General features: G+C 71.8%; 62 protein-coding genes (2 of these 62 running past the window's edge). 26 read left to right on the top strand and 36 right to left on the bottom strand.

What is annotated here, in order from left to right; all coding sequences use genetic code 11:
* Positions 1-380, top strand: the 3' portion of a protein-coding gene (locus MWM08_RS15140; RefSeq protein WP_244407336.1) for a hypothetical protein. The gene continues 301 nt to the left of window position 1, outside the view; the window shows 380 of its 681 coding nt (coding positions 302-681); its start codon lies beyond the left edge, outside the window; it ends in the stop codon at positions 378-380.
* A gap of 105 nt (positions 381-485) precedes the next feature.
* On the opposite strand, the gene MWM08_RS15135 is transcribed toward MWM08_RS15140, so the two are convergent.
* The 5 genes from MWM08_RS15135 to MWM08_RS15115 are packed head-to-tail and all read right to left on the bottom strand — an operon-like array spanning position 486 to position 3355.
* Positions 486-899 (bottom strand): DUF3574 domain-containing protein, encoded by a 414-nt coding sequence (locus MWM08_RS15135; protein ID WP_244407335.1) that lies wholly within the window; start codon positions 897-899, stop codon positions 486-488.
* Entirely contained in the window at positions 889-1296 is a 408-nt protein-coding gene (locus MWM08_RS15130; protein WP_244407334.1) for a hypothetical protein, read from the bottom strand. The genes MWM08_RS15135 and MWM08_RS15130 overlap by 11 nt, the downstream gene beginning before the upstream one ends.
* Positions 1293-1643, bottom strand: coding sequence for a DMT family transporter (locus MWM08_RS15125; protein WP_244407333.1), 351 nt, complete (start codon positions 1641-1643; stop codon positions 1293-1295). The genes MWM08_RS15130 and MWM08_RS15125 overlap by 4 nt, the downstream gene beginning before the upstream one ends.
* On the bottom strand, positions 1640-2605 hold the full coding sequence (locus MWM08_RS15120) for a glycosyltransferase family 2 protein (RefSeq protein ID WP_244407332.1): 966 nt from the start codon (positions 2603-2605) through the stop codon (positions 1640-1642). Before MWM08_RS15120 ends, MWM08_RS15125 begins: the two co-directional genes overlap by 4 nt.
* An 18-nt stretch (positions 2606-2623) precedes the next feature.
* Positions 2624-3355, bottom strand: coding sequence for a class I SAM-dependent methyltransferase (locus MWM08_RS15115; protein ID WP_244407331.1), 732 nt, complete (start codon positions 3353-3355; stop codon positions 2624-2626).
* Positions 3356-3524: 169 nt separating this feature from the next.
* Between MWM08_RS15115 and MWM08_RS15110 the strand changes: the two genes are divergently transcribed.
* The 3 genes from MWM08_RS15110 to MWM08_RS15100 all read left to right on the top strand — a co-directional run bounded on the left by MWM08_RS15110 (position 3525) and on the right by MWM08_RS15100 (position 6332).
* Positions 3525-4448 (top strand): DMT family transporter, encoded by a 924-nt coding sequence (locus MWM08_RS15110; protein ID WP_244407330.1) that lies wholly within the window; start codon positions 3525-3527, stop codon positions 4446-4448.
* A gap of 103 nt (positions 4449-4551) precedes the next feature.
* Positions 4552-5457, top strand: coding sequence for a DMT family transporter (locus tag MWM08_RS15105; protein ID WP_244407329.1), 906 nt, complete (start codon positions 4552-4554; stop codon positions 5455-5457).
* Entirely contained in the window at positions 5454-6332 is an 879-nt protein-coding gene (locus MWM08_RS15100) for an MBL fold metallo-hydrolase (RefSeq protein ID WP_244407328.1), read from the top strand. The genes MWM08_RS15105 and MWM08_RS15100 overlap by 4 nt, the downstream gene beginning before the upstream one ends.
* A 35-nt stretch (positions 6333-6367) precedes the next feature.
* Here the strand turns inward: MWM08_RS15100 and MWM08_RS15095 are convergent, their stop codons facing one another.
* Positions 6368-6829: a GNAT family N-acetyltransferase gene (locus MWM08_RS15095; RefSeq protein WP_244407327.1), complete on the bottom strand. Its 462-nt coding sequence runs from the start codon at positions 6827-6829 to the stop codon at positions 6368-6370.
* 72 nt (positions 6830-6901) lie between these two features.
* The gene (locus MWM08_RS15090) at positions 6902-7414 is read right to left on the bottom strand and encodes a histone H1-like repetitive region-containing protein (protein ID WP_244407326.1); all 513 of its coding nucleotides are present in this window, start codon (positions 7412-7414) and stop codon (positions 6902-6904) included.
* Positions 7415-7558: 144 nt separating this feature from the next.
* Between MWM08_RS15090 and MWM08_RS15085 the strand changes: the two genes are divergently transcribed.
* The gene (locus MWM08_RS15085) at positions 7559-7930 is read left to right on the top strand and encodes a hypothetical protein (RefSeq protein ID WP_244407325.1); all 372 of its coding nucleotides are present in this window, start codon (positions 7559-7561) and stop codon (positions 7928-7930) included.
* A 260-nt stretch (positions 7931-8190) separates the two neighbouring features.
* Here the strand turns inward: MWM08_RS15085 and MWM08_RS15080 are convergent, their stop codons facing one another.
* Genes MWM08_RS15080 through MWM08_RS15070 form a run of 3 tightly spaced genes read right to left on the bottom strand, consistent with a single transcriptional unit; the run spans position 8191 to position 11364 of the window.
* Positions 8191-9324: a bifunctional 2-methylcitrate synthase/citrate synthase gene (locus MWM08_RS15080; protein WP_244407324.1), complete on the bottom strand. Its 1134-nt coding sequence runs from the start codon at positions 9322-9324 to the stop codon at positions 8191-8193.
* The gene (locus MWM08_RS15075; RefSeq protein WP_244407323.1) at positions 9321-9830 is read right to left on the bottom strand and encodes a GNAT family N-acetyltransferase; all 510 of its coding nucleotides are present in this window, start codon (positions 9828-9830) and stop codon (positions 9321-9323) included. Before MWM08_RS15075 ends, MWM08_RS15080 begins: the two co-directional genes overlap by 4 nt.
* Positions 9831-9837: 7 nt before the next feature.
* A complete protein-coding gene (locus MWM08_RS15070) occupies positions 9838-11364 on the bottom strand; it encodes an MmgE/PrpD family protein (RefSeq protein WP_244407322.1) in 1527 nt (508 codons plus the stop codon).
* A gap of 105 nt (positions 11365-11469) precedes the next feature.
* On the opposite strand from MWM08_RS15070, the gene MWM08_RS15065 reads away from it, so the two are divergent.
* The gene (locus MWM08_RS15065) at positions 11470-12387 is read left to right on the top strand and encodes a LysR family transcriptional regulator (RefSeq protein WP_244407321.1); all 918 of its coding nucleotides are present in this window, start codon (positions 11470-11472) and stop codon (positions 12385-12387) included.
* Here MWM08_RS15065 and MWM08_RS15060 read toward each other — a convergent pair.
* The gene (locus tag MWM08_RS15060; protein ID WP_244407320.1) at positions 12366-12671 is read right to left on the bottom strand and encodes a hypothetical protein; all 306 of its coding nucleotides are present in this window, start codon (positions 12669-12671) and stop codon (positions 12366-12368) included. The two genes, MWM08_RS15065 and MWM08_RS15060, sit on opposite strands and share 22 nt — an antisense overlap.
* Before the next feature lie 236 nt (positions 12672-12907).
* Between MWM08_RS15060 and MWM08_RS15055 the strand changes: the two genes are divergently transcribed.
* Positions 12908-14299: a dihydroorotase gene (locus MWM08_RS15055; RefSeq protein WP_244407319.1), complete on the top strand. Its 1392-nt coding sequence runs from the start codon at positions 12908-12910 to the stop codon at positions 14297-14299.
* Positions 14283-14573: a hypothetical protein gene (locus tag MWM08_RS15050; RefSeq protein ID WP_244407318.1), complete on the top strand. Its 291-nt coding sequence runs from the start codon at positions 14283-14285 to the stop codon at positions 14571-14573. The genes MWM08_RS15055 and MWM08_RS15050 overlap by 17 nt, the downstream gene beginning before the upstream one ends.
* An 8-nt stretch (positions 14574-14581) precedes the next feature.
* Here the strand turns inward: MWM08_RS15050 and MWM08_RS15045 are convergent, their stop codons facing one another.
* Positions 14582-15817, bottom strand: a complete 1236-nt coding sequence (locus MWM08_RS15045) for an MFS transporter (RefSeq protein WP_244407317.1) — start codon at positions 15815-15817, stop codon at positions 14582-14584.
* 313 nt (positions 15818-16130) lie between these two features.
* Here MWM08_RS15045 and MWM08_RS15040 point away from each other — a divergent pair, with 313 nt between their 5' ends.
* Entirely contained in the window at positions 16131-17078 is a 948-nt protein-coding gene (locus MWM08_RS15040; RefSeq protein WP_244407316.1) for an N-carbamoyl-D-amino-acid hydrolase, read from the top strand.
* A gap of 106 nt (positions 17079-17184) precedes the next feature.
* Here the strand turns inward: MWM08_RS15040 and MWM08_RS15035 are convergent, their stop codons facing one another.
* Complete coding sequence (locus MWM08_RS15035) at positions 17185-18225, bottom strand: hypothetical protein (RefSeq protein WP_244407315.1); 1041 nt, start codon at positions 18223-18225, stop codon at positions 17185-17187.
* A gap of 122 nt (positions 18226-18347) precedes the next feature.
* On the opposite strand from MWM08_RS15035, the gene MWM08_RS15030 reads away from it, so the two are divergent.
* The 3 genes from MWM08_RS15030 (at position 18348) to MWM08_RS15020 (ending at position 21537) form a co-directional block, all read left to right on the top strand.
* Complete coding sequence (locus tag MWM08_RS15030; protein WP_244407314.1) at positions 18348-20105, top strand: flavin-containing monooxygenase; 1758 nt, start codon at positions 18348-18350, stop codon at positions 20103-20105.
* Complete coding sequence (locus MWM08_RS15025) at positions 20102-20302, top strand: hypothetical protein (RefSeq protein WP_244407313.1); 201 nt, start codon at positions 20102-20104, stop codon at positions 20300-20302. Before MWM08_RS15030 ends, MWM08_RS15025 begins: the two co-directional genes overlap by 4 nt.
* Before the next feature lie 263 nt (positions 20303-20565).
* Positions 20566-21537: an N-carbamoyl-D-amino-acid hydrolase gene (locus MWM08_RS15020; RefSeq protein ID WP_244407312.1), complete on the top strand. Its 972-nt coding sequence runs from the start codon at positions 20566-20568 to the stop codon at positions 21535-21537.
* An 11-nt stretch (positions 21538-21548) separates the two neighbouring features.
* Here the strand turns inward: MWM08_RS15020 and MWM08_RS15015 are convergent, their stop codons facing one another.
* Together MWM08_RS15015 and MWM08_RS15010 are read right to left on the bottom strand one after the other, a co-directional pair.
* A complete protein-coding gene (locus MWM08_RS15015; RefSeq protein ID WP_244407311.1) occupies positions 21549-22124 on the bottom strand; it encodes a transposase in 576 nt (191 codons plus the stop codon).
* Positions 22125-22286: 162 nt separating this feature from the next.
* On the bottom strand, positions 22287-24170 hold the full coding sequence (locus MWM08_RS15010; protein WP_244407310.1) for a vanadium-dependent haloperoxidase: 1884 nt from the start codon (positions 24168-24170) through the stop codon (positions 22287-22289).
* Between MWM08_RS15010 and MWM08_RS15005 the strand changes: the two genes are divergently transcribed.
* From MWM08_RS15005 to MWM08_RS14990, 4 genes are all read left to right on the top strand, one after another.
* Positions 24163-25713: a helix-turn-helix domain-containing protein gene (locus MWM08_RS15005; protein ID WP_244407309.1), complete on the top strand. Its 1551-nt coding sequence runs from the start codon at positions 24163-24165 to the stop codon at positions 25711-25713. The two genes, MWM08_RS15010 and MWM08_RS15005, sit on opposite strands and share 8 nt — an antisense overlap.
* Positions 25714-25987: 274 nt before the next feature.
* The gene (locus MWM08_RS15000; RefSeq protein ID WP_244407308.1) at positions 25988-26635 is read left to right on the top strand and encodes a hypothetical protein; all 648 of its coding nucleotides are present in this window, start codon (positions 25988-25990) and stop codon (positions 26633-26635) included.
* Between the two features lie 39 nt (positions 26636-26674).
* Complete coding sequence (locus MWM08_RS14995) at positions 26675-27919, top strand: cytochrome P450 (RefSeq protein ID WP_244407307.1); 1245 nt, start codon at positions 26675-26677, stop codon at positions 27917-27919.
* Between the two features lie 194 nt (positions 27920-28113).
* Positions 28114-28422 carry a hypothetical protein gene (locus tag MWM08_RS14990; RefSeq protein WP_244407306.1) on the top strand — a complete coding sequence of 103 codons (309 nt, stop codon included), beginning with the start codon at positions 28114-28116 and terminating at the stop codon, positions 28420-28422.
* Between the two features lie 4 nt (positions 28423-28426).
* Here MWM08_RS14990 and MWM08_RS14985 read toward each other — a convergent pair whose 3' ends face one another.
* The 3 genes from MWM08_RS14985 to MWM08_RS14975 form a co-directional block, all read right to left on the bottom strand.
* Positions 28427-30214 (bottom strand): ABC transporter ATP-binding protein, encoded by a 1788-nt coding sequence (locus tag MWM08_RS14985; RefSeq protein WP_244407304.1) that lies wholly within the window; start codon positions 30212-30214, stop codon positions 28427-28429.
* Between the two features lie 334 nt (positions 30215-30548).
* The gene (locus MWM08_RS14980; protein ID WP_244407303.1) at positions 30549-30974 is read right to left on the bottom strand and encodes a tetratricopeptide repeat protein; all 426 of its coding nucleotides are present in this window, start codon (positions 30972-30974) and stop codon (positions 30549-30551) included.
* A gap of 315 nt (positions 30975-31289) precedes the next feature.
* On the bottom strand, positions 31290-31967 hold the full coding sequence (locus MWM08_RS14975) for an aspartate/glutamate racemase family protein (protein WP_244407302.1): 678 nt from the start codon (positions 31965-31967) through the stop codon (positions 31290-31292).
* Between the two features lie 134 nt (positions 31968-32101).
* Between MWM08_RS14975 and MWM08_RS14970 the strand changes: the two genes are divergently transcribed.
* The 7 genes from MWM08_RS14970 to MWM08_RS14940 are packed head-to-tail and all read left to right on the top strand — an operon-like array spanning position 32102 to position 36911.
* Positions 32102-32551, top strand: coding sequence for a DUF983 domain-containing protein (locus MWM08_RS14970; RefSeq protein WP_244407301.1), 450 nt, complete (start codon positions 32102-32104; stop codon positions 32549-32551).
* Entirely contained in the window at positions 32544-33014 is a 471-nt protein-coding gene (locus MWM08_RS14965) for a UPF0262 family protein (RefSeq protein WP_244407300.1), read from the top strand. Before MWM08_RS14970 ends, MWM08_RS14965 begins: the two co-directional genes overlap by 8 nt.
* A 36-nt stretch (positions 33015-33050) precedes the next feature.
* Positions 33051-33290, top strand: a complete 240-nt coding sequence (locus MWM08_RS14960; protein WP_244407299.1) for a type II toxin-antitoxin system Phd/YefM family antitoxin — start codon at positions 33051-33053, stop codon at positions 33288-33290.
* Positions 33287-33679, top strand: coding sequence for a type II toxin-antitoxin system VapC family toxin (locus MWM08_RS14955; RefSeq protein WP_244407298.1), 393 nt, complete (start codon positions 33287-33289; stop codon positions 33677-33679). The genes MWM08_RS14960 and MWM08_RS14955 overlap by 4 nt, the downstream gene beginning before the upstream one ends.
* A 16-nt stretch (positions 33680-33695) precedes the next feature.
* Positions 33696-34781: an S-methyl-5-thioribose-1-phosphate isomerase gene (mtnA, locus tag MWM08_RS14950; protein WP_244407297.1), complete on the top strand. Its 1086-nt coding sequence runs from the start codon at positions 33696-33698 to the stop codon at positions 34779-34781.
* A complete protein-coding gene (locus MWM08_RS14945) occupies positions 34778-35473 on the top strand; it encodes a cysteine hydrolase family protein (protein ID WP_244407295.1) in 696 nt (231 codons plus the stop codon). The genes mtnA and MWM08_RS14945 overlap by 4 nt, the downstream gene beginning before the upstream one ends.
* Positions 35474-35504: 31 nt before the next feature.
* Positions 35505-36911, top strand: a complete 1407-nt coding sequence (locus tag MWM08_RS14940; protein ID WP_244407293.1) for an FAD-binding oxidoreductase — start codon at positions 35505-35507, stop codon at positions 36909-36911.
* Between the two features lie 174 nt (positions 36912-37085).
* Here MWM08_RS14940 and MWM08_RS14935 read toward each other — a convergent pair whose 3' ends face one another.
* The 3 genes from MWM08_RS14935 to MWM08_RS14925 are packed head-to-tail and all read right to left on the bottom strand — an operon-like array spanning position 37086 to position 39272.
* Positions 37086-37694 (bottom strand): nuclear transport factor 2 family protein, encoded by a 609-nt coding sequence (locus MWM08_RS14935; RefSeq protein ID WP_244407291.1) that lies wholly within the window; start codon positions 37692-37694, stop codon positions 37086-37088.
* The gene (locus MWM08_RS14930; protein ID WP_244407289.1) at positions 37691-38296 is read right to left on the bottom strand and encodes a nitroreductase family protein; all 606 of its coding nucleotides are present in this window, start codon (positions 38294-38296) and stop codon (positions 37691-37693) included. The genes MWM08_RS14935 and MWM08_RS14930 overlap by 4 nt, the downstream gene beginning before the upstream one ends.
* Before the next feature lie 7 nt (positions 38297-38303).
* Positions 38304-39272 (bottom strand): tripartite tricarboxylate transporter substrate-binding protein, encoded by a 969-nt coding sequence (locus MWM08_RS14925; protein ID WP_244407287.1) that lies wholly within the window; start codon positions 39270-39272, stop codon positions 38304-38306.
* 186 nt (positions 39273-39458) lie between these two features.
* On the opposite strand from MWM08_RS14925, the gene MWM08_RS14920 reads away from it, so the two are divergent.
* Positions 39459-40154, top strand: a complete 696-nt coding sequence (locus MWM08_RS14920) for an MgtC/SapB family protein (protein WP_244407285.1) — start codon at positions 39459-39461, stop codon at positions 40152-40154.
* 9 nt (positions 40155-40163) lie between these two features.
* On the opposite strand, the gene MWM08_RS14915 is transcribed toward MWM08_RS14920, so the two are convergent.
* From MWM08_RS14915 to MWM08_RS14860, 12 genes are all read right to left on the bottom strand, one after another.
* Positions 40164-40502: a DUF1937 family protein gene (locus tag MWM08_RS14915; RefSeq protein WP_244407283.1), complete on the bottom strand. Its 339-nt coding sequence runs from the start codon at positions 40500-40502 to the stop codon at positions 40164-40166.
* Positions 40502-41134 carry a 3-oxo-tetronate 4-phosphate decarboxylase gene (otnC, locus tag MWM08_RS14910; RefSeq protein ID WP_244407281.1) on the bottom strand — a complete coding sequence of 211 codons (633 nt, stop codon included), beginning with the start codon at positions 41132-41134 and terminating at the stop codon, positions 40502-40504. The genes MWM08_RS14915 and otnC overlap by 1 nt, the downstream gene beginning before the upstream one ends.
* A complete protein-coding gene (otnK, locus tag MWM08_RS14905) occupies positions 41127-42386 on the bottom strand; it encodes a 3-oxo-tetronate kinase (RefSeq protein ID WP_244407279.1) in 1260 nt (419 codons plus the stop codon). The genes otnC and otnK overlap by 8 nt, the downstream gene beginning before the upstream one ends.
* Positions 42387-42398: 12 nt before the next feature.
* Positions 42399-42884, bottom strand: coding sequence for a cupin domain-containing protein (locus MWM08_RS14900; protein WP_244407277.1), 486 nt, complete (start codon positions 42882-42884; stop codon positions 42399-42401).
* Positions 42885-42896: 12 nt separating this feature from the next.
* Complete coding sequence (locus tag MWM08_RS14895; protein WP_244407275.1) at positions 42897-43772, bottom strand: class I SAM-dependent methyltransferase; 876 nt, start codon at positions 43770-43772, stop codon at positions 42897-42899.
* Positions 43769-44818 carry a glycosyltransferase family 4 protein gene (locus MWM08_RS14890; protein ID WP_244407273.1) on the bottom strand — a complete coding sequence of 350 codons (1050 nt, stop codon included), beginning with the start codon at positions 44816-44818 and terminating at the stop codon, positions 43769-43771. Before MWM08_RS14890 ends, MWM08_RS14895 begins: the two co-directional genes overlap by 4 nt.
* Positions 44815-45219, bottom strand: a complete 405-nt coding sequence (locus MWM08_RS14885; protein ID WP_244407271.1) for a 6-pyruvoyl trahydropterin synthase family protein — start codon at positions 45217-45219, stop codon at positions 44815-44817. Before MWM08_RS14885 ends, MWM08_RS14890 begins: the two co-directional genes overlap by 4 nt.
* Before the next feature lie 52 nt (positions 45220-45271).
* Positions 45272-45433, bottom strand: coding sequence for a hypothetical protein (locus tag MWM08_RS14880; RefSeq protein WP_244407269.1), 162 nt, complete (start codon positions 45431-45433; stop codon positions 45272-45274).
* Positions 45434-45494: 61 nt separating this feature from the next.
* A complete protein-coding gene (locus tag MWM08_RS14875; RefSeq protein ID WP_244407268.1) occupies positions 45495-46469 on the bottom strand; it encodes a zinc-dependent alcohol dehydrogenase in 975 nt (324 codons plus the stop codon).
* The gene (locus MWM08_RS14870) at positions 46466-47245 is read right to left on the bottom strand and encodes a RibD family protein (RefSeq protein WP_244407266.1); all 780 of its coding nucleotides are present in this window, start codon (positions 47243-47245) and stop codon (positions 46466-46468) included. The genes MWM08_RS14875 and MWM08_RS14870 overlap by 4 nt, the downstream gene beginning before the upstream one ends.
* Positions 47246-47287: 42 nt before the next feature.
* Entirely contained in the window at positions 47288-47818 is a 531-nt protein-coding gene (locus MWM08_RS14865; protein ID WP_244407264.1) for a hypothetical protein, read from the bottom strand.
* On the bottom strand, positions 47800-48327 hold the full coding sequence (locus tag MWM08_RS14860; RefSeq protein ID WP_244407262.1) for a hypothetical protein: 528 nt from the start codon (positions 48325-48327) through the stop codon (positions 47800-47802). The genes MWM08_RS14865 and MWM08_RS14860 overlap by 19 nt, the downstream gene beginning before the upstream one ends.
* An 82-nt stretch (positions 48328-48409) precedes the next feature.
* On the opposite strand from MWM08_RS14860, the gene MWM08_RS14855 reads away from it, so the two are divergent.
* Entirely contained in the window at positions 48410-49675 is a 1266-nt protein-coding gene (locus MWM08_RS14855; RefSeq protein WP_244407260.1) for a hypothetical protein, read from the top strand.
* 503 nt (positions 49676-50178) lie between these two features.
* Entirely contained in the window at positions 50179-51468 is a 1290-nt protein-coding gene (locus tag MWM08_RS14850; RefSeq protein ID WP_244407258.1) for a hypothetical protein, read from the top strand.
* 7 nt (positions 51469-51475) lie between these two features.
* Here the strand turns inward: MWM08_RS14850 and MWM08_RS14845 are convergent, their stop codons facing one another.
* The 3 genes in view from MWM08_RS14845 to MWM08_RS14835 are tightly spaced (at most 58 nt apart) and all read right to left on the bottom strand, a layout consistent with a single transcriptional unit that may run on beyond the window.
* Positions 51476-51874 (bottom strand): hypothetical protein, encoded by a 399-nt coding sequence (locus tag MWM08_RS14845; RefSeq protein WP_244407256.1) that lies wholly within the window; start codon positions 51872-51874, stop codon positions 51476-51478.
* Complete coding sequence (locus MWM08_RS14840) at positions 51871-52212, bottom strand: rod-binding protein (protein WP_244407254.1); 342 nt, start codon at positions 52210-52212, stop codon at positions 51871-51873. The genes MWM08_RS14845 and MWM08_RS14840 overlap by 4 nt, the downstream gene beginning before the upstream one ends.
* Positions 52213-52270: 58 nt before the next feature.
* Positions 52271-53311, bottom strand: the 3' portion of a protein-coding gene (locus MWM08_RS14835) for a flagellar basal body P-ring protein FlgI (protein ID WP_244459969.1). Its footprint extends 51 nt past the window's final position; the window shows 1041 of its 1092 coding nt (coding positions 52-1092); the start codon falls outside the window, past its right edge; the stop codon is at positions 52271-52273.

Below are 53311 nucleotides of genomic sequence, written 5' to 3'. Positions count from 1 at the left end.
CCGACCCGCGCGCCGCGCTGCGCGGTGCGATGGAATATCGCCTCGTGCGGCTCATGCGCCTGCAGCACAATCCGCCGGGCACCATCGACGGCGAGTGGGTCGGCGTGCAGGGCCAGGTGGTGGTGGAGCGCGCCGGGGGCGGGCATTTCCGCGTCTCGGTCAGCACCGCCGATGTCCACAACCTTGCCTGGCTGTGCGACTACGACGGCGAGGGCGACACCCAGCGCGAGGAATGGATGCAGACGCGCGACGGCGTGCTGGAACTGCGGCGCGAGGGCGTGATGCTGCGCGTGCGGCAACTGCGCGCCGGGGCCGCGGAATTCTGCGGCGCGGGCGGCAGCATGTCGGGGCTGTACTTCCGGGTCGGCGAGGGGCGGTAGCGCAGACCCCGATCAGTTGGGCTCATCTGCTCGGGTGAAGATGCTCGCCACGACAGAAACCGAGAGGCGTTGCAACGCGCCAGGGCGCGCAAAGGCGGCTCCAGGTCAGAACCCGACGCAGGCGCCGCGATAGACCGTCAGCACGGATTGGTGGCGGAAGCGCGCCTTCCAAGCCTCCTCGACCGGGCGCAGGCGGGCGCGCGCGGCGGCGGCATCCGCACCTGGCAGCACCACCACCAGCACCTTGCTGGCTTCCGACAGGATGGTGCCGTCGGGCCGGCGCCACTGGCCACGGCCATCCAGCGCGGTAAGGCCATCGGGAAAGGCCGGCGTGACGGTCCCGGCGAGGAAGTCGCGCCACTCGGCCTCGGTGATGTCGGGGCCGTCGCGGCGCGATCGGCCGAAATACGCCTCGGCCACGGTCGCCTGGGTGGTGCCGTCGGGGCAGGCGGGCGCGGGCGGCGTGGCGCAGGCCGCCAGCAACGCCGGCAACAGCAGCCAAGCGCGCTCAGTGCGCAAGGCACGCCGGCAGCAGTTGCGCCTCGACCGGGGCGGCGGGGAAGCGGGCGGTCCAGGCGCGCATGATGCTGACCACGGTGTCCGGGAGCGGCGGCGGCGCGTCGGGGCTCCAGGCGGCGCGGACCTCGGCGAAGACCGACCGCGTGCGCTGCGGGCGTGGCTGCGTCACCGGCGCTTCGTCGCGCTGGGTGACGGCGGTGCGCAGGACGGGGTCGAGGATATCCGCGCGGAAGGTGGCCCATTGCGCCTCGGTCACCGCATCGCCTTCGGGCAGCAGCAGGCCGAAGCGCAGATGCGCCAGCACGCCAGCCCGCGTCCCCGGCAGGCACGGCGTCAGCGCGGCGGCCGGCCGCGCCGCCAAGGCCACCAGGCCCAGCAGCGCGCCACGGCGCCTCACGCCGTCGTCGCCAGCAGCGCGACGCCCGCCGAGATCAGCCCGATCGCCGCGATCTTCTGCACCCCCAGCGATTCCCCGAACATCGCCCAGCCGATGACGGCGATCACGACATACGACGCCGCGGTGCAGGGCAGCGCCACGCTCATCGGGATCTTGCGCAGCGCCACGATATACAGGAGCGCGGCGCCGCCGTAGCAGACCAGCCCGACCATCGTGGCCGGGCGGAACAGCTGGTCGATGAAGCCGCCCGCCGCCTCGACCGCGGTATTGGCCCCGGACTTTAGCAGCACCTGCCCGACCAGCGAGGTGGTGATGGCCGCGGCCAGCGCGATCCAATAGGTCATCATGACGTGCGGTCCTGCGGCGCGATCACCTGGCGCACCACGCCCTGCGGCTTGCCGTTCGCCGACATGAAGGCGCGCCCGACATATTCGCCCAGCACGCCCAGGATCATGAACTGCACCCCCGCGATCAGCAGCGTGACCGTCATCAGGGAGGCCCAGCCGGACGGTGTCTCGCCGATCAGCGCCTCGAAGATCACGTAGGCGGCGGCGATCAGCCCCAGGACGCCCATCGCCACCCCCGCGAACACCGCAAGGCGCAGCGGCAGCACCGAGAAGTTGGTCGCGAGGTTCATCCACAGCCGGATCAGCCGGCGCATGGTGTAGTTGGACCGGCCCTCGACGCGGGCGAAGTGCTTCACCTCGATGCTGTCGAGCCGCTGCGTCACCTGCATCAGCAACCCGTCGATATAGGGGTAGGGGCCGCGATACTTGACCACCTCGGCCACCGCCAGCGCCGACATGCAGCGGAAGGACGACAGGTAAAGCCCCTTCGGCTTGTCCATCAGCTGGTCCGCCACCCAGTTGGCGAAGCGGGAGCCGATGTTGCGCCAGCCCTCGTGTTCCTTCACCGCGTAGCGCGTGTAGACCACGTCGAAGCCGCCCAGGCGCGCATGGTCGTAGATGCGGACCACCTCCTCGGGCGGGTTCTGCAGGTCGTCGTCCATGGTGATGACGTAGGCGCCGCGGGCATGGCGCAGCCCGGTCATGACCGCGTTGTGCTCGCCGAAGTTCCGCGCGTGCTCGATGTAGGTCAGCGGGATGGTCGCCGTGCGCGCCAACTCCCGGCAGACGTCGCCCGAATTGTCCGGGCTGCCGTCATTGACCAGGATGACCTCGATACCGCCCTCGGGCTTGAGGTCCGACAGGGCAGCGACCAGCGCGCCCACCGTGGCCGCGCCGCGGTAGACCGGCACGACGATCGACAGGCCGACCGGATGCACGATCCCGGCCGAGGTAGTGGACATGGAAAGGCTCTCCGACATTCAGGGCCGCGTCGCGACCATCAGGATGGACCCGCCTGCAGGATAGCGCAGGCCGAGGCGGGCAAGGGCGCGCTCGGCCGCCGTCACGCCATGCAGCGTGGCATCGAGCCATGGCGGGAAGGGGGCGACGTCACTGGAATCATGCGCGGCGTCGGATTTCAGGACCTTGCGCTGCAGGATCATCAGCGGGAGCAGCAGCGCGTTCCAGTAGCGCGCCTCGATGGCCGCGAATCCAGCGCTGGCGACCAGTGCGCGGGCTCCGCCGGCGGTGAATCGCCGTGAGTTGTGGACACGTTCGTCATGCGCCGAATGCATCCAGTTATAGGCCGGAAGGTTCAGCACCAGCGTCCCGCCCGGCGCGAGTACCCGATGGAACTCCGCAAGCGCGGCCGGCGGATCCACCGCGCGATGGCATAGAACGTCGCAGGAGGTGAGCGCCCCGAAGGCGGCATCGGCGAAGGGCAGGCGGTTCGCATCCCCCGCCGCCACCGTCGCGCCGGACTTCGCCGCCGCCCGCAAAGCGGCGGCCGGGTTGAACTCCAGCCCCGCCAGCGGCCGCGCCAGCGGCACCAGGCGCGCCAGCAACCCCCCGGTGCCGCACCCGGCATCGAGCACCACGCCACCAGGCCCCGGACGGCGCAGCAGCGCATCCGTCACGCGGGCATGCAGGGCACGGTACCACCACATGCGCGCCTCGGCCGCGTCCATCAAATCGTATTCGTCGGGTTCCACGGGGAGGCAGCATTGCACCGCAGCAAGGCTGGAACATGGCAGGCGCGGTTCGATACGTATGCGGGTTCGTGTTGCTTCCTGCGCGCATCGCCCCGAGGATGCGCAACCAACTCCATGATACGTCCATCGAACCGCTTCCTCACCCTGCCGGCGCACCGCGGACTTGGCCGTGACTGAGACCGCACGCCTGCGCATCCGCGGCCTCAGCGTGCCGACCGGCGCCGAATCCGTTCGCGGCATCCTGCTGATCCTGTCGGCCTACCTGGTCATCACCGGGGCCGATGTGGCGGTGAAATGGGCGCTGCCCGAAGTGGGCGTCGCAGTGTCCATGATCGCGCGCGGGGTGATCGGCGCGCTGGCCGTGCTCGCCATCACGCGCGGGCGCGGCATCGCGCCGGTCAACGGCAGGCTGCTCGCGGTGCGCGGGGTGTTGCATTGCGGCGTCTCGGCCACCTGGTACTGGGCCTGGCTGTCGGGCATGGCGCTGGTCGATTCCTATGCCATCGCCGCCGCCGCGCCGCTGCTGATGACGCTGCTGGCCATCCCGATGCTGGGCGAGCAGGTGCGGTGGCGGCGCTGGACCTCGACCCTGGTCGGCTTCGGGGGCGTGCTGTTCATGCTGCAGCCCGGCGGGGACCTGTGGCGGTTCGAGACACCCTTCCTGATGGTGGCCGTGGTGGCGATGGCGGTGACGCGCATCTGGACGCGCGTGCTGTCCGCCACCGATACGCCGGGGGCGATCGCCTTCTGGCTGATGATCGCGCATATTCCGATGGGACTGGTGCTGCTGCCTGCCTTCCCGGCGCCGGACACCTTGCCCGGGCCGGGCGTGATCGTCGCGCTGGTGTTCTTCGGCGTGGCCAATGCCATCGCGCATATCCTGTTCGCGCGCGCCTTCGCGCTGGCCCCGGTCTCGGCGCTCGCGCCTTACGAGTATTCGCCGCTGCTGATCGGGGGCATCTTGGGCTTCCTGATCTGGGTCGAGATACCGGCCTGGACGACGGTGGGGGGGGCCGTGATCGTGATCGTCGCCGGGCTGTACAACCTGCATCGCGAGAGGGTGCGCCGCGCCCAGGAACGGCGGGACGGCTAGAGCGCATGCCGTTCGCCAGGGCTGACGCCGTGCACTCGGCCGATGTGTGTTTCCGAGCATCTCCATCCGCCCGAACGGTTCCGCTCGTGCGGGTGATGCTCTAGTGCCGCTGCGCCACGACATCCGCCGTGGCGCCCTGCTCATGCTCGGCGCCACGGCGCTCTTCACCATCATGTCGGCGCTCATCAAGGGGCTGAGCGAGAACATCCACTTCGTCGAGACGATGTTCTTCCGCTCGGCCTTCGCCCTGCCGGTGATGTTCGTGATCGCGGCGCGCGGGCGGAACTGGGGGCTGCTGCGCACCAGGCGCTTCCCGGCCCACATCGTGCGCGCCTTCACCGGCACCATGGCGCAGGGCTGTTCCTTCTATGCGCTGACCGTGCTGCCGCTGGCCGAGCAGACGGCGCTGACCTACACCACGCCGCTGTTCGTCACGCTGCTGTCCATCCCGTTCCTGGGCGAGAAGGTCGGCATCCATCGCTGGTCCGCCGTTCTGCTGGGCTTCGCGGGTATCATGGTGATCGCGCTGGGGGATGGCGCCTTCCAGGGCAGCGGACCCAACCAGGTCGTGGCGATCGGCATGGCCGTGGCGGTCGCGCAGGGGGTGTGGTCGGCCGCCACCACGCTGCTGGTGCGTTCGCTCTCGGCCACGGAATCCTCCGCCACCATCGTGCTGTGGCAGTCGCTGCTGATGACCGCCTTCACCCTGGTGGCGCTGCCCTTCTTCTGGACCACGCCGACCTTCTTCGAACTGTTCCTGCTGGTGCTGGTCGGGCTGATCGGCGGTGTCGCGCAGATCATGCTGACCGAGGCGTACGCGTCGGCCCAGGTCTCGGCGCTCGGGCCCTATTCCTACACCTCGATCCTGTGGTCGGTGGCGATCGGCTGGGTGGTCTTCTCGGATGCGCCGGGCTGGAGCACGCTGGGCGGTGCGGCGCTGATCGTCGCCTCGGGCCTGTACATCCTGCACCGCGAAATCAGGCGCGCCCGGCAGCGGAGGAAAGAATGAGCATCCCCTTCCTGAAGGACGACACGCTGCCGCCGGGCGAGGTGCAGCAAGTGGCGCCCGGCGTGCGCCGCGTGCTGTGCGGCAATCCCGGCCCCTTCACCTTCCGCGGCACGAATACCTGGATCATCGGCGAGGGACCGTCGGTTGCCGTGCTCGACCCCGGGCCCGAGGATGCCGACCACCTGCGCGCCATCCTGCGCGCGACGCAGGGCGAGCGCATCACCCACATCCTCGTCTCCCACACTCATCGCGACCATTCGCCGGGCGTGGCCGCGCTGCGCGAGGCGACGGGGGCGACCAGCTTCGGCTTCGGCCCGCACCTGACACCACCCGACCAGGGCGGGGAGGGCGGCGACCATTCCTTCCTGCCCGACGTGACGGTGCCCGATGGCGGGGAGGTCGGCGGGCTCGGCTGGTCGCTGCGCTCCATCCACACGCCCGGCCATTGCGCCAACCATCTGTGCTTCGCGCTGGAGGGCACCGGCATCCTGTTCAGCGCCGACCACGTCATGTCGTGGTCGACCACCGTGGTCAGCCCGCCGGATGGCGACATGGCGGCGTACATGGCGTCGCTGGCGCGGCTGCGCGCGCGCGACGACCGGCTGTTCCTGCCTGGCCACGGCCCGCCGCTGCCCGAGCCCCAACCCTTCATGGCCGCGCTGGCCGCGCATCGGATCGAGCGCGAGGCGATGGTGCTGGAGGCGCTGCGACGCGCGAAGCGCGCCACCGCGCGCGACCTGGTCGGCGCCGTCTATGGCCCTGCGCTGGATGAGCGCCTGGTGCCGGCGGCCGCACGCAGCCTGCTCGCGCACCTGATCAAGCTGGCGGCGGAAGGCCAGGCGATGCGTGAGGGGGAGGCCTTCGCGGCCACCTAGCGCAGCGGGGCGCCGCCCGGGGCGGCGCCCGCGCGCTACAGGGAGGCCTCGCGGTCCAGCCGGATCACGTAGGACCGCCAGTCGGCGCGCTCGGCGATGCGTTCGTACAACGCGATCGCGCCGTGGTCGGCCTCGGGCACGATCCAGCGCAGGTGGGACCACCCACGTTCGCGCCCCAGCGCGACAAGGGCGCCGATCATCGCGCGGGCGATACCCTTGCCGCGGCGATCGGCGCGCACGAACAGGTCGTCGAGCGCGCCGCAGCGCCGTGCGAAGACCGCCTCGGGCAGGTCGAAGACGATGGCGAAGGCAAGGATGTCTGCCCCTTCAGTCGCTGCCAGCACCTCGGTGCGCGCATCGGCGGCGAGCAGCGCGGCAGCGGCCGCCCCGGATGCGGGGCGAGATCCCGCCAGTGTGTCGCGCATCTCGGCGGCGTAGGCCTCGAGCAGCGGGGCGAGGCGATGGCGCTGGTCCGGCGGCAGGGCGGCGATGATCATCGGGGTCTCAAAGCGAAAGGGGCGCCGCCCGCTTGCGCGGACGGCGCCCCGACGCCGGGATCGGCGCTGTCGTCAGCTCGCCGTGGTGTCGGACGCGGGCGCTGCCGCGGCGGCGGCGGCGGCCTTCTTCGCGGCGCGCGTGGCGGCGGCCTTCTTCGCGGCCTCCGAACGGGCCGAGGACTTCACGGCAGGCTTCTTGGCCGCGGCCTTCTTCGGAGCGGCCTTCTTGGCGGCCGGCTTCTTGGCCGCGGCCTTCTTCGGAGCGGCCTTCTTGGCGGCCGGCTTCTTGGCGGCGGCCTTCTTCGGCGCGGCCTTCTTGGCAGCCGGCTTCTTCTTGGCAGCGGCCTTCTTGGGCGCGGCCTTCTTGGCGGCGGCCTTCTTCGGCGCGGCCTTCTTGGCAGCCGGCTTCTTCTTGGCAGCGGCCTTCTTGGGCGCGGCCTTCTTGGCGGCGGCCTTCTTCGGCGCGGCCTTCTTAGCGGCCGGCTTCTTCTTGGCGGGCGCCTTCTTCTTCGCGGCGGCCATCGCCATCGCCTGGGCGCGCGGCTCGGCGCCTTCGGCGTCGGTGGTCTCGATGATGTCGGTCATGATGCGTGGTGTCTCCATGCGTTCCGGTGAAGCGGGGACGTCGCGCATCGGCGCGCAGGCCCCGGGGGGTACAGCAGATGGGCGCGGGCGGATGCGAAGCGCGCGGATCCCGTCGCGCGCCGTCGTTCCCGTGCGGTGAGCCCCATGATGCAGGCGCCGGTGCGACGTGCGGTGGTGTTCCGCCGCGCGCTGCCTCCGACCTCTCGGCCGTCCATGCCGTGCACCGTGGCGGTGCCGGCTGGCGGTGCCGGATGGGCGGTGTGGTGCGCCGCCTGTCCGATGAGCCTGCGGTCCATGGACCGTCCTTCCCTGCTGCGGCGTTTCAACCCATCGATGCGTCGTTCGGTTTCACTGCATGCTGCCGCGACGATGATCGTGCGGCGCGTGGTGCAGAACCAATCCGACGAATCGCACAAGATGATTCGCGCGCACATCACGCTATCTGCACGCGCAATATGTGTGTCAACAGAATCCGCACATGCGCGCGCGCAAAATGCGCGTCGTCGCTCATCGTGATCCATCGGTGTTGCGTGCGCGTCGCGCTTTTCGCGTCGCGCGTCGTGTGCGCGGTCGTGCATCGTGGCGCGATCATGGCAGCGGGACGCGCACACTCGCGCGTCCCAAAAGCGCGAGACCCGCGCGGTGTGCGGGCGCTCGACGTGCCCGACGTGCCGGCGCGCGACCCGCCCGCCGCACCGACGTGCAACCCGCCCGCCGACGTTCGCGCGCTACCCGCGCGCCGCGTTCGCGCGCTACCCGCGCGCCGCGTTCGCGCGCTACCCGCGCGACGCCAGCGGCACCACCGCGCGCTCCGTCACGCCGGTGTAGTGCGACAGCGGGCGGATCAGCCGGTTGTCCGCACCCTGTTCCAGCACATGTGCCGCCCAGCCGGTGATGCGCGAACACACGAAGATCGGCGTGAACATCGGGATGTCGAAGCCCATCAGGTAGTAGGCAGGCCCCGCCGGGAAATCGAGGTTCGGGTGGATGTTCTTCTCCGTCAGCATGACCTGCGCCAGCACGGCGGAGGTCTTCATCCACCGTTCATCCCCCACCACCCGGGCCATCACCTCGGCGTATTTCTTCATGGTGGGCACGCGCGAGTCGCCGGTCTTGTAGACACGGTGCCCGAAGCCCATCACCAGCGCCTTGTGGTCGAAGCGCTCGCGCAGCCAGGCCTCGGCCACGTCGGGGGAGGGGATCTCCTTGAGCATGTGCATCACCGCCTCGTTCGCGCCGCCATGCAGCGGGCCCTTGAGGCTGCCGATCGCCGCCGTGATCGCCGAATGCATGTCCGACATGGACGACGTGACAAGCCTGGCCGTGTAGGTCGAGGCGTTGAAGGTGTGCTCGGCATACAGGATCATCGAGACGTCGAAGGCCTTGATGACCTCCGGCGCCGGCACCTTCCCGAACACCATGTGGAAGAAGTTCTCGCAGAACGGCAGGCCCTGGTCGGGCGCGATCGGCGCCAGCCCCTTCGAGATCCGGTTGGTCGCCGCCACCGCGGTCGGGATCTTGGCCAGCAGGCGCATCGCCTTGCGCCGCTGCGCCGCGTCCGAGATGTCCGCCGCCTCGGGGTCCTCCATGCCCATGAAGGACACGGCGGTGCGCAGCGCATCCATCGGGTGCGCGGATTTCGGGAATTCCGCCAGCACCCGCAGCAGGGTGGGGGATAGCGCGCGGTTCGCCTTCTCCTGCGTGCGGAAGGCGGTGAGCTGCCCGGCGGTCGGCAGTTCACCGTGCCAGAGCAGATAGGCCGTCTCGTCGAAGGACGCGTTCTCGCACAGGTCCTGCACCGGATAGCCGCGATAGGTCAGGGAGTTCGTCTCCGGCATGACCTTCGAGACGGCGGAGACATCGGCATAGACGCCGACCAGGCCCTTCCGGATGTCGGGGGTGTCGCTCATGGGGTTGCTCCCGCTTGCTTGCGTGTGATGACCGGAGCCGCGCCATCCCTGACGAACAGGATGTCGGGCTCTCCTTCCTCCGTGCCCGCGCCGTCGCTCGTGGCGGCGATGCGGAAGCCATGCGATTCATAGAAGGCCCGCGCGCCGGCATTGCGCGCGATGCAGAACAGGCTGAGGCGCGACCCGAGTTCGGCGGTCGCCTCCACCAGCAGCCGCGACCCGATCCCGCGCCGCGTCCAGGCCGGGTCGAGATAAAGGTGCAGCACCATCGGCCCATGCCGGTCGTCCTGACCGTAGCCGATGTATCCGACCGGCCCGTCGCCGTGGTCGGCGACGCGGACCGCGTGACGCACCATCAGGACCGTGGCGATCCAACGCGCCACGTCGTCGATGCCATGGGCTTCGCGAAGCCCCGGCATGGCAGCGGCGCGGGCGGCGTGGTGCAGGCGCGCGAGGCTCAGCGCATCCGACACCCCCGCCGACCGCAGCCAGACCGCCGCGCCCATGCTGCCCTCAGAAGATGCCGGGCTTGCTGTCGAGCAGCCCACCGGCCGGCAGCGCCACGTTCAGCGCGCCGAGCTCGCCCGCCTTCAGCCGCGGCAGGTCCTGCACCACCTCGAGGAAGCGATTGGCCTCGCGAGTCGACAGGATGCCCTCGGTCAGGGTGCGGAACTTGCCGATGTACTGGTCGCGGGCGAAGGGGCGCGCGCCGTTCGGGTGCGCATTGGCCACGCCCAATTCGTCGACGATGCGGCTGCCGTCCTTCATCACGATCTCGACGCGCCCGCCGAAGGCCAGCTCGTCAGGGTCCTTCGAGTGGTACTTGCGGGTCCACTCGGGATCTTCCTTCGTCTCGATCTTGTGCCACAGCCGCACCGTGTCGGCGCGCCCGGCACGCTTGGGCGCATAGCTGTCCACGTGGTGCCAGCGCCCGTCCTGCAGCGCGACCGCGAAGATGTACATGATGGAATGGTCGAGCGTTTCGCGCGACGCCTTCGGGTCCATCTTCTGCGGGTCGTTCGCGCCGGTGCCGATCACGTAATGCGTGTGGTGGGAGGTGTGGATCACAACCTTTGCGATGTCCTCCATGTCGCGGATCTGCTCGCGCATGCGGAACGCCAGGTCGATCAGCGCCTGCGACTGGTACTCTGCCGAGTGTTCCTTGGTGTAGGTCGCCATGATCGCGCGCTTCGCTTCGCCGGCCTCGGGCAGCGGCACCTGGTAGTAGACCGGGCCGTACACGTCGCCGCGGTTCGACCGGCCGGCCAGCACCCAGGCGATCACGCTGTCCTCGCCCTCATATATAGGAGAGGGCGCGCCCTCGCCGCGCATGCAGCGATCGACCGCCTCGACCGCCAGCTTGCCGGCATGGGCGGGGGCATAGGCCTTCCAGGAACTGATCTCCCCCTTGCGCGACTGGCGGAACGAGACGGAGGTGTGCAGCGCCTGCTGGATCGACTGGAACACCACCTCCTGCTTCAGCCCCAGCAGCGTGCCGATGCCGGCCGCGGCGGCCGGGCACAGATGCGCGATGTGGTCCACCTTGTGCTCGTGCAGGCAGATCGCGCGCACCAGGTCGACATGCAGCTCGTAGCCGGTGGCCAGGCCGCGGATCAGGTCGCGCCCCGACTTCCCCATCGCCTGCGCCACCGCGAGGATCGGCGGGATGTTGTCGCCCGGGTGCGAATAGTCGGCGGCGAGGAAGGTGTCGTGCATGTCCAGCTCGCGCACCGCGGTCCCGTTCGCCCAGGCCGCCCATTCCGGGGAGACGGTGGTCGCCGCCTTCACGCCAAAGACCTGCGCGCCGCCCGCCTTCTTCGCGTGCCCCAGCGCCATGCCGCGCGCCGAGACGACCGGGCGGCGGTTGATTGCCGCGATCGCGACCGACGCGTTGTCGATCACCCGGTTGATGATCATCTCCTGCACGTCTTTCTCGACCGGGACCTTGTCGACGGCGACGCCGGCCATCTTCCAGGCGAGCTGGTCCTCGCGCTTGAGCAGCGACTTGGACGGGTGGACCTTCACGGGGTGGAGTTTCATCGGCGCGCTCCCTTGGCGAACGAAGTTCGGCGCGTTTTGTGCGCCCGTCGCGCGTGATCGTCCAATCCGATTGACCGCGCGGCCGAATAGCATTTCCGTATCGCGATGGATTTTCGCCTGGTCCGACGCCTCGGACATTTCCTGGCCGTGGCCGAGGAAGGTCACTTCGGCCGCGCCGCCGCGCGCCTGGGCATATCCCAACCGCCGCTGACGGCGCAGATCCAGGCGCTGGAACGCGAACTGGGCGTGCGGCTGCTGGAGCGCACCGGCAAGGGCGCGCGCCCCACGCGCGCGGGCGAGGCGCTGCTGCCCCTCGCGCGCCGCGTCGCGGGCAATGCGGCTGATCTCGAATCGCTCGCGCGGGAATTGCGCGCGGGGCGCTCGGCGCCGGTCGCGCTCGCCTGCGTCACCTCCGCCTTGTTCGACTACCTGCCCCCGCTGGTGCGCGCCATGCAGGCCGCCCGCCCCGACGCCGCGATCGGCGTGCGCGAGATGGACACCGCGGACGCGCTGGAAGCCCTGCGTCGCGGCGAGGTGGATCTGGCGCTGCTGCGCGCCGACCGCGAGGTGGCCCCGATCCGCCTGCGCGCGCTCGGCGAGGATTGCCTGGTCGCCGCGCTGCCGCGGGGCCATCCGCTGCTCGACGGCCCCGACCCGCTGCCGCTCGCGCTGCTGGCCGAGGCGCCGATGCTGGTGCTGCCGCGCGCGATCAGCCCGGCCTATTCCGATGCCATGACGGCCGCCTGCCGCGCCGCCGGCTTCGCGCCTGTCGCGGTGCGCGAAGTCGGTTCCGCCATGGCGCAGCTCGGCTTCGTGGCGGCGGGGCTGGGCGTGGCGCTGGTGTCGGAGGGCATGGCGCGGCTCAACCCGCCGGGTGTCGCGTTCCGGCGCCTCGCCGGCCCAGTGCGCGGCGTGGGCGTCGCCCTCGCCTGGAATGCGGAGCGCGAAAGCGACGCGGTGCGCCAGGCGCGCGCCATCGCCGAGGCGACCTGGCCGAACCGTCAGAACCGCGCGCCCACCTGAAACACCGCGGCCAGCAGCAGCGCCGCATAAGGCAGCGTCACCGCCGCGAGCAGGCCGAGTGCCAGCACCGCCTGCCCCGACGCGCCCTGCCGGCGCAGCACGAGGCCCCGTCGCATCAGCAACGCCGCGCCCACGACCAGCGCGACGTGCAGCGCGACGCGCACCCCGCCGCCATGCCCGCGCAGCCATCCCGGCAGCCAGGTCAGCAGCGGCAGCGCCAACGCCAGCACGCCGGCGCCGGCGGCCAGCACGAGCAGGCGCCATCCGGCCTGCGCGGGGATCAACGCAGGACCCGCCGCTCGATCTCGCGCAGGGTGTCATCGCCCTGCAGGGTGATGAAGGCGGCGACATACGCGGCAGGCAGCGGCATCCGGCGATGGTCCATCGGCGCGGCGGCCGCAGCAAGCCGCACAAGCGGGTGGCGTGTCGCCCTTTGCATGCGGCGCGCTCGCGCCGCGGGGTGGGCATCCGGCGCGGCAGGCGGTAGCGTCCGGCACGCGAATTCCCGGGAGCCCCTTGCATGTCCGAAGCCACCCCCTTCGACCGCGTGATCCGCGGCGACATCGTCCTCACCGACCGGGTCCTGCGCGACGGCTATGTCGCGATCCGCGGCGAGACGATCGCCGCGATCGGCGAGGGGCTCAGCCCGCCGGCCAAGGACATCGTGGACTTCACCGGCAAGTACGTGCTGCCCGGCCTGGTGGACGGGCACATGCACACGGCGTCGTCGCGCGGCTGGCCGGGCATCAGGGGTGCGTCGCGCACCGCCGCCGCCGGCGGGGTCACCACCTGCGTCGACATGCCCTACGACGTGCCGCGGCCGGTGACCGATGCGTCGATCCTCGCCGAGAAGATCGAGCAGGTGAACGCGCTGTCGCATGTCGACATGGCGCTGTACGGCACCATCAAGAAGGAAGGCGGCATCGACGCCATCGCGGGCCTGGCGGAAGCGGGCGTGTGTTCCTTCAAGCTCTCTACATATGAGTATGACCCGGTGCGCTTTCCGCGCATCGACCACCCGACCATGGTCGCCGCCTTCCGCGAGATCGCGAAGACCAACCTGATGGTCGCGATCCACAACGAGGACCAGGAGATCGTGGTCCGCCTGACCGAGGAAGCGAAGGCCGCCGGGCACACCCAGCCCATCTGGCACTGCCGCACCCGCCCGCCGCTGTGCGAGACCATGGCGGACCTGGAGATCTTCGAGATCGGCCTCGAGACCGGCGCGCACGTCCACATCGCCCATTCATCGCTCGCGCGCGGCTTCGAGATCGCCGAGGTGTTCCGCAAGATGGGCGGCAAGGCGTCGGGCGAGGCCTGCATCCAGTACCTCTGCATGACCGAGGAGGACATCATCCGCCTCGAGGGCTTCGGCAAGTGCAACCCGCCCTTCCGCACGGCCGAGGAAGTTAACCGCATGTGGGATGCCTTCGCGGCCGGTCAGATCGCCTATGTCTCCACTGACCACGCGCCCTGGCCTTACGACCGCAAGGTCTACAAGGGCGACATCTTCAGCGTCGGCGCAGGCCTGACTGGCATGCAATCCTTCGCCCCGCTGATGTACACGCTGCTGAGCGAACGCTCGATGCCGGTGACGCTGATGGCGAAATACTGCGCCGAGCGTCCGGCGAAGTTCCACGGCCTGTTCCCCAAGAAGGGCGCGATCCGTGTCGGCTCCGACGCCGACTTCGTGGTGCTCGAGACCGGTGACTTCACCTTCGACGCCAAGGACATCCAGGACGACGAGGATGCGCGCTGGTCGCCCTATGACGGGCGGCGCGTCTCGGCCCGCGTCGCCGCGACCTATCTGCGCGGCGCCTGCATCTGGGATGGCAAGGCCGTGCTGGCCACGCCGGGCGTCGGGCGCTTCGTACCGCGGCAGCACAACGGGACCTATGTCGGGGAAGACTAAGCCGCCGCGCCACTGGGTGAAGCGCCCGCCGCGGCCCTCGCGCACCGGCGCCGCCGCGCCGCCGCCGCGCGTGAAGCCTGGCTTCGGCCAGGCCGCCCTGGCGATCGGCGCGGGCCTGGTGCTCGGGCTGCTGGGGGCGAGCCTGGCGGCGCAGGCCGGGCTGCGCGAGGGCCTGCCGGGCCTGATGGCCGGCAGCGGCTTCTGCCTTGGCAGCGTTCTGGTGTGGCGGGCCTTCGGCGGCACGCTGCAGGATGTGCGTGACCTCTGGAAGTAGCCTGCCGGTCAGCCGGCGCGCATCGTCGCCGCCGTGACGGGCACGCGCGGCCGCGTCTCGCGCATCGCGATGGCGAAGAACACTGCGCCCGCCGCGGCTATGCCCGCCAGCGTCAGGAAGGCGGCATCGTAGCTGCCGCGCGCCGCGACCTGGCCCGCCAGCGCATTGCCCAACGACGCACCAAGCCCCTGCGCCACCGCCAGCAGGCCCAGCACCGCGCCGAAATGCCCGGACCCGCGCGTGAGGTCCGCGACCATCAGCGGCAGCAGCACGCCGAACAGTCCCGCGCCGATGCCATCGAGCAACTGCACGCCGACCAGCCAGAACGGATCATCCGACACGGTGTAGAGAAAGCCGCGCAACGGCAGCACCGCGAAGCCCGCCAGGAACAGCGCCTTGCGCCCCCAGGCATCGGCGCGTGCGCCGGCCAGCCACGACGTGCCGACCATCACCACCTGTGCGGCGACGATGCAGGCACTCATCAGCGCGGTGCCGCGCGACGGGTCGGCGATCGCCATCACCTGGCCGACCAGCGGCAGCATCGGCGCATTGGCGCAGTGGAACACCGCGACCGACACCGCCAGCACCAGCAGGCCGCGCTGGCCCATCAGCTCGCGCCAGCCGCCCTGCGCCGATTGTCCGGGGGCGAGGCCCCGCGCGAGCCGCTGGTCGACCTCCGCGGCCGGGATCGACACCGTCGCGAGCAGCGCGGCGAAGGCCATCAGCCCAAGGATGACGAAGACCGCGACGGGGCCGACCACCAGCGAGGCGAGCCCCGCCGCCGCCGCGGTCGCGGCATTGCCGGCGTGGTTGAAGGCCTCGTTGCGGCCCATGCGGCGCGCGAAGCCTGCCGGCCCGACAAGCCCGAGCGTGAGCGAGGCGATCGCCGGCGCCACGATGGCCGCGGCGATGCCGGCGAAGACCTGGGAGGTCGCGACCACCCCCCAGTCCGGTGACACCAGGATCAGCAGGCAGGCCACGGTGATGGCGATGGTCGCGCCCATCAGCATGGCGCGCTTGTCGGGCAGCGCATCGACCAGCAGCCCCGCCGGCGCCTTGGCCAGCAACCCAGCTATCCCGGCGGCGGCGAGCACCGCGCCCACTCCGCCGGCATCCCAGCCATGAACGGTGATGAGCCAGATGCCGAGGTACGGCCCGAGCCCGTCGCGCACATCCGCGAGCGTGAAGTTCATGGCATCGAGCCCGCGCGCGGCGCGCGTGGAGGGCTGTCGGATGTGTGTCACGCGGCGTTCGATCCAGGGGGGCGGGCGCACAACGCGCGATCCGGCAGGAAGTTCCAGGTCCTGCCCGTCATGTTGCGAAGTCGACCGGGCTGGAGGACCATGCACCGCCGTCGAGGACGCCCCGCCATGGCGCTGCCACCGCACTGCCGATCGCCCTCGCCGGACGCAACGGCGCGATGCTCGTGAACCTTCAGCCGCTACGGGCCACGCGGTCCGGGACGGGCAGGAACCGGGTTGGCGTCGCGATGTTGGGGGTGGCGACGGCCGCCGGTATCTGTCTCGCGCTTCGCTTCCTGTTCAGGAGATCCTCGTCTTGACTTCCCGCATCCTTCGCATCGCCGGCGCCCAGATGGGCGGCAACCAGAAATCCGACAGCCGCGCCGCCATCCTCGCGCGCATGATCGCGCTGCTGGAGGATGCCGCGGCGCAGGGCGCTCGGCTGGTCGTCTTCCCCGAACTGCCCTTCACCACGTTCTTCCCGCGCTGGCTGATCGACAGCACGCAGGAGCTCGACACCTACTTCGACCGCGCCATGCCCTCGCCGCAGACCCAGGCGCTGTTCGACCGGGCGCGCGCGCTGGGCGTGGGGATGTATGTTGGCTACGCGGAGCTCACGCCGGCGGGGCAGCGCTTCAACAGCGCCATCACCACGGGGCCGGACGGCGCGGTGCTCGGCAAGTACCGCAAGATCCACCTGCCCGGCACGGTCGAACCGCGCGTGGGCGATCGGTTCCAGCAGCTCGAGAAGCGCTACTTCGAATACGGCGACATGGGTTTCCCCGCCTTCCGTGGACCCGATGCCTGGGGCCGCCCGGTGCTGGGGATGCTGATCTGCAATGATCGCCGCTGGCCCGAGGGCTGGCGCGTGTACGGGTTGCAGGGCGTGGAGCTCATGCTGATCGGCTACAACTCCGCCGCCTATGACCCGATGGGCGGCACCACGGAAAGCGCCGACCTGCGCACCTTCCATTCCACCATGGCGGTGCAGGCGAATGCCTACATGAACTCGACCTGGGCGGTGTCGGTCGCGAAGGCTGGCGACGAGGACGGCTCAGGCCTGATCGGCGGGTCGTGCATCATCGACCCGAACGGCATCGTGGTCGCGCAGGCGAAGACGCTCGGCGACGAGGTGATCGTCGCCGACATCGACTTCGACGCGTGCCGGCAGGGCAAGGAAAAGATGTTCAACTTCGCTGCGCACCGCCGGCCGCAATGGTACCGGCCGATCATCGACCAGGTGGGCGCGCTGCCGCCTCTCTAAAGCTGCCCCCAGGCGCCTTGGCGCGCGGCGACGCCGCGAGCGAATCGTTGGCGCGAGAAATGTCACCCGATCAGATGGTTGGGCCGGAACGGGTTGCGCTGTCGCACTATGCCTGTGCGATCCAGGCGCGCACCTCCGGCTGCGCGGCGCGCAGCCCCGCCTCCACCTCGGGCCCGTAGCGCGGGGCCGCCTGCGCCACGATCGCCGCGAGGCGACGCGCTTCGTCCGCCAACGCGGCCGCGTCCTCGGCCGCCGCCTGGTCGCCTGCCAGCGCCAGGATCTCGAGCCGCTGGAAGGCGTCGCGGATCTCCGCGACACCGCAGTGCGGGGCCGGTGTGCCCGCCGCCAGCAGCAGTGCATCGAGGCTCGAAAGCTCGACACGCAACGACCCCTCGCAGACCAGCTGCAACGCGCCGGCGATCATCAGGCCTTCCTCGAACCAAGCCTGCTCGGTCGCGAGGTCGGCGAAGGCGCCCGCCTGAAACACCGAATCCCAGGCCGCGATGCGCGCCACCAGCCGGGCATCGAGGCCCATCACGGCAGGGTCGACCGGGGCATCCGTGGCTGCGTCGCGCAGCGGCGAGACGCCGTGCGCCGGCACCAGCCGCAAGGCGGGCGGCGGCGCTCGCGGCGCGAAGGTCAACGCCGGCGCCCGCCAGGCGGCGTGGCGCAGCAACACCGCAGCACCGCCCGCGGCGATGCCCGCCACCGCGGCGACCTCCAGCGCCGCCGGTTCGACCCAGGCGTGCCACTGCCCCGCCAGGTCGGCCCAGGCCACCAGCACGCCGAAGGCCAGGTACAATGCCACGGCATGCAGGTCGGCCCGCGCCGCACCCTGCACCGACCCGCGCCGCGCCGCCGAGGCGAGCCACGCCAGCTGGAACAGCCCCGCCAGTCCGTAGAACAGCGGCGCCGTGCGCGACAGCACTGCGAGCGAGACCCCCGCGGCCAGCAGGAGCGTCGCGCCGACCATCCACCACCGCACGCGCCGGCGCTCCGCCGCCGCCCCCGCATCCCCGAGTGCGACGAGCATCTCTCCCGTCACCGCCGCGGCCACGAGATGCCGCAGCAGCACCACCGCGCCGATGGCATAGGCCAGCCCGACCGCGATGGTGATGCCGGCCAGCAGCGACGTGACGTCCATCATGCCTCCGCATCATGCCCCGCGCCTCGCCGTCGCGCAGCCCGGCGCGCTTGCCCTGCCGCGGGGTGGACCGCAAACTGGCCCGCGACCGCGCCGCGCAGACGGGCGGCGGAGGAGTTCTCGCCATGGACGGCATCCTGACCGGCAGCACGCTGGACGCCACCGCGACCGCCTGGCTGCGGGACTTCGAGGCGGCGCTGCACGGCGGCGACACGGCGGCGATCGCCGCGCTGTTCGCGGTCGAATGCCACTGGCGCGACATCATCGCCTTCGACTGGGACCTGCGCACCACCTCGGGTGCGGAGGCCATCGCCGTACGGTTGGCTGCACGCGCGCCGCGCGCGGCACCGCGGGGCTTCGCGGTCGCACCGGGCCGCACGCCCCCGCGCCGCACCACCCGTGCCGGCACCGAGGCGATCGAGGTGCTGATGGCCTTCGAGACCGCCACCGGCCCCTGCACCGGCGTCGTCCGCCTGGTGAACGAGGGCGGTGTGCCGCGCGCCTGGACGCTGATGACGGCGCTCGACCAGATCCGCGGGCATGAGGACCCGGCCGAGGGCAGGCGCTGGCAGGACGTGGATTGGAAGCGCAACTTCGGCGGGGAGAACTGGCTCGATCGCCGCCGGCGCGCAGTGGCCTACGAGGATCGCGACCCTGCCGTGCTGGTGGTGGGCGCCGCGCAGGCCGGGCTGTCGGTGGCGACACGGCTGGGTCTGCTCGGCGTCGATACGCTGGTGGTGGACCGCGAGCCGCGCATCGGGGATTCCTGGCGGCGGCGCTACCACGCGCTGACCCTGCACAACGAGACGCGGGTCAATCACCTGCCCTACATGCCGTTCCCCAAGTCCTTCCCGGTCTTCATCCCGAAGGACATGCTGGCGAACTGGTTCGAGCTCTATGCCGAGGCGATGGAGCTGAACGTCTGGACCGGCACCGAGGTCACCACCGGGTCGTGGGACGATGCCGCGCAGTGCTGGACCGTGACGCTGCGGCGCGCCGACGGCACCACGCGGGTGATGCGGCCGCGGCACGTGGTGATGGCGAATGGTGTCTCGACCACGCCGATCATGCCCGACCTGCCGGGGCTGCGGGATTTCCGCGGCGTGGTGCGGCATTCATCGGCCATGGGCAGCGGCAGGGACTGGGCGGGACAGCGCGCGCTGGTGCTGGGCACCGGGACTTCGGGTCATGACACGGCGCAGGATCTGGCGGTGTCGGGCGCGGCGGCCGTGACCATCATCCAGAACCGGCCGTCGCTGGTGGTGAGCCTGAAGGAAGCGCAGGCGCCCTACGCGCTGTACGACGAGGAGATCCCCTTCGAGGACCGCGACCTGCTGGCCACGTCATTTCCCTTCCCGGTGTACCGGCGCGCGCACCAGCGCATCACGGCGATGAACCGCCAGGCGGACGCGGCGCTGCTGGAGGGGCTTGAGAAGCGCGGCTTCAGGCTGAACTTCGGCGAGGACGATACCGGCTGGCAGGTGATGTATCAGTCGCGCGGCGGCGGGTACTACTTCGATGCCGGCTGTTCGCAGATGATCATCGACGGGCGCGTGGGCCTCCTGCAATTCGCCGACATCGACCGCTTCGTGGCCGAGGGCGCGCTCATGAAAGACGGCAGCATCGTGCCGGCCGACCTGGTGGTGCTGGCGACCGGGTATGAAGGCCAGGCGGCCGCGGCGCGCCGGCTGTTCGGCGATACCGTGGGCGATCGCGTCGGCCAGGTCTGGGGCTGGGATGCCGAGGGCGAGCTGCACGGCATGTGGCGCCCGACCGGCCAGCCCGGCCTGTGGTTCCATGCTGGCGGGCTGGCGCAATGCCGCATTTTCTCGAAGGTGCTGGCCTTGCAGATCAAGGCTCGGGAGCTGGGGATCGCCGCATGATCGAAGTGGTGCAGGACGACCAGACCGGGCATTTCCGCGTGGTGACCTATCGCGGGGAGACGCTGGGCATCACCACCACGCGGCAGGCTGCGAACGACCTGTCCGAACTCATGCTGGAAGCCTGGGAGGAAGCGATCGCCGCGGCCGCGGCGCGGGCGCGGATGAAGCACGGCGCGGCGATCATCGAGCCGCGGTGAGCCGGAGCGTCAGCGCACCGCCACCGATGCGGCGCGTCGCTTTCGGACAAATGCCCCGCACAGGTCGGCGGGGCTGCTGGACGGGGCGGATGAACAGGGTCAAAGAGCACGGAAGAAATTCCTAACACACGCGGCGGCGCTTGTCCAGCGCTCCGCGGGCGTGCCGGGTCGGGAGGTGCGGCCGCCACGACCCGCGCGGGCTTGCCGTGCGCGCGGCCTTCATGAACCCTCGTGCCGACCGTCACCGCCGGAGAGACCCCGCCATGAGCCGATCCCTCGTCCTCGCCGCCGCGCAGTTGGGCCCGATCCAGAAGGCGGAGGGCCGCGATGTCGCGGTCGGGCGCATGGTGCGGCTGCTGGAGAAGGCGCACCGCATGGGCGCGCAGGTCGTGGTGTTCCCCGAACTCGCACTGACCACCTTCTTTCCGCGCTGGTACGAGGAAGACATCGCCAACGCCGACCATTGGTACGAGACCGCGCTGCCATCCAACGAAACCGCGCCGATCTTCGAGGCCGCGCGGAAGTACGGGATCGCCTTCCACCTGGGCTATGCGGAAAAGACGCCGGACGGGCACCGCTACAACACCGCGGCCTTCGTCAGCCCGGGCGGCGACATCATGCTGAAGTACCGCAAGGTGCACCTGCCGGGGCATGCGGAGTACGACCCCATCCGCAAGGTCCAGCACCTGGAGAAGCGGTTTTTCGAAGTCGGGAACCTCGGCTTCCCGGTGGTGCGCGCGCCGGTGGCGGGGCACGAGGTGAATGTCGGCATGATGATCTGCAACGACCGCCGCTGGCCCGAGGCCTGGCGCGTGATGGGGTTGCAGCAGGTCGAGCTGGTCATGCTCGGCTACAACACGCCGTCGCTGAACATGGATAACCGGGGGTTCGAGGCGCACCACCTGCGGGTGTTCCATTCCCACCTGACCATCCAGGCGGGCTGCTACCAGAATGCCTGCTTCGCGGTGGCGACGGCCAAGGCGGGGACGGAGGACGGGCACGAGCTGTTCGGCCATTCCATCATCGTCAACCCGCAAGGGGAGATCATGGCGCAGGCGACGTCCTGGGGGGATGAGCTGATCGTCGCCGATGCGGACCTGGGTATGTGCGAGCTGGGGCGCAGCACGATCTTCAACTTCGCGGCGCATCGGCGGCCGGAGGCCTATGGGCGCATCACCGACCAGGTGGGCAGCGAGCCGCCGGTGGTGTGGGCGCCGGGGCAGGCGGCGGAGTAGCGGCGCGCGGGTCAGGACCAGCCGAGGCGTAGCGCGCGGGACATCCGCGCGAGGCCCGCGGCGCGGCGGTGCAGGCGGCGGACGCCGCGCAGAATCTCGGTAATGTCGCGCCGGGTGGCGGCGAGCAGGGTCTGCAGGGCCGGCAGCGGCGGCCTGGCGCGGAGCCGGTCTGAGAAGGCCGGGTCCGCGACCTTGTCGGGTGGGCCGGGCAGGGCGGCGGGCAGGCGGAGGCGCCGCACCAGCGCGATGAAGCGCAGGCCGAGGATGCGTGCGGCGCGGCGGCAGGCGCGGAAGATGTTTGGCGCGATCTGCTGAAGCGGGTGGGTGGGATTCAGGTCCTGGAGGGCGGTGAGGAGTTTCTCCCACAGGCCGGCGCGGGTGAGGCGGCGGAAATAGCGCGAGACGGTGTCGGGGCGGCCGAAGCGCTCGGGCAGGTCGCACCAGGGGCCAGTCCCGGAGGCCACGTGGAATATGGCGTCCATGCGAGTGCGGAGGTCGCCGATCTGGCGGCCGGCGGGAGAGCGCGGGAGGAGGTAGGGGAGGAGGGCGTGGAACTGGAGGTCGGTGAGGGGGGTGGGATGAGGCATGGGGGAAGGGTGGCACTTCTCACAGATATAAGTCAATATTCCTATTATCGTTTGCCGGTGGTCCACAGGCTTCTGGCCGGGGCGCCAGCCCGCGACGCAGGCCATCGACGCCTGCCGCCAGGGCAGGCGTCGCGCGCGGAATCGGGGCCGCCGAGGCGGGCGTCAAACTGTGATGCGCCGCCCGTCGAAGCCGGTGAAGCTGAAGCCATCGAAGGGCTCGCGCAGTGTCATTCGGATCTCGCGCAGCATGCCGATGGCGACCTCCTCGCCGATCACCATCGATGCGGCCGCATCGGATCGCCAATGGATGCCGCCCCAGTTGCGCGCGCAACCATAGTTGGTCGCAAGCTTGTTCAACTCGCCGCCGAGCGTGAGTGCGGGGCCATTGTACGGCACCAGGCGAGTCGGATCGCGCGGATCCGGTTGCACCGGATTCTCGATCACCCGGCTCTCGTCGAAGAAGGCCTTCAGCAGCGTCGCCGTGACCGAGCTGACGCTCGATGCGCCGCCCGGATAGGCGGAGAAGTTCGGTGAACCGTCAGGATAGATTTGCGACAGCAGGTGCGTCCCTTGCTTCGCCCGGGTGCGGTCCAGCGCCTCGGACCGCAGGAATGCGTCGGGCAGCGGATAGTCGGTCACGCCATTGACCAGCCTGTGGTGGGCCAGCCCGCCATAGGCCTCCGGCCGCAGCGTGCGATGGACGAAGTACTTCTGCCAGTACGCAGCGCGGATGACGTTGTTCGTTCCTTCGGAGAGCAGCGCCATGATGTGGGGCGGCCCGAAGGACGAAGCCGGATTCTGGGTGCGGAGGCTGCGATACGGGTTCGAGGCGGGTGTCGGCGGCTGCGCCCCCGGGAACATGCCGCCGAAGCGCGGATCGGGCGCGAAGGCGCCGGTGGTGAGAAGCAGCAACACCGTCGTCTGGAACAACGGGAGGTGGCGGACCCATTCCGCCAGGTCGCGGCCGGTGGCGATGTAGCGCGGCGTTGCCTCGAACTGCACGCCGCGCTGCGGCGGCTGGCCGTTCTGCGCGCGCAGCCAGTCCTCATAGGTCGTCAAGAATTCGCTTCCCGGCGTTGCGGGGCGGATGCGCGCGCTGATCCACTGCGATCCGAAGGGTACGTCGCGCAGCAGGAACTGCGAGACCATCGGCCCATCGAGGACCCCGGGCGGCGTCGCCACCCGGCCCCGCGGGTCCGCGGCGTCGAAGTAAAGGGCCGTGCCGCGGAACAGCGTTGCCGGCGTGACGCGGCCGCCCGCCTTGGGGCCGCGGAAATCACCCAGGCGGCTCAGCTCGCCGCAGGCCGCCAGCACGTCGCGGTTCTCGGTGGCGTCCTGGTATTCGGCGAGCGGCACGTCTCGCAGCAGCGCGTGCCAATAGGCCTCGACCGCCTCGCCGGCGCGCTCCGCGCTGGTCAGCGTGGGCGGGGCCGGGATCGCGATCTGCGTCGGATCGAGGCCACAGAAGCTGACTGCCAATGTGCCGAGCGGATTGCCGAGCCGGCGCACGCCACCGAGCGGCACCTTCTCGAAGTCTGCCGATTCACCCGACTGGCACGCCACCACGTACGCGCGCCATGCGGCCGGATCGACTTCTCCGCGTTCGTTGTGCGGCAGGCTGCGCGTGTCCGAACCGATGGCGTTCGGATAGCGCGCCTCATCCCCATTGGCGGGGTGGGGCGCGATCGGGATTGCGCTGGTGGCGCGCACGCAGGACGCACGAATCTCCGTCGCACGGCGATGCACCAGCGCGTCGATCGGCCGCGCCGTCGTGCCGTTCGCGGCGGGCTGGGCCTTCGCGCCGGTCACAACCGCCGGATGTGCCGTTGCCAGCGTGGCGGCAACGCCTAGTCCCACGCCGCCGAGCAGCGCACGGCGCTGGAAATCCGCTTCGATGCGAGTCATGGTTCGGGCCTCCCGCTCAAGTTTCGGTGGCTCGATACTCTCCGTGCATTGGTCGCCGGTCTGGCCGGAATTCGGCACACTGTCCGCAATCCGTCGTTTGATGTGACTATCAGAGGCGAGGGGGAGGAGTGCGATGACCAACAGGCAACGCCACCCGCCGCACCCCGCGAGCACCGCCGACGAGGGCGTGGCGCCTGCAGCCCTGCGGCAGGCTCTGCATGCGATCCGATCGGCGCTGGCCGCCGATTCCGCTGCCTCGGTGCCGGTCGCAACGCTGGCCATGGCCACAGGCGTTTCGCAAAGCACGCTTGCGCGCAGCTTCCGCCGCGCGCTTGGCGTCACACCGCAGGCCTTTGTGCAACACCTGCGGCTGGAAGCGGCGCGGCGCACGCTTGCGGCGGGCGAAACCGTCTCGGTGTTGGAAGCGGCGCTGCTGCACGGCTTCACGAATCCCGGGCGCTTCGCGATGGCCTACGCGCGCGCTTTCGGCGAGCGACCTTCGACAACCCATCGGCAATCCGTCGCGGCACGGGGCGGCGCGCGGCTGCCGCCAGCCCATTGCATCGGGGTGATTGCCTTGCGCCCGATCGAGGCGACGACACCTCGTGACGTCGCGAATGCGCGCCGCAGTACGAATGAACTGGCTGCCGCGATCTGCCGCCGCCGCGATCTCGTGCTCAGCGACGACAGCTCTGGCCAACGGCCTGGCCGGACCGTGCAATACCGGCTGCAAGGTAGGCTCGATGGCAACACCATCGTGCTGGAGCTGGTGAATCCGCTGCGCGGAGCCGTGGCGTGGACCGGCCGGCCGTCGCTCGCACGCCGCGAGCGATCAAGCTGGGCTGAACGCTGCATCGCGAACGTCTGGGCGGCCATCGAGGCCGAGCACGTGGCGGTGGCTCGACGCGTGCCGCGCCAACACGCCGATCCCGATACGCTGTTTGCCCGTGCACGCGCGGCAGCCCGAACCACGGACATCGGGGGGGTCGCCATCGCACTCGATCTGCTCAACGATGCACTGCACCGCGATCCAGCGCATGCGCGGGCACATGCGCTCGCCGGACGGTGCCTGGGGCAAAGCGCGATCCACCACTTCACGCACGATGCGGCAGACCCATTGCGTCGGATGGATATGCATGCCGCACGCGCCCTCGCGCTGGCTCCGGACGACCCCGAGGTGCTGACCATGCTCGCCGCGGTCAAGAGTTTCGATCGCAACGGGCTGGACGAGGCGGAACGGCTTTGCCTTGCGACGCTGGCGCTCGATCCTGACCAGCCCGATGCGTGGCGCCGCCTGGCATGGGTCCACAACTACCGTGGGGACTGGAGGCGAGGGCTCGAGGCGTTTCGCCATACGCATCATCGGTGGCCCGACGGGTACGATGGCGCGCTTTCGCTGATCGGCGTCGGGGTCGCGTGTTTCGGGCTTGGTGATTATGCACGTTCGGCGCGCGCGCTCACACGCGTCGTCGAGCGCCAGCCCTCCTTGAGGTGGGTCCACCGATACCTGACGCCGGCAGCGGTCCATGCCGGCGCGACCGGGGTCGCGCGGAATTCGATAGAAGCGCTGCGGCGTGGATTTCCACACCTCCGCATCGGCGATTTCCAGACACTCGACATCATGCGCGGAGAGGCCCTTGTGCGCATGGAGGAGGGGCACGCGCGGGCAGGGTTGCCTTACTGACCATTGCCGGTGTGGCGCCGGCATCCGGGCGGTGCCCTGCGTGCTGCTCCTGTCTCTGAGTCGCTTTCCAGCCAGAGGATGTCGCCGGGACATCGCTTCCGTCCCCCCTGCCGTCCTCAGCGGCAGGCCGCACACGAAGCCCGACGTATGAATCAGCCTGACTTCTCCCCGGGCCGTCGCTGTGATCCGCATCGCATCCCCGACCCCGCCCCCCTGCCATCTTCCCCCTCGCCATACGTCTCGCGCACGCCGCGTCCCAACCAGGAGCACGCACATGCTGAGGGCAACACTCGTCACCCTGGCCGCACTCGGCGTCGCGCTTACCGCGCACGCCCAGCCCGAACGCGGCCCCGCCACGCCGGCGCCACAGACAGAAACCATCACCGACCCCGACGCCATCGCCGCGCGCCTGCGCTTCTGGGCGACCGACAGCGGCGACCCGGTCTATTTCGGCGAGGTCCGCAACGTCGATGCGCGCTCGCGCCGCGTTCTCGGCCACTACCAGTGCCTCGCCATCGCCTTCATCCGCTACGAGGCCGGCGTCTTCCACTACTACCACAAGATGTGGGCGCGCGACGCCAGCGGGTCCTGCCGCTACGACGACGTGACGTCGCGGCGCGTCGGTAATCGCGGCCTGTGCGTGCGGGACAACGAGGCCAGTGGCCCCCGCGCCCCCGCCACCGCGCGGATGACCAAGGACAATTTCGACTGGCAGAACGGCCGCTTCCGCACCATCGACACGCGCGCGCGGCGCGTCGGCGAGACCGCCGCCTGCGTGCCGCCGAACGGCGCGGCCGCCGGCCTGTTCTCGCTGCAGATCGTCGATGGCCGGTTCCGCCTCATCACCACCCGCCCGCTCAGCTACGAGTTGAACATGGCGCCGCAGGACCCGCGCAGCCCGCCAGCGGCGCCCGTCTTCTGAACCGTCCGCCGCCAACGCCGCGCCACGAAGGGGGATCGCATGAGCTTCCTCGCCGCCCTCGATGCCCTGCCGCCCAACGACCCGGCGCGTGCGGGGCTGTTCATGCAGCGGCTGCGGGCGGATTGGCGCGCGCTGTTCGCCGAACTGCGCGCCGACCGGCCGGTGCTGCCGCTGCCCATCTTCACCGTGGTCAGCCGCTGGACCGACGTGGTGGACGTGCTGTCGCGCAACGAGACCTTCCGCGTCACCTATGCGCCGATGATGGACCCCTCGGTCGGGCCCTACATGCTCGGGCGCGACGGGGCGGAGGAGAACTGGCGCGACAAGTCGGTCATGCGCGCGCTGATGCGCTGGGACGACGTGCCAGGCATCCGCGCGCTGGCCGCGGCGGTGGCGGCGCAGGCGCTGGCCGCGACCGCCCCGCCGACGGTCGATGTGGTGCAGGCCGTTTCGCGCCTGGTGCCGCTGCGCGTAGTGCAGCGGTGCTTCGGGTTTCCCGGGCCGGATGATGCGATGCTGCGCTGGTCCTGGGCCAGCCAGGCGGACATGTTCCACAACATCGCCAACGTGAAGGCGCGGCACGATGCCTGCGTGCAGGCGGGTGCCGAGATGCGCGCCTGGGTGCGCGACTTCCTTGCGGCGCGCCAGCCCTGGGCGCAGGCGGCGGGGGAGGACACGGTGTCGCGCCTGCTGCGGCTGACCGCCGGCGGGCTGTCGGGCCTCGACCCCGAACAGGTCGTGAGCAACATCTGCGGCTTGCTGGTCGGCGCAATCGAAACGTCGTCGCAGGCGATCGTCAATGCGACCGAGCAGATCCTGCTGCGCCCGGAGGTCGCGGCCCGCGCGCTGCGCGCCGCCCGCGGCAACGAGGAAGCGGTCCTCGACGCGATCGTGTGGGAGGCGCTGCGCTTCAACCCGATGACGACCTTCGTGATCCGCACCACGGCCACCGATGCCGTGCTCGGCCCGGGCACGCCGTATGAGACCGCCGTGCCGGCCGGCACGCGGGTGGCGGCCGGGATCGGGTCGGCGATGTTCGATCCGGGCGTGTTCCCCGAACCGGACGCGTTCCGCGAGCGGCGGCGGACCGCCTACCTGCATACCGGCTTCGGGCCGCATGAGTGCCTCGGCCAGTTCGTCGCCTACGCCATCATCCCGGAGACGATCCGCCAGATCCTGCTGCTGCCCGGGCTGCGGCTGCGCGAGGGGGAGGGGAGCCGGGTCGACTTCGCTGGCGGGCCGTTTGCCGAGCATTTCGTGCTGGCCCACGGCGCGGCGGCCTGACGGGACCGGATGGCGGCCGCGACTGGCTGCCCCGCCGACGCCCGCGCCTGTTCGATCCCCGCCGCCTTCGCGCGCCGGTCGCGGCGCTTCGGTCGGCCGGGCAGGGACATGCCGCCGGGCTTTCCGCCGATCGCCGACTTCGGCGATTCCGCCGGCGCGCTCCAGGCGCTACGGTCACGCTCATGACCGTGAGAATGAACCGTCCCATGCGCCGCTTCCTCCTGACCGCCCTCCTGCTCTCCGCCGCCTGCGCGCAGCAGGCGCCCATCCCCGTCAGCTACGTTCCGCAGGCCGCACCCCCGGCCGCCGCCGGCACGCCCGAGGAACAGGCGGCCCGCCGCCTCGACCGCGCGCTGGGGCAGGATGCGCGGCGCGACCGTGCGCAGGCGGCCGACCCCTATGCCGGCTCCATGGCCGGGACGCCCACGCCCGGCACCGACATGGAGATCGGCGGCGGCGACGCGCCGCAGACCACGCCGCAGATCGCCATCCCGTTCCAGTGAGGCGTCAGGCGGCCTCGGCCAGCCCCATCGCCTGGCGGCGGAACAGCCCGGCATAGATCCCGCCCTCGCGCGCCAGCAGTGTGGCGTGCGTGCCCTCCTCCGCGACCTGCCCGCGGTCGAAGACCAGGATTCGGTCCATCGCCCGCACGGTGGACAGCCGATGCGCGATGACCAGCGCGGTGCGGCCGCGCAGCAGGCGTTCCATCGCGTCCTGGATCAGCGCCTCGCTTTCGGAATCGAGCGCCGCCGTCGCCTCGTCCAGCACCAGGATTGGCGCATCGGCCAGGAAGGCGCGCGCGAGGGCGATGCGCTGGCGCTCGCCGCCCGACAGCTTCACGCCGCGTTCGCCCACCAGCGTGTTCATCCCGCGCGGCAGGCGCGCGATGAAGCCATCCGCATGCGCCAATTCGGCGGCGCGACGGAGTTCGGCCTCGGTCGCGCCGGGCCGGGCATAGGCGATGTTCTCCGCGATCGACCGGTGGAACAGCACCGGTTCCTGCGCGACCAGCGCGATGGACCGGCGCAGGCTGGCCTGCGTGACGTCGCGGATGTCCTGGCCGTCGATGGTGACGCGGCCCTCGGTCGGGTCGTGGAGGCGCTGCAGCAGCTTCACCAGTGTGGTCTTGCCGGAACCGGAGTGGCCGACCAGGCCGATGCGCTCGCCACCCGCGATGCGGATATCGAGGTCGCGATAGAGCGGCGTGGCGTGACCGCCGTAGCGGAAGCCGACGCGCTCGAAGGCGATGCGGCCCTGCGTGACCTGCAGCGCGGGGGCGGCGGGGGCGTCGGCAATGGCCGGCGTGGCGGCCTCGAGCGCGACCGCGTCCTCCAGTTCGTTCACGCTGCGCTGCAGGTTCGAGATGTGGTAGCCGGCATCGCGCAGGTAGCCCTGCACCACCAGGAACATGGTCAGGGTCGCGACCACGTCGCCGGCGCTGGCCTGGCCCAGGTGCCACAGCAGCAGCGCGGCGCCGAGCACGCCGGCGCGCAGCACCAGCAACGAGGCATCCTGCAGCGCATTCGCCGCGGTGCCGCGATTCCAGGCGCGCAGCGTGCGCCCGCGCCAGCGGCCGAGCAGGCGGGCGAGCAGCGCATCCTCCCGCGCTTCGGCGGCGAAGGATTTCACCACCGCGTTGGCGCCGATGGCATCCGCCAGCGCGCCGCCCAGACGGCTGTCCCAGCCATTCGACAGGCGCGAGGCCGGCGCCACCCAGAGCACCGACAGCGCGGCCGTCAGCGCGAGATGCGCGAGCGCGCCCACCAGCACCACCAGGCCAAGCCAGGGCGAGACGAGGGCGAGCATCGCCGCCGAGCCGAGCAGCACCATCACCGAAGGCAGCAGCGCCAGCAGCACCGTGTCGTTCAGCAGGTCGAGCGCCCACATCCCGCGCGAGATCTTCCGGACCGTGGACCCCGCGAAGGTGCCGGCATGCCAGTCGGCCGACAGCCGCTGCACGCGCGCGAAACTGTCCTGTGCGAGGCCGGTCATGTTGCCGAGCGTCAGGCGGATCACGGCGCGGATGGCGGCGTAGCGCAGCACGGCCATCAGCGCGCCGAAGCCGAGCATGGCGGCGAGTAGCCAGGCCGCGGTGGCGGCGGCGCCGGGCGCGCCGCCGGCGACGGCATCGGTCAGCCGGCCGGCGAGCAGCGGCATCGCCACGTCGCACAGCACGGCGGCCAGCATGAGGCCGGTGGCGAGCGGTGCGGCGCTGCCCTCCCGCCGCCAGCGGGCCAGGAGGAAACGGAAGGTCGCGCGGAAGGGCTCCGCGCGCAGGGTGGTGGTCTCGGTCATGGATCGGCGCGCGGCGCAGCCGCGTCCTTGTCAGGGCGTGTCGGGGCGGCGCGGTCCGTCGGGACCGGCGCCGGTGGGCGCATCGTGGGGCGAGCGCGCGGGAGGGGTCGGCGCCGGCGCGGGGCGGCCCGCATGGGTCGGCACACGGCCAGGCCGGACGTGTCGCCCGGCCGGCGGCATGCAGCCGCTCGGGGCCTGCCTAGAGGCCGGGGTGGCGCAGCCGGGGAGCGCCGGCTGGCACGGGTTCGGTCATGCGGCGCTCCTTTCCCTTCGATGTTGCGCTCCCGGAGACATGGGAAACCGGGCCCGGCGGATCAAGCCGGGGGCCGGCCGGTCAGCGGCGCGCGGCGATCTCGCGCGCCAGTTCGTCGCGGGCGGGGCAGCCGGTCGGGCAGAGGGCTTCGAGCCGACGCATGTTCGCCTCCGCCCGGTCGCGCCGGCCGGTCTGCAGGTACAGCACGCCCTGGTAGGCGAGGGCGGGCAGGTGCGCGGCGTCGCGGGCGAGCGCCTGGTCGTAGCGGGCCTCGGCCTCGGCATGACGACCCGTACTGCGCAGCGCGAGGGCCAGGTAGGTGAGGATGTCCGGGTCGCCGGGCAGGCGGGCGAGCACCGCTTCGAGCATGGGGACCGAGAGGTCGTAGCGGCCGGTCTCGGCGAGGCGGATGGCCTCGCGCGCGATCGGGTCGCCCGGCGGGTCCGCAGGCGGGACCGCGCCGGCGGTGGCGGGCAGCAGGGCGGCGAGGAGGAGCAGGCGGCGCATCACCGGCGAAGTCTGCCATGGCGGCATCGCGCGCGGGGCGACGTTGTCGTGACGATGATGTGCGCGGGCTGCCGTGCCGGTATCGATGGCGGTGGCTTGCGCCGGGGTGGCGACGGCCCGCGCCGGCGTGTGCCGACGCCAGCGAGAGGGGCGGTGTCGCGGCGCCGGCGATCGGAGCACGGGCAGGCAGCGGGCAGGCCGGACGCGGTCGTGACGCTTCGGGCAGGGTCAGGTCGCGTTGCCGGCGCCGCCGTCGGCGTCTTGGCGCCACCGCCGCACAGCGCGCCTGTTTAGATAGTCGCGTCGCGCAGGCCGTTATTCGGCCGCGAGTCGCATCCCCGCGCCGCGCGCCGCGACGACCGACAGGATCGCCTGCGTCACCGCCGCCTGGCAGGGTTCGATCACCGGCACGCCGCAGGCCTGTTCGGCGAAGGCGCGGTGGCCGGCCATGCCGGCGCAGCCGAGGATCACCGCCTCGGCACCCATCGCGACCAGTTCCCGCGCGGCTTCCGCGAGGCGGGCGCGGGGCGCGACCGGGTCGGTCAGCACCTCCATGTCGAGGTTGAGCGGGATGGTGCCGGCGAGGCGCGTGTCCACGCCCATGGATTGCAGCGCGCGGCGCTGACGCGGCTTCGACTTGTCGGTGAAGGCGATGATGCCGAAGCGCTCGCCGCGCATCATGGCGGCGGCGACGGCGCAGCGCAGCGGGCCGAAGACCGGGCGGTCGGTGACGGTGCGCACGGCTTCCAGCCCGGGGTCGGAGACGCAGGCGATCACGTAGGCGTCGGCGGCCTCGCTCTCGACCATCCGGCACAGGGGTTCGGCCACGCCGTACCAGTCGCGCCACGTCACGATCGCGCCCGGGCTGTCCGGCAGGCGCGTCACGTCCAGGCGGGGCAGGCCCGGCGCGGCGAAGGGCGCGATCGCGGCGGCGATGCCGTCCGTGCAGGACAGGCTGGAATTGGGATTGATGACGAGGATGCGTTCGGCCATGACCCATGTTGACGCCGCGCCGGTGCGGGCATCAAGCCCCGTTGGCGTGACGGTGCTTGAAATCCGTCCGGCAAGGGTGGATTGTGCTGCGTTGCACAATGGGCGCCGCGAGAGTGCCCGCGAAAGGAACGCCGATGCCCCAGGGTCCGGTGCGGGATGCGCCCGTGGAACCCATGTTGCACGTGCCGGCCGGCGTGGCGCTGTTGCGTGGCGCGATGGGGCGGTGCCCCGCCTGCGGGCAGGGCCGCCTGTTCAGCGGCTACCTGCGGGTGGTCGATGAATGTTCGCACTGCCATGCGCCGCTCGGGCGCATCCGCGCCGACGACGCGCCGCCCTATTTCACCATCTTCCTGGCCGGGCACGTGCTGCTGCCGGGCGTGTTCCTGGTGGAACGGTTCTGGCGGCCCGAGATGTGGGTGCACATGGCGATCTGGCTGCCGGCCTTCGCCATCGTGTGCACGCTGCTGCTGCGCCCGGTGAAGGGGGCGGTGGTGGCGTGGATGATGCGGCTTGGCCTCACGGGGGACGAGCAGGGCGCGCCGGTGGTGGTGGCGCCGACGCGAAGGCCCGCGCCCGATGCCTGAACAGCGCCTGGTCCGGATCGAACTGCCGGAGGAACCGCCGGCGCCGTCGGTCTATGCCGAGGCGGATCGCCGCCAGGCGATCGCGGACCTGCTGACCGGCAACCGCTTCGACCCGCCGAACCTGCCCAAGGGGCCCTATGCGCTGGCGGTGTCGGTGCGCGAGGGGCGGCTGGTGTTGGACATACGCGATGTCGACAACCGGCCGCTGCATGTGCTGGCGCTGGCGCTCGGTCCGTTCCGGCGCCTGATCAAGGACTACCACATGGTGGTCGAGGCGCATGAGCAGGCGGTGGCGGAATCCGGCCCGGAAAGCCGGGTGCAGGCGATCGACATGGGACGGCGCGGGCTGCACAACGAGGGTGCGGAGCTGCTCCAGGCGCGGCTGAAGGGGCGCATCGACGTGGACTTCGAGACGGCGCGGCGGCTGTTCACGCTGGTCTGTGCGCTGCATCAGCGGATTTGAGTGGACTAGATGGACTTAGTCCATCAGCTTTCCGATATGTCCACGCTGAACATCCATGACGCCAAGACGCATTTCTCCCGCCTGGTCGACCGTGTCGGGGCCGGGGAGAGCGTGGTCATCGCCAAGGCAGGCAGGCCCGTGGCGAAGCTGGTGCCGCTGTCGGCCAGCGACGCGCCGGCGAAGCGCATCGGTTTCCTCGCCGGCGCCTTCGCCGTGCCCGCCGATTTCGACACCATGGGGCAGGCCGAGATCGAGCGGCAGTTCGGCGGCGCGTGAGCCTGCTGCTGCTGGATACGCATCTGCTGCTGTGGGCGGCGCTGGACGATGCGCGGCTGACGCCCGGAGCCCGCGCGCTGATCGAGGACCCGGCGCATGACCTGCTGTTCAGCGCGGCGTCGATCTGGGAGGTGGTGGTGAAGGCCGGTCTGGGCCGCACCGATTTCACGCTGGATGCGCGCGTGCTGCGCGGCGGGCTGATGGCGGCCGGGTATCGCGAGTTGCCCATCACCGCCGAGCATGCGGTCGCGCTCATGCGCCTGCCGCCGCTGCATCGCGACCCCTTCGGCCGCATCCTGCTCGCCCAGGCCGAGACCGAGGGTGCGACGCTGCTGACCGCCGACCGTGCGCTGGGGCAGTATCCCGGCCCGGTGCGGCTGGTCGCCTGACACCACGGAGAGGCGCATGAGGATCGACGGCGTATGGCACCGCAGCGTGCGGATCGACGAGGCCGATGGCTGGTCGGTGCGCATCCTCGACCAGACGCGGCTGCCCTGGGCCGTCGAATGGCTGCGGTTGGTCGATGAGGATCAGGTGGCGCACGCCATCCGGTCCATGCAGACGCGCGGGGCGCCGCTGATCGGCGCGACGGCGGCCTATGGCGTTGCGCTGGCGATGCGGCGCGATCCTTCAGCGCTGGAGGGCGTTTGCGCAATGCTGGCGGAGACCCGCCCGACGGCGATCAACCTGCGTTGGGCGATCGACCGGATGCTGGGCGCGCTGCGGAACCTGCCGGTGCAGGACCGTACGGCGGCGGCCTATGCCGAGGCCGCCGCCATCGCCGACGATGACGCCGCCACCTGCGAGGCGATCGGCCGCAACGGCCTGCCGCTGATCGCGGAGATCGCGGCGCGCAAGCCGCGCGTGAACATCCTGACGCATTGCAATGCCGGCTGGCTCGCGACCGTCGATTGGGGCACCGCGCTGGCGCCGATCTACATGGCGCATGATGCCGGCATTCCCGTGCATGTCTGGGTGGACGAGACCCGCCCGCGCAACCAGGGCGCGGCGCTGACGGCCTTCGAGCTCGGCGCGCATGGCGTGGCGCATACGGTGGTGGCTGACAATGCCGGCGGGCACCTGATGCAGCACGGGCAGGTGGACCTGGTCATCGTCGGCACCGATCGCGTCACGCGCACCGGCGACGTCGCGAACAAGATCGGGACGTATCTCAAGGCGCTGGCGGCGCGCGACAACGGCGTGCCCTTCTGGGTCGCGCTGCCGCATTCGACGCTGGATATGCGCGTGGGCGACGGTGTCGCGGAGATTCCGATCGAGGAACGCTCGCCGGCCGAGGTCACGGACCTGACCGGCCGCACCGCGGATGGGCGCATCGAGACCATCCGCGTCGCCGCCGCCGGCAGCCCCGCCGCCAACCCGGCCTTCGACGTGACGCCGGCGCGGCTGGTGACCGGCCTGATCACCGAGCGCGGGCGCATCCCCGCGACACCGGACGCCATCGCCGCAATGTACCCGGAGAAGGCGGCATGACCGGCTGGAAGACCGCCTGGCGGTCCTTCTACTACGACGGCGCGCCCGAGGCGCCGGACCCGGTGCTGGTGAAGGGCCGCGTCGCGCTGCTGGTGATCGACGTGCAGAACACCTACCTCGCACGCCCCGACCGCAGCGCGCTGACCCCCGCCGAGGCGGCGCGCGACGCGGGCTGGGATGGCTTCCACGCGCGCATGCACGGTCTGGTGATTCCCACCATCGCGCGGCTGATCGAACGCTTCCGCGCAGGGGCGGGGCCGGTGGTCTTCGCGCGCATCGCGTGCCTGACGCCGGACGGGCGCGACCGCTCGCTCAGCCAGAAGAAGCCCGGCTGGAACGACCTGTTCCTGCCGAAGGACGAGGAGCCGTCGCAGATCATCCCCGCGCTGGCGCCGGCCCCCGGCGAGGTGGTGGTCACCAAGACCACCGATTCCGCGCTGACCGGGACCAACCTGCGCCTGGTGCTGCACAACATGGGCATCACGCATGTCGCCTGCTGCGGCATCTTCACCGACCAGTGCGTGAGTTCCACCGTGCGGTCCCTGGCCGATGAATCCTTCGACGTGATCCTGGTCGAGGACGCCTGCGCCGCCGGCACGATGGAACTCCACACGCGGGAGGTGGAGATCCTCAACCGGATCTATTGTGAAGCGATGCGCGCCGAGGACCTGGTCGGCTACCTGCCCGCTTGACCGGGCGCGCGGCGGGCGCAGGATCGGGCCCATGGGAACGATCCAGCACCTCGCCGCAACGCTCGGCGCGAACAACTGTCTGACGGCGGAGGAGGACCTCGCGCCCTATGCCGTCGATTGGCGCGGGGCCTATCGCGGCACGCCGCTCGCCGTGCTGCGGCCCGGCAGCGTGGCGGAGGTGCAGGCGGTGGTGCGGGCCTGCGCGTCCGAGGGCCTGGCCATCGTGCCGGCCGGCGGCCGCACCGGGCTGTGCGGCGGCGCGGTGGTGGCGGAGAACGGGCCGCCCGCGGTTGTCCTCAGCCTCGAACGGTTGAACCGCATCCGCGATGTGGATGCGCGGGACTTCTCGTTGGTGGCCGAAGCCGGCTGCGTCATCCAGACCGTGCAGCAGGCGGCGGCCGCGGTGGATCGGCTGTTCCCGCTGTCCTGGGGCGCACAGGGTTCCGCCATGGTGGGTGGTGCGCTGTCGACCAATGCCGGCGGCATCCGCACGCTGCGCTGGGGCAACGCACGCGACCTGGTGCTGGGGCTTGAGGTCGTGCTGCCGGATGGGCGCGTGCTCAACGACCTGCGGCGCGTGCGCAAGGACAATTCCGGCTACGCGCTGCGGCACCTGTTCCTGGGCGGGGAGGGCACGCTCGGCGTCATCACGGCCGCTGCGCTGCGCCTAGTGCCGTCGTTGAAGCGTGTCGAGACGGCCTTCGTCGCGGTGCCCTCGCCGGACGCCGCGCTGTCGCTGTTCTCGCGCATGATGGCGAGCGGGGCGGAGGTGATCGCCTTCGAACTCATCATCCGCCGCTGCCTCGAGATCGTGGAGGTCATGGGCAACGGGCTGCGATCCCCGCTGCCGGTCGAAAGCCCCTGGTACGTGATGGTGGAGATCGCCGCCGCCCACCCCGCGGTGCCGCTGCGCGAAATGCTGGAAGACACCCTCGCCGCCGCCATGGAAGCGGCCGAGGTGACCGACGCCGCGCTGGCCGACAGCGAAGCCCAGCGCGCGACCTTCTGGCGCATCCGCGAGGACTGGCCCGATTGCCACCGCCGGCACGGGCCCTCGGTGAACGCGGATACCTCGGTGCCGGTCTCGGCCGTGCCGGAATTCTGCAGGCGCGTGGGCGAGGCCTTCGCCCAAGGCTGGCCAGAAGGCGGGTTCATCGCACTGGGCCACGCCGGGGACGGCAATATCCATGTGAGCCTGGACGCGCCGCCCGGCATGTCACGCGAGGCATGGCGCGCGCGCGCCGCCGGCGCCGAGGCGGCGGTAAACGCCATCGCCGTGGAACTCGGCGGGTCGTTCTCGGCCGAACACGGAATCGGGCAGTCGAAACGCCACGCCATGGCCCTGCACAAGGACAGCGTGGCACTGGACCTGATGCGCGCGGTGAAGGGGGCGATCGACCCTGGGGGCGTGATGAACCCGGGGAAGATGCTGCCGTGAGGGGCGGGTGAGGGGGAGGGCTCTGCCCTCCCCGGACGCCTCCCGCCCAGGGGGCTATGGCCCCCTGGACCGCGGAGGTTTAGTCGGGGGTTCCAAGAGCCGTCAGCGCTTGGTGGGGTGCGAAGCACTGCTTCGCGGTGTGGAGAGGGCAGGGCGCCTTTCCAACGCGCACCCTCACCGGTCCAGCACTTCCCCCGCGAGCCATCGCGCGCCCGAGGCGTAGAGCGCCGTCACCTCCGGCCCCGACAGGCCGGGCATGTCGCGCTTCACCTGGTAGCCGATGCGCGTCTGGATATAGGCGAGGTGGCGGTAGCCTTCGGGGAATTGCGCGAGGAGCGCGGGGTCCAGCACCGGCGCGGTGCCGGGGGTGACAGCGTCCATGCGGTCCTTTTCGTAGATCGGCTGGCGCAGCACCACGGCCCAGCGGCCGTTCCGCTTTTCGCAGAAATCGTAGAAGCGCCCGGTGCAGACCACGTCGACCAGCACGCCTTCGGCCTGCGCGCGCTGGCTGATCGTCATCTTGGTCTGCACGATGGCGCGCGTGCCGGCGAGATCGACGCTGGTGCCGCCCAGGAAGTGCAGGATGCGCACGCCGCGTTCGAAGCCGGCGCGGGAGACCTTGATGAACTCACTGGCGGGGCCCTGGAACCAGGTGGCCATCATGCGGGCGTCGTCGTGCCAGCAGGTGGCGAAGCGGTCCCAGTCGCCGGCGTCGCGCCAGACGGCCCAGTCCTGCACCAGCTTGCGCAAGGCCAGGTCGTCGAGGAGGGCTGCGTCGGTCATGCGGGCGACCCCATCGCGCCCCATGCGCCCATATGGGCGAATTCCGCGATCGGCTTGCGGGCGCGCGGCGCGGTCTCGCGCGCGGCCAGCGCCTCGGGCAGGGCAGCGGCCGGGCCGGGGTAGCCGAGCGTGATCGCCGCCATCGGTTCGAAGCCTTCCGGAATGGCGAAGGCGGCGCGTGCGGCGGCGGCGTCGAAGCCGGCCATCTGATGCGCCTGCAGGCCGAGGGCTGCGGCCTGCGCCGCCAGGTTCGCGGTCGCCTGGCCGAGGTCGTAGGCCGCATGGCGGTTGGGCTTGCCGGAGGCGGCGAAGATGCTGCGCGCGACAGCCAGCATCAGCACCGGCGCACGCCCGGCCCAGCCCTGGTTGTTGGGCGACAGGCAGGCCAGCAGCTTCGCGTGCGCGTCGGCTTCCTCCGTCTTGCGCGTGACCAGGTAGGTCCAGGGCTGTTCGTTGATGCAGGAGGCCGCCCAGCGCGCGGCTTCCAGGCATTGCGCGAGTGCGGCCGCGGGTACGGCGCGGTCTTCGTAGGAACGCGGGCTCCAGCGCGCGGCGAGTGCCGGTTCGATTGGGTGCGCGGTGGGGGCGGTGCGGTCGGTCATGCGGGGGCTACTCCTGCTGGGGAATGCCGGCGCTGGCGACCAGGGCGCGCCAGCGGGCGATGTCGCGGCGGATCACGGCGCCGGCGGTGGCGGTGTCGGAGCCGACCGGGGTCAGGCCCATGTCGCGCATGCGCGCCGACAGGTCGGCGTCTGCCAAGGCGCGCGCCGTCTCGGCCTGGATGCGCGCGACCGCGGCGGGTGGGATGCCAGCCGGAAATCCGATGGTGAACCAGGTGGCCAGGTCGAATTCGGCGAGGCCGGATTCGCGCATGGTCGGCACGTCCGGCAGGCCGGCGAAGCGCTCGGCGGTCGACAGCGCGATGGCGCGGGCTTCGCCGGCGCGGACCTGGCCGATCACGGCGGCCAGGGTTTCGACCACCAGCTGCACGTCGCCCTGGCGCAGCGCCAGCACCGCGGCGGGCGTGCCGCGATACGGCACGTGCGTGAGGGTAACGCCGGCCATGGCCTGGAAGGCCTCGGCCACGAAGTGCTGCGTCGAGCCGATGCCGACGGACGCCACGTTCAGCCCGCCCGGAATGGCGCGCGCGGCGGCAATGAGCGCGGCCACCGACGACAGCGGCCCGCCCGGCGGGGTGAGGAACACCAGCGGCATGGTCGCCACCTGCGTGACCGGCACCACGTCGACCAGCGGGTCGTAGGGCAGCCGGCGGAAGGTCGCGGCGGTCACGGCGAAGGCGTTGTTGAGCATCATCATGGTGCGCCCGTCCGGGCGCGCGCGGGCGAGCGCCTCGGCGGCCAGCGTGCCGCCGGCGCCGGGCCGGTTCTCGACCACCACGGGCTGGCCCAGCGCGGCGGCGAAGGGCGGGGCGAGCAGGCGGGCGACGATGTCGGTGGTGCCGCCGGGCGCGAAGCCCTGGATGAAGCGGACCGGGCCATCGGGCGCCCAGGCACCCTGCGCGCGGGCGGGCAAGGCGGCGAGCGTCGCGGCGGCGAGCACGGTGCGGCGTGTCGGCATGGCAGGGCTTCCCTTGTCCTGGCGCGCCTCACGGCGCGACCCTTGTCCCGGCGCGCCTGTGGGCGCGACCTTGCGTCTCCCGCGCGCCGTCTCGCGCGGCGGCACCGCCGGGTCAAGTCGCGCCGTCGCCGTGGGCCTTGCGCCGGCACGGCCCGGCGCGGTGAAGTCACGGCGCGGAGGCACCCGATGCTGGACCAGGAAGACGCCGCGCTGCGGTTGGTGGTGGCGCTATTGCTCGGGGCCGCGATCGGCATCGAGAGGCAATACCGCCAGCGTGCGGCGGGGCTGCGCACCAACGCGCTGGTCTCGCTCGGGGCGGCGGCCTTCGCGCTGGTGGGGTTCTCGATGGCGAACGAGGCGAGCCCGTCGCGCATGGCCGCGCAGGTGGTCTCGGGCATCGGCTTCCTGGGTGCGGGCGCGATCATGCGCGAGGGGCTGAACGTGAAGGGCCTCAACACCGCGGCGACGCTGTGGTGCGCGGCGGCGGTGGGGGTTGCCTGCGGCGCGGCGCAGTTCGGCCTGGCGGTGGCGACGGCGGCGCTGATCATCGTGGTGAACCTGGTGGTGCGCCCGATCGTGCGGCTGATCGACCGCGTGCCGGATTCGGGGGCGGAGGCGGAGCGCGCCTTCCGCATCACCGCGACCTGCCTGGCGGAGAGCGAGGCGACGATCCGCGGGCTGCTGGTCAAGCAGATCGCGCTCGGCGAGGTCCGGCTGCTGCGCCTCGACAGCGAGGACCTGGACGTGCCCGGGCGCGTGGCGCTGAGCGCGCGCGTGGTGGCGGCGGGCGATGCGCCGGCGGTGCTCGAGCGCATCATCGGGCGGATGAGCGTGGAGCCGGCGGTCACGCGGATCGGCTGGTCCGAGGAAGCGCCGGAGTAGCGGGCGGGGTCAGCGCGCCGGCGGAATCTCGTCCAGCGCGCGGAACACCGGCTTGCCGGCGGCCTGGAAGCGGGCGAGTTCTGCGTCCGCGCCGTGGCTGTCGCCCGGCAGGCGCAGGATGGCGTCGCAGCGTTCGGCGAGCGCGAGGCTGAGCGGCTGCATCACCTCTGCGTAGGCGTCGTGTTCGGCGGCGGCGATCACGGGCAGCGCCATGTTCACGCCGATCACGGGCGTGTGGCCCAGGCGGAACACCGCGAGTGCCGCCCGGTTCATCGCGGCGAGGCGCGCGGCGCGGGTGGGTGCGTCGGCGCCGCCCGAGGCATACGGCCCGGCGACCATGATCCACATCAGCCGAAGGTGGCGAGCAGGTCGTCCACCTGCGCGGGTGTCAGTTCGCGCGCGCCGGCACCGCGCAGCAGAAGCGCGAGGCGGGCGGCTTCCTCCAGTTCCTCGGCGGCGTGGACGGCGTCTTCCAGCGTGCGGCCCGACACGACCGGGCCGTGGTTGGCGAGCAGTACGGCCTTGGCGGATTTCGCGGCGTCGTGGATGTCGGCTTCCATCGCGCCATCGCCGGGGCGGTAGTAGCGGATCACCGGCAGCGCGCGGCCGATACGCATGACGAAGTACGGGGTCAGCGGCGGGATGGGCGCGGCGGTGCCGGGTTCCGCCAGGCAGCCGATGGCGGTGGCATGCGTCGAATGCAGGTGGACCACCGCGCCCGCATCCGGCCGCGCGGTCAGCACCGCGCGGTGCATGAAGACCTCCTTCGAGGGCTTGTCGCCGCCGATATGCGACCAGTCGGGTGCCAGCTTGCTGATCCGCGCGGGGTCGAGCCGGCCGAGGCAGGAATTGGTCGGCGTCATCAGGTAGCCATCGGGCAGGCGTACCGAGATGTTGCCCGCCGTGCCGACACTGTAGCCGCGGGCGAACAGCGAGGCGCCGAGCATGGCGAGTTGCGCGCGGAGCGCGGCCTCATCCATGGCTGAACGCCTTCAGGAAGAAGTCGCGCGCGCCGAAATTGCCGGACTTCAGCGCGAGGTGCAGGCCGGTGGGGTTGGCGTAGGTCCAGGGTACGCCGGGGTCGATCTCGGGGCCGATGCGCAGCGATGTGACGCCGAGGCGCTGCACCACGGCGCCGGAGGTTTCGCCGCCGGCCACGACAAGCCGGCCGACGCCGCGCGCGACGAGGCCTTCAGCGATGGTCGCGACCGCGTCCTCGACCAGCGCGCCGGCGGCTTCGCGCCCCAGCTTCGCCTGCAGGGCGGCGACCTTCTCGGGCGTGGCGGAGGCGGCGATCACCACCGGGCGGTCGGCCGTCAGCTTGCCCTCGACCCAGGCCAGCGCCTGCGACGCCAGCGCGGCGGCATCCGGCGTGGCCAGCGCATCCAGTTCCAGCACCGGTGCATGGTCCCGCGCGAGGCCGATCTGCCCGAGGGTTGCGCGCGAGCACGACCCGGCGACCACCGCCGCGAAGCCCTGCATCGGCGGAAGTGTGTCGGCATCCGCGCGCGCGGGCAGCAGGCCGGCGCGACGGAAGTTCTCCGGCAGGCCCATCGCCACGCCCGATCCGCCGGAGACCAGCGCGTGGGGTGCCACGGCCTCGCCGATCGCCATCAGGTGCGCATCCGTCACGGCGTCCACGATCGCCCAGCGGCGGCCGGAATCGACCAGGCGCGTCATCTCGCGCCGGATCGGGCCGACGCCCTGTTCCACCACGCCGAAGGGCACCAGCCCGACGCCGCCGGAGGTCTGGCGCGCCAGCACGCGCACCAGGTTCGCATCCGTCATGGGCGTGAGGGGGTGGTTCTCCATGCCGCTCTCGTCCAGCAGCGCGCCACCGACGAACAGGTGGCCGAGGTAGATCGTGCGGCCGTTGGTGGGGAAGGCGGGGCAGGCGATGGCGAAGCCGGACCCGAGCCGCTTCAGCAGCGCATCGCCGACCGGGCCGATATTGCCTTCATCGGTGCTGTCGAAGGTGGAGCAGTATTTCCAGAACACCTGCTTCGCGCCCGCCGCGACCAGCGCATCGCAGGCCGCGAGCGACTGCGCCACCGCATCGCCCACCGGCGCCGTGCGCGTCTTCAGCGCAATGATCACCGCATCGGCTTCCGGGAGCGGGCCATCGGGCACGCCGATCACCTGCACGGCGGACATGCCGCCCTTGACCAGCGTATTCGCGAGGTCGGTCGCGCCGGTGAAGTCATCCGCGATGCAGCCGAGCAGCAGGGGCATGGTCGCCCTCCTTCAGAAAACCGGCGTGCCGTCCTTGCGGTAGTACACGCTGCGCCCGTCCGGGCCGGGGCGGATGTCGAGGTCGTCGTCGGGGTAGATCACGCGCTCGAACGTCGTGCGGTCGCCCACTTCGAGGTAGATGCAGTCGGCGGTGCCGCGATTGACCAGGTTGTGCGCATCCCAGGTGCCGGCGGGGAAGCCGGCGCACATGCCGGCGCTGAGCGCGGTTTCGCCGGCGTCCGTCACGAGCGTGCAGGCGCCTTCGACGATGTAGACGAATTCGTCCTGCTTCTCATGCGCGTGGCGTAGCGAGGAGGCCGCGCCGGGTGGCAGGCGCACGATGTTCACGCCGAAATTCTGCAGCCCGAACAGGTCGCCCAGCGTGCGCTTTTCGCGCCCGCCGATCTTGGCGACCAGGTCGGCCGGGTAGCCCGAGGGCTTGGCGCGCGGCGGCACCTGCATGGCGGTCACGGCAATCGGGCGCGGCGTGTCGGGCATGGTGGCCTTCCTTCAGCCTGGCGGCAGGGCGAGCACGTCCTGGTGGCCGATGCGCACGCTCAGCAGGCCATCGGCGGCCTGGGCGCGGCGGGCGTCGATCCAGTCCTCGATGCGCCAGGCGTCGCGGCGTTCCCAGGCCATGGCGGCGCTGCCGTGGCCGGTTGCGATCTCCTGCGCGAACAGCCGCGACCGGCGGTCGATTACCCAGTCGGAGGCCGCGCGGTGCACCGTGTAGCCATGGGCGGCGAAGGCTTCGGCAATCGCATCGGGGGCGGCGGGGCCGAGGGCGATGCCGCCGAAGCCCTTGTCGCGCCGCTGGTCGCGGCGGAAGCCGCGCATCACCAGCGCGTCGCCGGGATAGGGCGGGTTGAAGCGCTCGCGCCCCGTCACGTTCAGCGCGGCGTAGAAGGGCAGGCGGCGGCGTGCACACGCCGCGGCCATCGCGTCGACCCAGTCGCGCGAGACGAGGTCGCACAGCGCGGTGTTCACCACGGCATCGACGCGGTCGAGCGGCAGGTTCGCCGGCGCCAGCACCAGGTTCGCGATCAGCCCTTCCACGCGCCAGGCGCCTTCGGGCGAATGCACCAGCAGGGTCTTGCGGCCGGGGAAGGTCGCGGCCCAGCCCACGGCATCGGCGCGTTCGGCGATGGTGTCGAAGGCACGTTCAATCAGCTCGGGATCGGCGTCGACCAGCGTCCAGGCCTGGGCGCGGCCGATGAAGTGGCCGAGCCAGCGCAGCAGGGACCCGGTGCCGGCGCCGAGGTCCAGCACCCGCGGGCGGGCGGGCAGGGCGGCGGCCAGCATGGCGGCGAGGCCCGGGTCGCGCGCCGCGGCGTCGTAGGGTTCGCGCAGGTCGAGCCAGTCGCCGTCGAATGCCTCGGCCTTCATGCTGCCAGCGCCTTGTCGAGTTCGGCGCGGAAGGCGCTCGCACGGTCGGTCCAGCGCGGCAGCGCCTGGCCGCCGCGCCAGGAGGCCTCGGCCATTTCGGCGCGCAGGCCCGCATCGAAGATCGGCCGGCGCATGCCCTTGGACAGCGACATCACGTCATCGACCGGGGAGACGATGGCCGACCCGGGCGCGACCACCTCGGCGATGGCGCCGCCGGCGGTGATGGCCAGCGGCAGGCCGCGCGCCATGGCTTCCGCCGCCGCCATGCCGTAGCCCTCCCAGCGGGTCGCGAGCGCGAAGAGGTCGGCGCGCTGGTACAGCGCCTCGAGCGCCGGGCCGTCCACTTCGCCGGCGAAGGTGACGCGCCGGGCGATCCCGAGCTCCTCGGCCAGCGCGCGCAGGCCCTGCGCGTGGGTGGCGTCGCGGCTGTCGTCGCCGGCGATGGTCAGCGACCATTCGAGGTCCGTGAGCCGTTCCAGGGCACGCAGCAGCACGTCATGCCCCTTGCGCGGCACCAGCGTGCCGACCGAAAGGATCGCGCAGCCCGGCCCGCCGGAGCCCGCCGCGCGGGGCGCTTCCTCGGTCCCGGGTTCCACCACGCCGATGCGCCCGGCATCGGTGCCGAAATCATCCGGCAGGCGGCGCGCCGTGAGCGGCGATGTGCAGACCAGCCGCGCGCAGGCGGCGAACAGCGCACGTTCCTTCGCCTTCAGCACGGTGCGCGTGGCTTCATCCGCGCCGTGTTCCAGCGCGGTCGGGTGATGGATCAGCGCGACCGCACGCCGCGCCGAGAGTTCCTGCGCCAGCGGCAGGAAGGATGGCAGGCCAAGCCCGTCGATGACGATGCGCGCATCCGCCGGCAGGGCGTGCAGCGCGGCCCGCGCGCCTTCGGTCGCGGCCTCGTCCGGGGCGGGGTGCTGGCCGGGCAGTTCGACGACCTCGACCGCCTCGCCGAGCGCGCGCAGCCCCTCGACCATGCGGCGGTCGTAGATGTAGCCGCCCGAGATCGCGTCGAAGGGCGCGGGGACGAGGAGATGGATGGTCAAGCCGCCGGTGCCCCTTCATAGGCCGCCCAGGCGATGTGGCTTTCCTTCAGCAGCACCTTGAGGCCCGTGACCGCGCGCCCGCCATCGCCGAGCAGGCCTTCGGCCAGTGCCGCCGACAGCATCCTGTGGATGTAGGCGCACAGGAATTCGGTGGTGGTGTTCTGCCCGGCGAATTGCGGTTCGGCATCGAGGTTGCGGTAGTCGAAGGTATCCAGGATTTTTCGCAGTTCGACCTTTGCCGCGGCGATGTCCACCAGCAGGTTGAGGCGATCCAGGCCGGGGGCGCGGAATTCCGCCTCCACCACCATGGTGGCGCCGTGCAGGCGCTGGGCCGGGCCGAATTCCTCCCCGCGGAAGGAATGGGCGATCATGACGTGGTCGACGACGGTGAGGCTGTACATGCGGGTCTTGTAGCGCCGGCGCGCGCCGCCGTCACCGCGCCTGTGCGGGTGGCTATCCGCGCACGAAGAACCAAACGCCGGCCATCGCGACGACGACCAGTAGCAGGGACCAGAACAGCATGTAGCGCAGGATGCCGGGCGTGGTGCCGCCCCGCACGGCGGTCGTGTCGTTGAGCCGGTTTCCGCGCGCCGGCGCCTTCTCCTGTTCCGCCATGCCTGCCTGCCCCAATCGCGTGTGCCAGGATCAACGCCGGCGGGCCGCGCGGGTTGCAGGGTCAGTCGTAGAGCACCAGCGGGCACAGCGGCGGCACCTCGCCCGGCGGCGGGTTCAGCAGCGCGGGCATCGCGGCGGGAAGGTCGTCGAAGCGCGTGGCGGGGCCGACCAGGGCATCCAGCGCGGGGTCGGCCAGCAGCGACAAGGCGAGGGCCATGCGCTGGCCATGCGTGCGCCGGCCGCGCATGGCCGGCGCCACCGCGCCGACCTGGGTCGAGACGATCGACAGGCGCTTGCTGTGGAAGGCCTCGCCCAGCGGCAGCGTCGCCTCGCGGTCGCCGAACCAGGAGGCTTCGACGATGCGTGCCTCGAAGGCGCAGAGTTCGAGCGCGCGCCGCAGGCCGGACGGCGCGGCGGAGGCATGGACAACCAGGTCGCGTTCGCCCGGCGCGTCCTCGGGGGCGCAGAAGGCGGCGCCGAGGGCTTCCGCCACGGCGCGGCGGCGCGGGTCGATGTCGCAGATGGTCACGTCGCTGCCCGGGATGCGCGCGAGCAGGTGCGCGACCAGCAGCCCGACCACGCCCGCGCCAATGACCAGCGCGCGCTCGCCCACCAGCGGGCGGGCATCCCACAGCACGTTGACCGCGGTTTCCATGTTGGCGGCGAGCACGGCGCGGTGGTCGGGCACGCTGTCTGGGATGGGCACGCACATGGCGGCGGGGGCGAGGAAGCGGTCCTGGTGCGGATGCAGCACGAACACGCGGCTGCCGGCCTGCGCGCCGTCCTCGATGATGCCGACGGCGCTGTAGCCGTACTTCACGGGGAAGGGGAAATCGCCGGCCTGCAGCGGGCATCGCATGGCGGCGTGCTGGGATTCGGGGACGCGCCCGGAAAACACCAGGCGTTCGGTGCCGCGCGAGATGCCCGACGCCCGCGCGCGCACCAGCGCCTGGTCGGGTGCACGGGGGGGCAGGGATTCCGGGCGGATCTCGCAGCGGTTGGGTGCCACGGTCCAGAGCGCGCGGGCCTCGGTCATGGCGTGCTGGCTCCGGGCCTTGCGCGGTCCACCGCGATGTCGAGCAGGATGTCCGGCGCGATGTCGTGCACCGTCCAGGCGAAGCGCAGCCCGTCGGCGATGCGCGGCACCTCGGGCAGGGTGAAGGCCGGGATGCCGGAGCCCAGCAGCACCGGCGCCACCGTGACATGCAGCCGGTCTAGGCAGCCGGCGGCGAGGAAGCGCGAGACCGTCAGGCCGCCGCCCTCGACGAAGATGCGCGTGAGGCCCCGCGCGGCCAGGGCGCGCAGCAGGGAGTCCGGGGCGATGCCGCCGGTGGCTTCGCGCGGCAGGCGCAGGACCTCGGCGGTGCCGTGGGTGTCGGGGCCCGGTGCGTCGGCCGCGCAGGCCAGCAGCGTGGGCGGGCCGTCGCGGAACACGGTGTGGTCCGGGCCGAGCCGGCGGTCGGTGTCGATCACCACGCGCACCGGGTCGGGGCCTGGCACTTCGCGCGTGGTCAGGCGCGGGTCGTCGTGGCGCACGGTGCCCGCACCCACCACGACGGCGTGACACAGGGCGCGCAGGCGGTGGGTGTGCAGGATATCACCCGGGCCGTCGATCCATTGACTGGACCCGCTGGCGGTGGCGATGCGCCCGTCCAGCGTCTGGGCCAGGCGGCCGATGACGCGGCAGCCGTCTGGGGCGACCGGGGGCGCCAGGATGGGGCCGAATAGGGGGGCATGCGCGCCGGCGGCCGGTGCGCCGTCACGCGCGGGCAGCAGCGCGGTCCAGTCGGGGTCGAGGGGCTTCGCATCCATCGCGGCGCGTCATGCCCGAAGCGCGGCGGGGGCGCCAGCGCCTCAGGGCCGCCCGAGGCCGATCGGCAGCACCGCGACCACCGCTTCCGCCAGCAGCCCCGCCACGATCGGCAGGGGCGCGGCGGCGATCAGCCGGATCGCGACGAAGCGCCAGCCCAGCACGGGATATTCCCAGGTCAGGATCCGGTGCAGCGCGAAGATCGACCAGCCGGTGATGAGCGCTGCCATCTGTGGCACGCCGGCGCCGGCCTTCGCGAAGGCCAGCACCAGCGGGAAGGTCACGAAGGGCCCGCCCGGCATCAGCCCGCCCGCCAGCGAGGCGACGACGATGCCGCTGGTGCCGGACTCCGGCCCGATCCAGGTGACCGCGGCATCGGCCGGGATGAGTTCCGCGAGGAACGCCGCCATCGGCAGCGCCACGGCGAAGATCGGCAGGATCTTCACCAGACCCTGGCCGGTATCGACGACCGCGCGCCGCGCCACCCCTGGCCCGCGCCGCAGGCACACCCCGAGAGCGATGAGCGCGACGGCCGCGAGGAACAGCTGCGCGCCGGTCACTTCGGCGGCACCCACGCGATCGGCAGGCGGCGCGCCACCCAGCCCGCCAGCATCGGCATGGGCAGCGTGACCAGTGTGCGCATGATCGCGAAGTCGGGCCCGAGCAGCGGCATCTCGTAGACCAGCAGCTTCTGGAAGCCGTTCAGCGCCCAGGACAGGATATAGGCGACCAGCGCGCCGCGATCCGCCCCGGCACCGGCCAGCACCAGCACCAGCGGGAAGGCGGCCATGGGCCCGCCGGGCGTGAGCGCGCCTGCCAGCGTCGCGACCGCGAGGCCGAACCAGCCGCTTTCGGCCCCCATCCAGCGCGCCAGCGCGCCGGGCGAGATCAGTTGGCGCAGGGCCGCCGCCAGCAGCAGGCCGGCGAGCAGCGACGGCGCGATGAACAGGAACAGGTCCCACGCATGCACCAGCGCGGTGCCGACCGCGGGCGCGCCGTCGCGCCGCCACAGCGCGGCTGCGGCCGCGACCCCGATGGCGGCAATGACCATCAGGGAGGCGTGGCGTCGGAGGAAGGCGATCACGCGCGCAACCTGCGCCGCCGGCCGTCGGTCGGCAAGCGGGCCCCGATGGACAGCCGCGCGGCCAGTCGTTACCCCGCGCCGCATGACCGAGGATCCAGCGCTGCAGGATGCGCCGCACCGCATCGCCGCGGCGCTTGCGCGGATGCGCATCGTGGTGCCGGAGGGCCTGCGCGTGGGTGCGCTGTTCCAGGAGGCACGCCACCTGGCCGGGCGGGCCGCGCGTGAGCCCGACCCGGCGGCAGCGGTCATCCTCGCGCCCTTCGCGCCGCTGTCGGTGATGCACGATGCTGCGGCCACGGCCCGCCTGTTCGATGGCCCGCCCGAGGTGCTCGACGCCATCCGTGCCGGGCGCGGCCTGGCGGTGGTGGATGGCGCGAACGAGGGTCGGCCGCTGCGCGCGGTCGTGCGCGCGGGCCATGTGGCGAACCTGCATGCCGGCCTGGCCGCCGCCGGCCTGCCGCCCGAGCGGGTGGTCTGGGTCCAGCAGAACCGTGTGCTGGCGCCGGCCTATGCGGCGTATTGCGCGGAGCAGGGCATCGCGCCGATGCGCGTCGTGGTCGCGCATTCCCATGCGGGCGTGCTGTGGCGCCGGCTGGGGCGCGGGCCCACGCCGGGCTGGCGCCTGGGCTTCGCGGCCGAGCATGACGGGCCGCGCAGGCATCGCTGGGTGTGCCTGAACTACAACCTGCGCCCGCACCGCGCGCTGCTGGTGGCCTGGCTGCTCGACCGGCCGGAGCCCGGCTTCCTGTCCTTTTCCGCGACGCGGGAGACGCATCTGCGCACCCGCGAGGGCCGCCTGCTTGCCGGCGTGGCGGCGCTCGACCCGGCCGACCCGGACGGGGCGCGGGCGGCGGTGCGCCGGCTGATGGACTCTCGCCTGCACCACGGCAGCGACATTGACGGCTTCGCCAGCCCGAGCGAGCGCGTCTACAGCCTGCCCGTCGAGGACGTCGCGGCGGCGGAGCTGTTCATCGTCACCGAGACCGAGATGGAAGGCCCGGACATGCTGCGCTGGACCGAGAAGACGCTGAAGGCGATCGGCTCGGGCCTGCCGGTGGTGGTGTTCGGCAATGCCGGCGTGGTGGCGGCGCTCGAGGCGCTGGGCTTCGACCTGCTGCGCGACCTGGTGGACCATGGCTACGATGCCGAGCCCGAGCCGGCACGCCGCTTCGCCGCCGCGCGCGATTCGGTGGCACGCTTCCTGGCACGGCCGCCGGGCTTCACGCCGGCGGAACTGGCGCGGCTGCGGGCGGCGAGCGCACACAACCGCGCGGCCTTCGACCGCGCGCTGCCGCAGGATTCGCTGGTCGCGCCGATCGAGGCGATTGCCGCTCTGGCGGGCGGCTGAGGGTGGTTCAGGCGCGGACAGCGTCAGCGCCGGCGGTCGCGCCACCGGCGCGGCCGGACGGCACTTTGCCTTGCATCCCCGCGGCTCGCTTCGCCGCTGCCGGTGAGTCGGTAGCGCGCTTCCTGGCGCACGCGCCGATCTTCACGCCCACCGACACGGCGCGGCTGCGGCCGCAAAATGTGGCGGGCATAGCCAAGTCGCTCCCGCGTGACGCCCTGTTCGCGCCGTCGCGGAATAACTGCGCCCGGCGTCGGCCGCGTAGAGGCTGCTCTACGTGCGCGAGTGCCGGGATGAGCTCTGCCGCCCGAATCGCCACCTGCCGAAACGCACCGTCGCGCTGGCTGCGCACGCACCACGACTGCGCCCGCCAGGGCGGCGACGACCGGCAGGGAGCCATGGCGTCGGAGGCGCGGGCATAGCCGTGGCCGACTGCGCCGCGCGGATGCTGCAGGCAGGTGCGTGACGCGGTACGCTGTCCACCCCACCGCAGGGGCAATGCGCGAATGTCGAATGCCCTCCATGATGCGCCGCCGCTGCCGCCGTGGCTGCAGCCGAAGATCGCGGCGCTGGCGCGCGACCTGGCCGGATTCGACGCCATCGTGCCGCAAGGGATGTTGGCATCGCCGCTGCTGCGCATGCTGGGGGACCTCGCGGCGAAGCTGCCGGGCGGCACGCCATCCTGCGCGACAGCCGATGCGCCGCCCATCGTGTCCGCCTTCGCGCCCCTCGTCCTGCTGGCGGACGGCGACGCCGTGGCCCGCGTGACCGGCATGCCGGAGGAGAAGCTGCGGACGCTGCGGGCGGGGCGGGGGCTCGTGGTGTTCGATGGCTCCAACGAGGGCCGGGTGTTCGCCCGTCAGTACGTGGCGAACATCCATCGGGCTCTAGAGGCACACGGCATTCCGGCCGGGCGCGCCGTCTGGATCCAGCAGAACCAGCGCCTCGAGCGGGTCTATGTGGCGCGGTTCGGCCGCCCGGGCAGTGCGCCACTGCGCATCCTGTCGGGCCACATGCATGCCGCCGAGATGTGGCGCGGCCTGGTCGGGCATCGCAAGCTGCATTGGCGCTTCGGCTTCGCGCTGGAACCACAGGGGCCGCGGCGGCACCGCTGGATCTGCCTGAACAACAACCTGCGGCCGCATCGCGCGCTGCTGGTGACCTGGCTGCTCGGGCGTCGCGAGCCAGGCTTCCTGTCGTTCTCGGCGGCGCAGGAGTTGCGTGTGCGGGTGGACCGAGCGCGCCTGCTGCAAGCCGTCAGGAGGTTTGCGCCCGACGAACCGGACGCGGCGTGCAGGGCGGTCGAGCGGCTGCTCGATAAGGGCGAGCACCATTCGAGCGACATCGACACCTTCACGAGTCCGGACGAGCGCATCTACACACTGCCGGTCGCCGAGGTTGCGGCCGCCGAGTTGTTCATCGTGACCGAAACCGAGATGGCCAACCCAGGCCTGCTGCGCTGGACCGAGAAGACGCTGAAGGCGATCGGCTCCGGCCTGCCGATCGTGGTCTTCGGCAATCCCGGCGTGATCGCGGCGCTGCGACGCATCGGCTTCGACCTGCTCGATGACCTGGTCGACCACACCTATGATTCCGTGCTGATGCCATCCCGCCGCTTCGCCGCGGCGAAGGCGGCCGTAGAGCGTTTCCTGGCCCGGCCGCCCGGCTTCACGGCAGCGGAGATGGCGCGGCTGCACGCGGCCTCGGTGCACAACCGGCGGATCTTTCTGCACGCCATCCTGCGCCATTCGCTGCTCAACCCGCTGGAACGGCTGGTGGAGGCGGCGCGCGGCTGAGGACGCTTCAGGCACGCGCGGACAGGGCGAGCGCCGGCGGGCGCGCGACCGGCGCGCGGCCGGCCGGCGCATAGCCCTGCACCTGCGTGCGCGGCAGCGCGGCGCCGGCGATGGTCTCGATCACGCGCGACTGCAGTGCGACGGCGCGTTCCAGCAGGCGGCGATTCTCCCGGCCCAGTTCGTCGAGCCGCGCGGCCAGCAGCGCGGCCGCCTGGCGCACCGGGCCCTCGGGCGCCTGGCCGTGCTTCGTCTGCGCGGCATAGGCGGCGGCGAAGGCGTCCGAGGCGGCGATCTTGGGGCCGGCCAGGCGCGCGGCGCGCGGCAGGTCGAGCGCGGCGAGCGCGTCGTTCTCGGCGCGCAGCGCCTCCGCCAGGCGGTGGCCGGCCAGGATCAGGGCATCGATCATGGGGTGGTCTCTCCCGTATTGGGTTGGGTGGCGGCGGCGCGCATGCGGTGCATCTCCCGCAGCACGAGGTCGGACAGGCCGAGGCCCGCACCGGCGCGCGTGGCGGCCTGGGCATAGGCATCGACCAGCATGGGCTGCCACTGCGCCTCGGCCGCGCCGCCGCCGTAGCGGCTGCGCGAGAAATCCACCGTGGCGAAGACCGGCTGCAGCAGCATGGCGAAGGCCTGCGCCTCGAAGGCCTGGGCGGCGCGGCGCATGGCTGCGTCGTTGCCGGCGGCGGCGGGGGCCTGCAGGGCGCGCGGCGGCGGTGCGGCGGCGGCGGCGGGCAGGGCGGTCATGCGCGGTAGTGCTGCGGGCGGTGCGCCGGGCGGGCGCGGGTCGGGGCGGTGGTCACCATCAGCGGACCTCGAGCTCCGCCTGCAGCGCGCCAGCGGCCTTGATCGCCTGCAGGATTGTGATGAGGTCGCGCGGGCCCACGCCCAGGCTGTTCAGACCGCGGACCAGGTCCTGCAGCGTGACCGATTGCGGCAGCACGCCGAGCCGCCGGTTGGACTGGTCGTCGACCTCGACGCTGGTGCGCGGCACGACCACCGTCTCGCCGCCCGCCAGCGCGTTGGGCTGGCTGACCTGCGGCGTTTCCGTCACGCGGATGGTGAGGTTGCCCTGCGCGATCGCCACGGTGGACACCCGCACGTTGGACCCCATGACGATGGTGCCGGAGGCCTCGTCGATGACGACGCGGGCGATCTGGTCGGGGGTGACGCGCAGCTGTTCGATGGCCGAGAGGAAGCTGACCGGGTTGCGCCCGCCCAGGCTGACCGTGACAGTGCGCGAATCGGTGGCGGCGGCGAGTTCACCGCGCTGGTTGCGGTTGATCGCGTCGGCGATGCGGCGCGCGGTGGTGAGGTCGGGGTTGCGCAGCGACAGCCGCACGCGGTCGCGCCCGGCCAGCGCGAAGGGCACCTCGCGTTCCACGATGGCGCCGTTGGCGATGCGCCCGGAGGTCGGCACCCCGCGCGTGACGGACGCCCCCGCGCCGCGCGCGCTGATCGCACCGGTGGCGACCGCGCCCTGCGCGACCGCATAGACCTCCCCGTCCGCGCCGAGCAAGGGGGTGACCAGCAGCGTGCCGCCCGTGAGGTTCGTGGCATCGCCCAGGGCCGACACCGAGATGTCGATGCGCGACCCCGGCCGTGCGAAGGGCGGCAGGTTGGCGGTGACCATCACGGCGGCGACGTTGCGCGTATCCAGCTGGCGTTCCTGGTCGCGAGTGTTGACGCCGAGGCGTTCCAGCATGCCCACCAGCGACTGCCGGGTGAACACCGCGCTGCGCAGCCTGTCCCCGGTGCCGTTCAGTCCGACCACCAGGCCGTAGCCGACCAGCTGGTTGTCGCGCACACCCTCGACGTCCGCGATGTCCTTGATGCGGACCTCCTG

The organism is Roseomonas fluvialis, from assembly GCF_022846615.1.
Lineage (GTDB): Bacteria > Pseudomonadota > Alphaproteobacteria > Acetobacterales > Acetobacteraceae > Neoroseomonas > Neoroseomonas fluvialis.
Note: the sequence above shows the minus strand (reverse complement) of the source record. Positions and strands in the feature narration are given on the sequence as shown.

Bases quoted from the DNA above. Each gene is read 5' to 3' on its own strand.
- MWM08_RS15125 (WP_244407333.1), bottom strand. From the start codon at position 1,643: ATGATGACCTATTGGATCGCGCTGGCCGCGGCCATCACCACCTCGCTG.
- MWM08_RS15120 (WP_244407332.1), bottom strand. From the start codon at position 2,605: ATGTCCACTACCTCGGCCGGGATCGTGCATCCGGTCGGCCTGTCGATC.
- MWM08_RS15100 (WP_244407328.1), top strand. From the start codon at position 5,454: ATGAGCATCCCCTTCCTGAAGGACGACACGCTGCCGCCGGGCGAGGTG.
- MWM08_RS15095 (WP_244407327.1), bottom strand. From the start codon at position 6,829: ATGATCATCGCCGCCCTGCCGCCGGACCAGCGCCATCGCCTCGCCCCG.
- MWM08_RS15090 (WP_244407326.1), bottom strand. From the start codon at position 7,414: ATGACCGACATCATCGAGACCACCGACGCCGAAGGCGCCGAGCCGCGC.
- MWM08_RS15085 (WP_244407325.1), top strand. From the start codon at position 7,559: ATGATGCAGGCGCCGGTGCGACGTGCGGTGGTGTTCCGCCGCGCGCTG.
- MWM08_RS15080 (WP_244407324.1), bottom strand. From the start codon at position 9,324: ATGAGCGACACCCCCGACATCCGGAAGGGCCTGGTCGGCGTCTATGCC.
- MWM08_RS15075 (WP_244407323.1), bottom strand. From the start codon at position 9,830: ATGGGCGCGGCGGTCTGGCTGCGGTCGGCGGGGGTGTCGGATGCGCTG.
- MWM08_RS15070 (WP_244407322.1), bottom strand. From the start codon at position 11,364: ATGAAACTCCACCCCGTGAAGGTCCACCCGTCCAAGTCGCTGCTCAAG.
- MWM08_RS15065 (WP_244407321.1), top strand. From the start codon at position 11,470: ATGGATTTTCGCCTGGTCCGACGCCTCGGACATTTCCTGGCCGTGGCC.
- MWM08_RS15055 (WP_244407319.1), top strand. From the start codon at position 12,908: ATGTCCGAAGCCACCCCCTTCGACCGCGTGATCCGCGGCGACATCGTC.
- MWM08_RS15050 (WP_244407318.1), top strand. From the start codon at position 14,283: ATGTCGGGGAAGACTAAGCCGCCGCGCCACTGGGTGAAGCGCCCGCCG.
- MWM08_RS15035 (WP_244407315.1), bottom strand. From the start codon at position 18,225: ATGATGGACGTCACGTCGCTGCTGGCCGGCATCACCATCGCGGTCGGG.
- MWM08_RS15030 (WP_244407314.1), top strand. From the start codon at position 18,348: ATGGACGGCATCCTGACCGGCAGCACGCTGGACGCCACCGCGACCGCC.
- MWM08_RS15025 (WP_244407313.1), top strand. From the start codon at position 20,102: ATGATCGAAGTGGTGCAGGACGACCAGACCGGGCATTTCCGCGTGGTG.
- MWM08_RS15020 (WP_244407312.1), top strand. From the start codon at position 20,566: ATGAGCCGATCCCTCGTCCTCGCCGCCGCGCAGTTGGGCCCGATCCAG.
- MWM08_RS15015 (WP_244407311.1), bottom strand. From the start codon at position 22,124: ATGCCTCATCCCACCCCCCTCACCGACCTCCAGTTCCACGCCCTCCTC.
- MWM08_RS15005 (WP_244407309.1), top strand. From the start codon at position 24,163: ATGACCAACAGGCAACGCCACCCGCCGCACCCCGCGAGCACCGCCGAC.
- MWM08_RS15000 (WP_244407308.1), top strand. From the start codon at position 25,988: ATGCTGAGGGCAACACTCGTCACCCTGGCCGCACTCGGCGTCGCGCTT.
- MWM08_RS14995 (WP_244407307.1), top strand. From the start codon at position 26,675: ATGAGCTTCCTCGCCGCCCTCGATGCCCTGCCGCCCAACGACCCGGCG.
- MWM08_RS14990 (WP_244407306.1), top strand. From the start codon at position 28,114: ATGAACCGTCCCATGCGCCGCTTCCTCCTGACCGCCCTCCTGCTCTCC.
- MWM08_RS14985 (WP_244407304.1), bottom strand. From the start codon at position 30,214: ATGACCGAGACCACCACCCTGCGCGCGGAGCCCTTCCGCGCGACCTTC.
- MWM08_RS14980 (WP_244407303.1), bottom strand. From the start codon at position 30,974: ATGCGCCGCCTGCTCCTCCTCGCCGCCCTGCTGCCCGCCACCGCCGGC.
- MWM08_RS14975 (WP_244407302.1), bottom strand. From the start codon at position 31,967: ATGGCCGAACGCATCCTCGTCATCAATCCCAATTCCAGCCTGTCCTGC.
- MWM08_RS14970 (WP_244407301.1), top strand. From the start codon at position 32,102: ATGCCCCAGGGTCCGGTGCGGGATGCGCCCGTGGAACCCATGTTGCAC.
- MWM08_RS14965 (WP_244407300.1), top strand. From the start codon at position 32,544: ATGCCTGAACAGCGCCTGGTCCGGATCGAACTGCCGGAGGAACCGCCG.
- MWM08_RS14960 (WP_244407299.1), top strand. From the start codon at position 33,051: ATGTCCACGCTGAACATCCATGACGCCAAGACGCATTTCTCCCGCCTG.
- mtnA (WP_244407297.1), top strand. From the start codon at position 33,696: ATGAGGATCGACGGCGTATGGCACCGCAGCGTGCGGATCGACGAGGCC.
- MWM08_RS14945 (WP_244407295.1), top strand. From the start codon at position 34,778: ATGACCGGCTGGAAGACCGCCTGGCGGTCCTTCTACTACGACGGCGCG.
- MWM08_RS14940 (WP_244407293.1), top strand. From the start codon at position 35,505: ATGGGAACGATCCAGCACCTCGCCGCAACGCTCGGCGCGAACAACTGT.
- MWM08_RS14935 (WP_244407291.1), bottom strand. From the start codon at position 37,694: ATGACCGACGCAGCCCTCCTCGACGACCTGGCCTTGCGCAAGCTGGTG.
- MWM08_RS14930 (WP_244407289.1), bottom strand. From the start codon at position 38,296: ATGACCGACCGCACCGCCCCCACCGCGCACCCAATCGAACCGGCACTC.
- MWM08_RS14925 (WP_244407287.1), bottom strand. From the start codon at position 39,272: ATGCCGACACGCCGCACCGTGCTCGCCGCCGCGACGCTCGCCGCCTTG.
- MWM08_RS14920 (WP_244407285.1), top strand. From the start codon at position 39,459: ATGCTGGACCAGGAAGACGCCGCGCTGCGGTTGGTGGTGGCGCTATTG.
- MWM08_RS14915 (WP_244407283.1), bottom strand. From the start codon at position 40,502: ATGTGGATCATGGTCGCCGGGCCGTATGCCTCGGGCGGCGCCGACGCA.
- otnC (WP_244407281.1), bottom strand. From the start codon at position 41,134: ATGGATGAGGCCGCGCTCCGCGCGCAACTCGCCATGCTCGGCGCCTCG.
- otnK (WP_244407279.1), bottom strand. From the start codon at position 42,386: ATGCCCCTGCTGCTCGGCTGCATCGCGGATGACTTCACCGGCGCGACC.
- MWM08_RS14900 (WP_244407277.1), bottom strand. From the start codon at position 42,884: ATGCCCGACACGCCGCGCCCGATTGCCGTGACCGCCATGCAGGTGCCG.
- MWM08_RS14895 (WP_244407275.1), bottom strand. From the start codon at position 43,772: ATGAAGGCCGAGGCATTCGACGGCGACTGGCTCGACCTGCGCGAACCC.
- MWM08_RS14885 (WP_244407271.1), bottom strand. From the start codon at position 45,219: ATGTACAGCCTCACCGTCGTCGACCACGTCATGATCGCCCATTCCTTC.
- MWM08_RS14880 (WP_244407269.1), bottom strand. From the start codon at position 45,433: ATGGCGGAACAGGAGAAGGCGCCGGCGCGCGGAAACCGGCTCAACGAC.
- MWM08_RS14875 (WP_244407268.1), bottom strand. From the start codon at position 46,469: ATGACCGAGGCCCGCGCGCTCTGGACCGTGGCACCCAACCGCTGCGAG.
- MWM08_RS14870 (WP_244407266.1), bottom strand. From the start codon at position 47,245: ATGGATGCGAAGCCCCTCGACCCCGACTGGACCGCGCTGCTGCCCGCG.
- MWM08_RS14855 (WP_244407260.1), top strand. From the start codon at position 48,410: ATGACCGAGGATCCAGCGCTGCAGGATGCGCCGCACCGCATCGCCGCG.
- MWM08_RS14850 (WP_244407258.1), top strand. From the start codon at position 50,179: ATGTCGAATGCCCTCCATGATGCGCCGCCGCTGCCGCCGTGGCTGCAG.
- MWM08_RS14845 (WP_244407256.1), bottom strand. From the start codon at position 51,874: ATGATCGATGCCCTGATCCTGGCCGGCCACCGCCTGGCGGAGGCGCTG.
- MWM08_RS14840 (WP_244407254.1), bottom strand. From the start codon at position 52,212: ATGACCGCCCTGCCCGCCGCCGCCGCCGCACCGCCGCCGCGCGCCCTG.